Origin of the sequence: Streptomyces sp. NPDC002133, from assembly GCF_040296405.1 — a bacterium.
In the GTDB taxonomy this organism is placed as follows: domain Bacteria; phylum Actinomycetota; class Actinomycetes; order Streptomycetales; family Streptomycetaceae; genus Streptomyces.
This window is the reverse complement of record NZ_JBEOXF010000011.1, coordinates 1-57,671: the sequence shown is the minus strand read 5'-3', so window position 1 is coordinate 57,671 and position 57,671 is coordinate 1. Positions and strand designations below refer to the sequence as shown.

48 protein-coding genes and 2 tRNA genes (1 of these 50 running past the window's edge) are annotated in these 57,671 nt (G+C 71.5%); 41 read left to right on the top strand and 9 right to left on the bottom strand.

What is annotated here, in order from left to right; genetic code table 11:
* Both ABT078_RS14815 and ABT078_RS14810 read right to left on the bottom strand, forming a co-directional pair.
* Positions 1-136 carry the 5' end (the start) of an acyltransferase gene (locus ABT078_RS14815; RefSeq protein WP_351227546.1) on the bottom strand. The gene continues 467 nt to the left of window position 1, outside the view, so only the first 136 of its 603 coding nucleotides appear in the window; the start codon lies at positions 134-136; the stop codon falls past the left edge of the window.
* On the bottom strand, positions 133-2,085 hold the full coding sequence (locus ABT078_RS14810; RefSeq protein ID WP_351227545.1) for a hypothetical protein: 1,953 nt from the start codon (positions 2,083-2,085) through the stop codon (positions 133-135). The genes ABT078_RS14815 and ABT078_RS14810 overlap by 4 nt, the downstream gene beginning before the upstream one ends.
* Positions 2,086-2,334: 249 nt before the next feature.
* Here ABT078_RS14810 and rplU point away from each other — a divergent pair, with 249 nt between their 5' ends.
* From rplU to ABT078_RS14750, 12 genes are all read left to right on the top strand, one after another.
* Complete coding sequence (rplU, locus tag ABT078_RS14805) at positions 2,335-2,655, top strand: 50S ribosomal protein L21 (protein WP_351227543.1); 321 nt, start codon at positions 2,335-2,337, stop codon at positions 2,653-2,655.
* 14 nt (positions 2,656-2,669) lie between these two features.
* Positions 2,670-2,924, top strand: a complete 255-nt coding sequence (gene rpmA / locus ABT078_RS14800) for a 50S ribosomal protein L27 (protein ID WP_189937709.1) — start codon at positions 2,670-2,672, stop codon at positions 2,922-2,924.
* Positions 2,925-3,095: 171 nt separating this feature from the next.
* Positions 3,096-4,532: a GTPase ObgE gene (gene obgE, locus ABT078_RS14795; protein ID WP_351227540.1), complete on the top strand. Its 1,437-nt coding sequence runs from the start codon at positions 3,096-3,098 to the stop codon at positions 4,530-4,532.
* A gap of 197 nt (positions 4,533-4,729) precedes the next feature.
* On the top strand, positions 4,730-6,988 hold the full coding sequence (locus tag ABT078_RS14790) for a glycosyltransferase (RefSeq protein WP_351227538.1): 2,259 nt from the start codon (positions 4,730-4,732) through the stop codon (positions 6,986-6,988).
* 210 nt (positions 6,989-7,198) lie between these two features.
* Positions 7,199-8,698 (top strand): D-ribitol-5-phosphate cytidylyltransferase, encoded by a 1,500-nt coding sequence (locus ABT078_RS14785; RefSeq protein ID WP_351227534.1) that lies wholly within the window; start codon positions 7,199-7,201, stop codon positions 8,696-8,698.
* 133 nt (positions 8,699-8,831) lie between these two features.
* Positions 8,832-10,997, top strand: coding sequence for a CDP-glycerol glycerophosphotransferase family protein (locus ABT078_RS14780; RefSeq protein ID WP_351227532.1), 2,166 nt, complete (start codon positions 8,832-8,834; stop codon positions 10,995-10,997).
* 131 nt (positions 10,998-11,128) lie between these two features.
* Complete coding sequence (locus ABT078_RS14775; RefSeq protein WP_351227530.1) at positions 11,129-12,406, top strand: glycosyltransferase family 2 protein; 1,278 nt, start codon at positions 11,129-11,131, stop codon at positions 12,404-12,406.
* An 80-nt stretch (positions 12,407-12,486) separates the two neighbouring features.
* Entirely contained in the window at positions 12,487-13,593 is a 1,107-nt protein-coding gene (proB, locus tag ABT078_RS14770) for a glutamate 5-kinase (RefSeq protein WP_351227528.1), read from the top strand.
* 155 nt (positions 13,594-13,748) lie between these two features.
* On the top strand, positions 13,749-14,318 hold the full coding sequence (locus ABT078_RS14765) for a DUF8830 family protein (RefSeq protein ID WP_351227526.1): 570 nt from the start codon (positions 13,749-13,751) through the stop codon (positions 14,316-14,318).
* Positions 14,319-14,620: 302 nt separating this feature from the next.
* Positions 14,621-15,904 (top strand): glutamate-5-semialdehyde dehydrogenase, encoded by a 1,284-nt coding sequence (locus ABT078_RS14760; protein ID WP_351227524.1) that lies wholly within the window; start codon positions 14,621-14,623, stop codon positions 15,902-15,904.
* A 67-nt stretch (positions 15,905-15,971) separates the two neighbouring features.
* The gene (locus ABT078_RS14755) at positions 15,972-16,571 is read left to right on the top strand and encodes an SCO2584 family spore wall biosynthesis protein (protein WP_351227522.1); all 600 of its coding nucleotides are present in this window, start codon (positions 15,972-15,974) and stop codon (positions 16,569-16,571) included.
* A 227-nt stretch (positions 16,572-16,798) separates the two neighbouring features.
* Positions 16,799-17,908: an SCO2583 family membrane protein gene (locus ABT078_RS14750; RefSeq protein WP_351227520.1), complete on the top strand. Its 1,110-nt coding sequence runs from the start codon at positions 16,799-16,801 to the stop codon at positions 17,906-17,908.
* On the opposite strand, the gene ABT078_RS14745 is transcribed toward ABT078_RS14750, so the two are convergent.
* A complete protein-coding gene (locus ABT078_RS14745) occupies positions 17,893-18,984 on the bottom strand; it encodes a M48 family metallopeptidase (protein ID WP_351227518.1) in 1,092 nt (363 codons plus the stop codon). The genes ABT078_RS14750 and ABT078_RS14745 overlap by 16 nt on opposite strands.
* Before the next feature lie 259 nt (positions 18,985-19,243).
* Between ABT078_RS14745 and ABT078_RS14740 the strand changes: the two genes are divergently transcribed.
* The 9 genes from ABT078_RS14740 (at position 19,244) to ABT078_RS14700 (ending at position 24,138) form a co-directional block, all read left to right on the top strand.
* The gene (locus ABT078_RS14740; RefSeq protein ID WP_351227516.1) at positions 19,244-19,405 is read left to right on the top strand and encodes a hypothetical protein; all 162 of its coding nucleotides are present in this window, start codon (positions 19,244-19,246) and stop codon (positions 19,403-19,405) included.
* A 44-nt stretch (positions 19,406-19,449) separates the two neighbouring features.
* The gene (gene nadD / locus ABT078_RS14735) at positions 19,450-20,067 is read left to right on the top strand and encodes a nicotinate-nucleotide adenylyltransferase (RefSeq protein ID WP_351227708.1); all 618 of its coding nucleotides are present in this window, start codon (positions 19,450-19,452) and stop codon (positions 20,065-20,067) included.
* Positions 20,068-20,086: 19 nt separating this feature from the next.
* Complete coding sequence (locus ABT078_RS14730; RefSeq protein ID WP_351227514.1) at positions 20,087-21,865, top strand: LCP family protein; 1,779 nt, start codon at positions 20,087-20,089, stop codon at positions 21,863-21,865.
* Between the two features lie 146 nt (positions 21,866-22,011).
* The gene (rsfS, locus tag ABT078_RS14725) at positions 22,012-22,452 is read left to right on the top strand and encodes a ribosome silencing factor (RefSeq protein WP_351227706.1); all 441 of its coding nucleotides are present in this window, start codon (positions 22,012-22,014) and stop codon (positions 22,450-22,452) included.
* Entirely contained in the window at positions 22,449-23,108 is a 660-nt protein-coding gene (locus ABT078_RS14720; protein ID WP_351227704.1) for a histidine phosphatase family protein, read from the top strand. The genes rsfS and ABT078_RS14720 overlap by 4 nt, the downstream gene beginning before the upstream one ends.
* A gap of 180 nt (positions 23,109-23,288) precedes the next feature.
* Positions 23,289-23,361: transfer RNA gene (locus ABT078_RS14715), tRNA-Ala, on the top strand.
* Positions 23,362-23,514: 153 nt separating this feature from the next.
* Positions 23,515-23,679 (top strand): hypothetical protein, encoded by a 165-nt coding sequence (locus ABT078_RS14710; RefSeq protein WP_351227512.1) that lies wholly within the window; start codon positions 23,515-23,517, stop codon positions 23,677-23,679.
* A gap of 3 nt (positions 23,680-23,682) precedes the next feature.
* Positions 23,683-23,916: a hypothetical protein gene (locus ABT078_RS14705; protein WP_026277450.1), complete on the top strand. Its 234-nt coding sequence runs from the start codon at positions 23,683-23,685 to the stop codon at positions 23,914-23,916.
* A 149-nt stretch (positions 23,917-24,065) separates the two neighbouring features.
* Positions 24,066-24,138: transfer RNA gene (locus ABT078_RS14700), tRNA-Ala, on the top strand.
* A 66-nt stretch (positions 24,139-24,204) separates the two neighbouring features.
* Here the strand turns inward: ABT078_RS14700 and ABT078_RS14695 are convergent.
* Positions 24,205-25,779: an NADH-ubiquinone oxidoreductase-F iron-sulfur binding region domain-containing protein gene (locus tag ABT078_RS14695; protein ID WP_351227509.1), complete on the bottom strand. Its 1,575-nt coding sequence runs from the start codon at positions 25,777-25,779 to the stop codon at positions 24,205-24,207.
* A complete protein-coding gene (locus ABT078_RS14690; protein WP_351227507.1) occupies positions 25,776-27,299 on the bottom strand; it encodes a ferric reductase-like transmembrane domain-containing protein in 1,524 nt (507 codons plus the stop codon). The genes ABT078_RS14695 and ABT078_RS14690 overlap by 4 nt, the downstream gene beginning before the upstream one ends.
* Before the next feature lie 510 nt (positions 27,300-27,809).
* On the opposite strand from ABT078_RS14690, the gene leuS reads away from it, so the two are divergent.
* The 8 genes from leuS (at position 27,810) to holA (ending at position 38,915) form a co-directional block, all read left to right on the top strand.
* Entirely contained in the window at positions 27,810-30,707 is a 2,898-nt protein-coding gene (gene leuS, locus ABT078_RS14685) for a leucine--tRNA ligase (protein WP_351227505.1), read from the top strand.
* Positions 30,708-30,834: 127 nt separating this feature from the next.
* Positions 30,835-31,635 carry a hypothetical protein gene (locus ABT078_RS14680; RefSeq protein ID WP_351227503.1) on the top strand — a complete coding sequence of 267 codons (801 nt, stop codon included), beginning with the start codon at positions 30,835-30,837 and terminating at the stop codon, positions 31,633-31,635.
* Positions 31,636-31,907: 272 nt separating this feature from the next.
* Entirely contained in the window at positions 31,908-32,753 is an 846-nt protein-coding gene (locus ABT078_RS14675; protein ID WP_351227501.1) for a DegV family protein, read from the top strand.
* 584 nt (positions 32,754-33,337) lie between these two features.
* A complete protein-coding gene (locus ABT078_RS42690; protein WP_502981219.1) occupies positions 33,338-34,051 on the top strand; it encodes a ComEA family DNA-binding protein in 714 nt (237 codons plus the stop codon).
* The gene (locus ABT078_RS14665; RefSeq protein WP_351227498.1) at positions 34,048-36,549 is read left to right on the top strand and encodes a ComEC/Rec2 family competence protein; all 2,502 of its coding nucleotides are present in this window, start codon (positions 34,048-34,050) and stop codon (positions 36,547-36,549) included. The genes ABT078_RS42690 and ABT078_RS14665 overlap by 4 nt, the downstream gene beginning before the upstream one ends.
* Positions 36,550-36,769: 220 nt before the next feature.
* Positions 36,770-37,594 carry an arylamine N-acetyltransferase family protein gene (locus tag ABT078_RS14660; protein WP_351227496.1) on the top strand — a complete coding sequence of 275 codons (825 nt, stop codon included), beginning with the start codon at positions 36,770-36,772 and terminating at the stop codon, positions 37,592-37,594.
* Positions 37,595-37,598: 4 nt separating this feature from the next.
* Complete coding sequence (locus ABT078_RS14655; protein WP_351227494.1) at positions 37,599-37,844, top strand: hypothetical protein; 246 nt, start codon at positions 37,599-37,601, stop codon at positions 37,842-37,844.
* 84 nt (positions 37,845-37,928) lie between these two features.
* Positions 37,929-38,915 (top strand): DNA polymerase III subunit delta, encoded by a 987-nt coding sequence (holA, locus tag ABT078_RS14650; protein WP_351227492.1) that lies wholly within the window; start codon positions 37,929-37,931, stop codon positions 38,913-38,915.
* Between the two features lie 404 nt (positions 38,916-39,319).
* On the opposite strand, the gene rpsT is transcribed toward holA, so the two are convergent.
* Entirely contained in the window at positions 39,320-39,586 is a 267-nt protein-coding gene (rpsT, locus tag ABT078_RS14645; protein WP_351227490.1) for a 30S ribosomal protein S20, read from the bottom strand.
* A 216-nt stretch (positions 39,587-39,802) separates the two neighbouring features.
* Here rpsT and lepA point away from each other — a divergent pair, with 216 nt between their 5' ends.
* The 4 genes from lepA to hemW all read left to right on the top strand — a co-directional run bounded on the left by lepA (position 39,803) and on the right by hemW (position 47,640).
* On the top strand, positions 39,803-41,674 hold the full coding sequence (gene lepA / locus ABT078_RS14640) for a translation elongation factor 4 (RefSeq protein WP_351227488.1): 1,872 nt from the start codon (positions 39,803-39,805) through the stop codon (positions 41,672-41,674).
* A 326-nt stretch (positions 41,675-42,000) separates the two neighbouring features.
* A complete protein-coding gene (locus ABT078_RS14635) occupies positions 42,001-43,890 on the top strand; it encodes an AMP-dependent synthetase/ligase (RefSeq protein WP_351227486.1) in 1,890 nt (629 codons plus the stop codon).
* A 552-nt stretch (positions 43,891-44,442) separates the two neighbouring features.
* On the top strand, positions 44,443-46,326 hold the full coding sequence (locus tag ABT078_RS14630) for a SpoIIE family protein phosphatase (protein WP_351227702.1): 1,884 nt from the start codon (positions 44,443-44,445) through the stop codon (positions 46,324-46,326).
* 81 nt (positions 46,327-46,407) lie between these two features.
* Entirely contained in the window at positions 46,408-47,640 is a 1,233-nt protein-coding gene (hemW, locus tag ABT078_RS14625) for a radical SAM family heme chaperone HemW (RefSeq protein ID WP_351227484.1), read from the top strand.
* Positions 47,641-47,735: 95 nt separating this feature from the next.
* Here hemW and ABT078_RS14620 read toward each other — a convergent pair whose 3' ends face one another.
* Both ABT078_RS14620 and ABT078_RS14615 read right to left on the bottom strand, forming a co-directional pair.
* Positions 47,736-48,536: a DUF3097 domain-containing protein gene (locus tag ABT078_RS14620; protein ID WP_351227482.1), complete on the bottom strand. Its 801-nt coding sequence runs from the start codon at positions 48,534-48,536 to the stop codon at positions 47,736-47,738.
* Between the two features lie 10 nt (positions 48,537-48,546).
* Positions 48,547-49,278 (bottom strand): MBL fold metallo-hydrolase, encoded by a 732-nt coding sequence (locus tag ABT078_RS14615; RefSeq protein WP_351227480.1) that lies wholly within the window; start codon positions 49,276-49,278, stop codon positions 48,547-48,549.
* A gap of 220 nt (positions 49,279-49,498) precedes the next feature.
* On the opposite strand from ABT078_RS14615, the gene hrcA reads away from it, so the two are divergent.
* The 4 genes from hrcA (at position 49,499) to ABT078_RS14595 (ending at position 54,203) form a co-directional block, all read left to right on the top strand.
* Entirely contained in the window at positions 49,499-50,515 is a 1,017-nt protein-coding gene (hrcA, locus tag ABT078_RS14610; RefSeq protein WP_351227478.1) for a heat-inducible transcriptional repressor HrcA, read from the top strand.
* Positions 50,515-51,657: a molecular chaperone DnaJ gene (dnaJ, locus tag ABT078_RS14605; RefSeq protein WP_351227476.1), complete on the top strand. Its 1,143-nt coding sequence runs from the start codon at positions 50,515-50,517 to the stop codon at positions 51,655-51,657. Before hrcA ends, dnaJ begins: the two co-directional genes overlap by 1 nt.
* A 744-nt stretch (positions 51,658-52,401) precedes the next feature.
* Positions 52,402-53,475, top strand: a complete 1,074-nt coding sequence (locus ABT078_RS14600; protein WP_351227474.1) for a nitronate monooxygenase — start codon at positions 52,402-52,404, stop codon at positions 53,473-53,475.
* On the top strand, positions 53,472-54,203 hold the full coding sequence (locus ABT078_RS14595) for a 16S rRNA (uracil(1498)-N(3))-methyltransferase (RefSeq protein WP_351227472.1): 732 nt from the start codon (positions 53,472-53,474) through the stop codon (positions 54,201-54,203). The genes ABT078_RS14600 and ABT078_RS14595 overlap by 4 nt, the downstream gene beginning before the upstream one ends.
* Here ABT078_RS14595 and ABT078_RS14590 read toward each other — a convergent pair.
* Complete coding sequence (locus tag ABT078_RS14590; protein WP_351227470.1) at positions 54,174-54,554, bottom strand: hypothetical protein; 381 nt, start codon at positions 54,552-54,554, stop codon at positions 54,174-54,176. The two genes, ABT078_RS14595 and ABT078_RS14590, sit on opposite strands and share 30 nt — an antisense overlap.
* 78 nt (positions 54,555-54,632) lie before the next feature.
* On the opposite strand from ABT078_RS14590, the gene ABT078_RS14585 reads away from it, so the two are divergent.
* The 4 genes from ABT078_RS14585 to ABT078_RS14570 all read left to right on the top strand — a co-directional run bounded on the left by ABT078_RS14585 (position 54,633) and on the right by ABT078_RS14570 (position 57,513).
* Positions 54,633-55,097 carry a hypothetical protein gene (locus ABT078_RS14585; protein ID WP_351227468.1) on the top strand — a complete coding sequence of 155 codons (465 nt, stop codon included), beginning with the start codon at positions 54,633-54,635 and terminating at the stop codon, positions 55,095-55,097.
* A 123-nt stretch (positions 55,098-55,220) separates the two neighbouring features.
* Positions 55,221-55,580: a histidine triad nucleotide-binding protein gene (locus ABT078_RS14580; RefSeq protein WP_351227466.1), complete on the top strand. Its 360-nt coding sequence runs from the start codon at positions 55,221-55,223 to the stop codon at positions 55,578-55,580.
* A 6-nt stretch (positions 55,581-55,586) separates the two neighbouring features.
* Positions 55,587-56,495, top strand: coding sequence for a ribonuclease Z (locus tag ABT078_RS14575; protein WP_351227465.1), 909 nt, complete (start codon positions 55,587-55,589; stop codon positions 56,493-56,495).
* Positions 56,496-56,514: 19 nt separating this feature from the next.
* Complete coding sequence (locus ABT078_RS14570) at positions 56,515-57,513, top strand: adenosine deaminase (protein WP_351227700.1); 999 nt, start codon at positions 56,515-56,517, stop codon at positions 57,511-57,513.
* The last annotated feature ends 158 nt before the right edge of the window (positions 57,514-57,671 follow it).

The window sequence follows — 57,671 nt, the reverse complement described above, 5'->3', positions numbered from 1 at the left end:
AGGCACCGCGGCCCACCACGCAGCCCTCGCCGAGACGGGCGCCCTCGCGGATCTGGGCGAGCTCCCACACACTGCTGCCGGCGCCGATCTGGGCGGTCTCGTCGACCTGGGCGGTGGGCTGGACCCTGTAGTTCACTTCTCTGCCTTCCGGTGTCTGGCTTCGCCCGGCGAGCATACGCCGCCCGGGACCGGGCCCCGGTGGCGCCGGCGCTCCTTGCGGGCCCCGGCGAGCTGAGCGCCGAAGTACAGCGTCACCAGGGAGACCAGGACGGCGCGCAGGGCGCCGATACCGGGCGACCACCAGGCCCACGCCGCGGCCGCGCCGAAGACGACGAAGGCCAGCGTGCGCAGCAGCCACCAGCGCTTCGGGCGCGGGGCCGGGCCGTTGCCGGACGCGGAGGTCAGCAGCCGGTCCGGGTCGTCGGCCATCGTGTCCCGCATGCCCGCGAGGAACCCGCGGCGCTCGAGCAGCCGGGTGCCGGCGACGTCCGCCAGCACGTCGGGGTGGTCGCCGAAGCCGTCCGGGAGCGGCGGGAGGCCGAGGGCGGCGACGAGATCCGCCTGGCGGCGGGCGGGGGAGTCGGAGGAGCGCAGCAGCCCGGTCAGGGGCCGCGTGTCCTCGACCTCGAAGATCCGGGCGAGTGCGGTGGCCGTCGCGGCCGCGGTGGCGTGGTCGCCGACGGGCGCGGCCGGGTCCCACTCGTGCGTGACGACCTCCTTGCCCTTGTGGAGCAGGGTGAACCCGGCGCGGTCGCCGATCCGGCGCAGCACGAGGGCGGGCCACTTCTCGCCGGTGGTGAACGTGTCGGCGGCCGCGGTGAGCCGGTCCCCGCCGATCAGCGTGGCCCGCCTGCCGGGGGACTCGTCGGGCGCGAGCGCCACGTAGCTGGCCGAGCCGCCGGCCGGGGCGATCCTCAGCGGGATCCCGCAGAGCAGGGCCGCCTCGGCGACCTTCGCGGGCGGTGCCGCGGCGACGGCCAGGAGGTGGACGGGCGGGACGGCCGGGGCGGCCGGGGCGGCCGGGGCGGCCGCGGCGGTTCCCGTCACGGAGGCGGGCGGTGCGGAGAAGAACGGGACGCGGCTCGCTATCTGCATCCGTACGCCCGTACGGAACTCCAGGAACTCGTGGCGGGCGTCGCCGAAGTACCCCCAGGGACCCGAGCGCGCGTGCACCCCGATCGCCCGGAAGACGTCCAGGGCCTCCTCGAAGCGCTGGGCGAGGATCAGCATGAGCGCGAGGTCGTTGCGGAACCCGGCCGCTTCCGGGTCGCCCGGTTCGTAGAACGAGGACAGCTGCAGCGCGCGGTCCACCGCGCCGTCGATGCGGGACGGGTCGATCGGCCCGTCCTCGGTGCCCGAGGCCACCACCTCGTACTCGATGGCGGCGTCCAGCGGCAGGGCGTGCAGCAGGGAACCCGGAAGGGCCTCGGCGGCCGCCCGCTCCGCGAACGCGAACATCTCCTCGTGCGAGCCGTACCACTTGTCGCACACATACTGCAGCGCCGTGGCGTGGCAGCCGTAGTGGTGCGGGGCGCGCGCGGTGGCCTCCGCCCAGTACGCGTCGAAGACCTCGCGCGGCGCCTGGATGCCGCGGGCGTGGGTGAGGGCGATCCGCCAGGGCACGGGGTCGTCGGGGTTGAGCTCCGCGGCGGCGCCGATCACCGGGACGGCATCCTCGAGCAGCGCGAAGAACGCCTGGAACTGGTCGCGCGACACATGCCGGGCGCGTGCCCCGGTGCGTACCGCCCAGGCCCGGTGGATGCTCAGATCGGCCTTGACCAGCATGGCGTCCGGGTCCTCGGGGGACTCGTCGAGCCAGGCGTCCAACCAGCCGGGGTTGTGCAGCGCGGACTCGGCCAGCACGCCCACGCAGGAGCTGCGGCGCTCCCACTCCGCGCCGAGCCGGGCCGCGGCGAGCAGCTCACGGGCGGGCCCGTGGTCGCCGGCGGTGGCCGCGGTCACGACGGCACGCAGCGGGGCGGGCGGCTCGTCGAGGAGCACGGCCTCGTCAGGGGGCAGGTCGGCCCCGATGGCGGAACCGTGGCGCAGCAGCCGTGGCATGGTGATGAGGGAACGCAGGGACACGAGCGCTCATTCAACAGGTGCGGGTACTCGACCACCAGGTGTTCCACTGGTAGAGAGCCGGTTTGACCCCCCGAGGCCCGCCCCGTAACCTTGACCGTCGGCGTGTTTCCATACACGCCAGCTTCTGAGCACCTCCCTCCCGACCCCGGGTCGGGAGAGGCCGTCCATCCACTGCGGACAGTCGCGGGCCCCGGCCCGTGCGGACGGCTGGCATCAGGGGTTCCCGTTCCGAGCGAGAGAGAGATCCGCGTGTACGCCATCGTGCGCAGCGGTGGTCGCCAGCACAAGGTTGCTGTCGGCGACATCGTTGAGGTTGACAAGATTTCCACTGCCAAGGTTGGCGACACGGTCGAGCTCTCGACCCTGCTCGTTGTCGACGGCGACGCTGTGACCAGCGACCCCTGGGTCCTGGCCGGGATCAAGGTCCAGGCCGAGATCGTGGACCACCACAAGGGCGCCAAGATCGACATCCTGCGCTACAAGAACAAGACCGGCTACCGTCGTCGTCAGGGCCACCGCCAGCAGTACACGGCGATCAAGGTCACGGCGATCCCCGCGGCTGCGAAGTAAGGGACTGAGGAGAGATGGCACACAAGAAGGGCGCATCGTCCACCCGGAACGGTCGCGACTCCAATGCTCAGCGGCTCGGCGTGAAGCGCTTCGGCGGTCAGGTCGTCAACGCCGGTGAGATCCTGGTCCGCCAGCGCGGCACCCACTTCCACCCGGGCTCGGGCGTCGGCCGCGGCGGCGACGACACGCTGTTCGCGCTGCAGGCCGGTGCGGTGGAGTTCGGCACCCACCGTGGCCGCAAGGTCGTGAACATCGTTCCGGTCGCCTGATCCAGGCCCCTTGCTGCGTTTTCCCGGGGAGTGACCCCCGGACCCCCAGCAGGAACGAGTCTTCGCGAGGGCGGACCTCACTTCTCGTACGGAAGTACGGGAAGCGGGTCCGCCTTTCGCGTGTTACGTAGTAGACATTTCCGCACGTATTTCCGTACTGGAGGCCCCACCATGACCACCTTCGTGGACCGCGTCGAGCTGCATATCGCCGCGGGTAACGGAGGCCACGGCTGCGCCTCCGTACACCGTGAGAAGTTCAAGCCCCTCGGCGGGCCCGACGGCGGGAACGGCGGCCGTGGCGGTGACATCATCCTCACGGTCGACCAGTCCGTCACGACGCTGCTCGACTACCACCACTCGCCGCACCGCAAGGCCACCAACGGCAAGCCGGGCGAGGGCGGCAACCGCCAGGGCAAGGACGGCCAGGACCTGGTGCTGCCGGTGCCGGACGGCACGGTCGTCCTCGACAAGCAGGGCAATGTGCTGGCCGACCTGGTCGGACACGGCACCACGTACGTCGCCGCGGACGGCGGCCGCGGTGGCCTCGGCAACGCGGCGCTGGCCTCGTCCCGCCGCAAGGCGCCCGGCTTCGCGCTGCTCGGCGAGCCGGGGCGCGCGGGCGACGTCGTGCTGGAGCTCAAGACCGTCGCGGACGTGGCGCTGGTCGGCTACCCGAGCGCGGGCAAGTCGTCGCTGATCTCCGTGCTGTCGGCCGCCAAGCCGAAGATCGCGGACTACCCCTTCACGACGCTCGTCCCGAACCTGGGTGTCGTCACCGCCGGCTCCACCGTCTACACGATCGCGGACGTCCCGGGCCTGATCCCGGGCGCCAGCCAGGGCCGGGGCCTCGGCCTGGAGTTCCTGCGGCACGTCGAGCGCTGCTCGGTGCTCGTCCATGTCCTGGACACTGCGACGCTGGAGTCGGAGCGGGACCCGGTGACCGACCTCGACGTCATCGAGGAAGAGCTGAAGCAGTACGGCGGTCTGGAGGACCGTCCGCGCATCGTCGTCCTGAACAAGATCGATATCCCGGACGGCAAGGACCTCGCGGACATGATCCGCCCTGACCTGGAGGAGCGCGGCTACCGCGTCCTCGAGGTGTCGGCGGTCGCGCGTACTGGCCTGAAGGAGCTGTCCTTCGCGCTGGCCGAGATCGTGGCGGCGGCGCGCGCGGCCAAGCCGAAGGAGGAGGCCACCCGGATCGTCATCCGCCCGAAGGCGGTCGACGACGCGGGCTTCACGGTCACGCAGGAGGAGGACGGCCTCTTCCGCGTGCGCGGCGAGAAGCCGGAGCGCTGGGTGCGCCAGACGGACTTCAACATCGACGAGGCGGTCGGCTACCTCGCGGACCGGCTCAACCGCCTCGGTGTCGAGGAAGAGCTGATGAAGGCGGGGGCCCGGGCCGGCGACGGCGTGGCCATCGGCCCCGAGGACAACGCGGTCGTCTTCGACTGGGAGCCGACACTGATGGCCGGCGCGGAGATGCTCGGCCGCCGCGGCGAGGACCACCGCTTCGATGCCCCGCGCCCCGCGACCCAGCGCCGCAAGGAGCGCGAGGCGCAACGGGACGATGCGCAGCGCGAGTTCGACGACTTCGACCCGTTCTAGACCGCGTACGTCACCGGACGGGCTCCCTGTGGGCCCGTCCGGCGTGTGAGGTGGGGAGTCCCCACGCCCGGCCGGGGCGTGGGAGAAAGCCCGATCCGTTCGGATCCGTGTGGTGGCACAACCTGTCGGCCCTTATCACCGTCTTGTACGCGGGGGGTGGGGCGGAAAGGGCCCCAGCACAACTGAACGGAGCGTTGATGAAGGTCTCCTTCCTCATCCACACCATCTACGGCATCGGCGGCACCATCCGCACCACGCTCAATCTCGCGGAAGAGCTCGCCGACCGGCACGAGGTGGAGATCGTCTCCGTGTTCCGGCACCGCGACGAGCCGCTCTTCGCGATCGACCCCCGCATCGCCGTCCTACCTCTGGTCGACACCCGCCCCGGCTCGGACACGAACGAGAAGGAGCATCCGCTCGCGCTGCTGCCCGCCGAGCACTTCCCGGCCCGCGAGGCGCGCTTCAAGGAGTACAGCAAGCTCACCGACGAGCGGGTACGGGACCACTACGCCGCATCGGACGCGGACGTCGTCATCGGTACCCGGCCCGGACTGGTCGCGTACACCGCCCAGTTCGCGCCGGACCGCGCCGTGCTCATCGGCCAGGAGCACATGACGCACAACCATCACAAGCCCGCGCTGCGTGCCGAGATGCGCGAGCACCTCGCCGCCATGGATGCGTTCGTGACCGTCTCGGAGGGCGACGCGGCGGTGTGGCGGGAGCACATGCCGCTGCCCGGCACCCGGGTGCTGGCAATTCCGAACAGCGTGCCCGAGCCCGTGGTCGCCCCCTCCGACCTGAGCGGGACCACGATTGTGGCGGCCGGGCGGCTCGCGGCGGAGAAGCAGTACGACGTGCTGATCGAGGCGTTCGGGAAGGTCGTCGCCGCCCGGCCGGAATGGACCCTGCGCATCTGCGGCTGGGGCAACCAGAAGGAACGGCTGCGCCGGCGCATCGACGAACTGGGGCTCTACAACAGCGTCCGGCTGATGGGCCCGCGCTCACCGATCGAGCCCGAATGGGTCAAGGGCGCGATCGCCGTGTCCACTTCTCGCCATGAGTCGTTCGGGATGACGCTCGTCGAGGCGATGCGCTGCGGGCTGCCCGTCGTCAGCACCGACTGCGACTACGGTCCTCGGGAGATCCTCGCGGACGGCGTCGACGGGCTGCTGGTCCCCGTGGGCGATGCCGACGCGATCGCCGCTGCCCTGCTCCGGCTCATCGACGACGAGGAGTTGCGCCGCCGCCTGGGGGCGGCGGCCCGTGCGCACGCGCGACGCTTCGACCCGGGCCCGGTCGCCAAGCAGTACGAGGAGCTCTTCGCCGAACTGGGCGCGGCCCGCGGCGCCGCCGCCAGGGCGGAGAGAGCCGGGGCGGAGAGAGCCGGGGCGGCCGAGTCGGACAGACCCTCCGAGACGACGGCCGAGTCGGACAGACCCCCCGACACGACGGCTGAGTCGGTCAGGCCCTCCGACATGGCTGAGCCCGCCGAGGGCGACGCCACACCACGGTCCTCCGGGCCCAGCCGCACCACGCAGCCCTCCGCACCCGCGCCCGCCTTCTCCGGGCCCGCCTTCTTCGCGCCTGTCGCCGACTGCGTCGCCGAGTCCGACGGCAGCCTCACCGTCACCCTCGTCGCCCCCGACGCGGCAGCGGTCGCGCACCCCGGGCTGCGCCTGGTCTGCGTACATGCGGGCGGGAAAGCCGAGGACCGCGTCTTCCCGTTCCGGGCCGACGGAACGGCAACCGTCCCCGCGGACGAGGAGTTTCCCGACGGCGGCTGGATCTGCCACGCCGACCAGCCCTCCTCCGGACTGCGCGCCGGCATCCTCACCCGCGCGGTCGACCAGCGCGGTTCGATGAACGCCTCCCGGTGCATCGCGCCCGGCAGCGGCATCCGTCACCTCGTCCCCTATATCCGTACGCCCGCGAACCTGCTCGCGCTGCGCTCCTGGGTGCGGCCCGTCCACGCCGAGGCCGGGGACATCACCGTCTCGGACCGGAGCATCACCGTGGCCGGACGCCTCTACGGCCCGGAGCCCGGCTCGGAGCAGCGCGGCGCGCTCGCCGAACGGCCCGTCCTTCTGCTCCGCCGCCGTGGCGCGGACCCGGCCGAGCTGGAGTTCCCGGGCGCCCGGGACGGTGCGCACGGCTTCCGCTGCGCCCTGTCCGTCCCCGCCGTGGTCGAGCGACGCCTCGCCGAGAAGGAGCGCTGGGAGCTCTGGCTGCGGTACGCCACGGACACGGAGCCCGTCCGCGTCGGCAGGATCATCGACGACGTGGTCGTGAAGAGCCCGGTCTTCACGTATCCACCGGTGCTGGTCCAGCGGCCGCGCCCGCTCGTCCAGCTCCGCCGGGCCCTGCGCAGGCTTCGCGGCCGCCGCCAGCTCCTGGTTGCGGTGAAACTCGTACACGACCAGCAGAACGCCCTCGTAGTGGACGTTTCCGACCAGTGACGGATGCGTAACTCCGCATCCGGGACGGCCTTGTACATCTGTGGTGTCAATCACCTTGAAGGGTCGGCGGACGCTAGCCAACACCCCTGGCCACCCGGTGAACAGACGGTTTCCAGAGGGTGTGGAGGCTCCTATGTCCACCTTGCGGGACGGTCACGGAGAGTGCGACCATCACACCGTCCCCCAGTCATCGCAAGGTAGAGGTCGTCTGTGTCCGTGCCGCACGAAGCCAAGCCCCGCACCACAGCAGTCGTGCTCGCCGGTGGTACCGGCCAGCGCGTGGGACTCGCGATCCCGAAGCAACTGCTGAAGATCGCCGGCAAGGCCGTCATCGAGCACACCCTGACGATCTTCGAGCAGGCCGAGGCCATCGATGACGTGATCGTGCTGATGGCACCGGGTTTTGTGGCCGACGTCGAGAAGATCGTCGCCAAGGCGGGACTCACCAAGGTCACCAAGGTGATCGAGGGCGGCGCGACCCGCAACGAGACCACCGAGCGCGCGATTCGGGCCATAGGTGAGGAACTCGCGGAGGGCGAGGACGCCAACGTCCTCTTCCATGACGCGGTGCGTCCGCTTCTGTCACAGCGAGTGATCGCCGACTGTGTGGACGCCCTGGACCGCTATCAGGCGGTGGACGTCGCCATCCCCTCCGCGGACACGATCATCGTGACCCGCACCCACGGCGAGGACGGCGAGTTCATCACGGAGATCCCGGACCGCTCCCGGCTGCGCCGCGGCCAGACCCCGCAGGCGTTCAAACTCTCCACCATCCGCAAGGCGTACGAGATCGCCGCGGGCGACCCGAACTTCCAGGCCACGGACGACTGCAGCGTCGTGCTCAAGTACCTGCCCGACGTGCCGATCCACGTCGTCGCGGGTGATGAGTACAACATGAAGGTCACCCAGCCCGTCGACGTCTTCATCGCCGACAAGCTGTTCCAGCTGGCCTCCACCGCCGCCCCGCGCCAGGCCGACGAGGCCGCCTACCGGGAGCTGCTGGCCGGCAGGACCCTGGTCGTCTTCGGCGGCTCGTACGGCATCGGAGCGGACATCGCCGCCCTCGCCGAGCAGTACGGCGCGAAGGTCTACGCCCTGGGGCGCTCCACGACCGGCACCCATGTGGAGAACCCGGAGCACGTGGACGACGCCCTCTCCAAGGCGTACGCGGAGTCCGGCCGTATCGACTACGTCATCAACACCGCGGGTGTGCTGCGCATCGGCAAGCTCGCCGAGACCGACAACGCGACCATTCAGGAAGCGCTGAACGTCAATTACCTGGCACCCGTCCAGATTGCGCGTGCCTCGTACAAGTATCTGGCCGAGTCCAAGGGGCAGCTGCTTCTCTACACTTCTTCCAGCTATACTCGCGGCCGCGCCGAATACAGCCTTTACTCGTCCACCAAGGCGGCCATGGTGAATCTCACCCAGGCCCTCGCCGACGAATGGGCAACCGACGGAATCCGGGTGAATTGCGTCAACCCGGAGCGCACCGCGACGCCCATGCGCACCAAGGCGTTCGGTCAGGAACCCGCCGGTTCGCTGCTCTCCTCCGAGGCCGTGGCCCGTACCTCGCTGGACGTGCTGCTCTCCGAGCTCACCGGCCACGTCATCGACGTACGCCAGCAGGACCCGACCCGGGGGGCGAGCGAGGCCTCCGGATTCGAGCAGGCGCTGGCGTCCGTTCTTGACCGCCAGGAGGATGTGTAATAATTCTCCGTTAATGGACTAATTCGGGCCTCTGTTGTCGCGTCGGCGAATACAGAGGCCCGAGTTCGTGAAGCTCCCCCTTCACATTTCCCGCATAACGTGAAACAACCGGCACCTTTGGAGCAGGTTCTACGTGATTTCGACCGCCATTCGCCTTGCACGTGTGGGCAGCCGGTCAGAGCTGGCCGCGGCAGTCCTGATGGGACTGGGCTACCCGTGCGTGATGATCGCCGCGCTGATTCCGGACATCTGGATGTTCGCGGCGGCCGCCGCCGTGACCTATGCCGCCGACTGGTTCCTGCATCAGCGCGGCAGCTACCTGGTCAACCGGCTCAACAAGGTCCGGGCCGGTCTGCCGATCCGCTTCCTGCTCCGCCAGCTGCTGCTGATCCTGCTGCTCGCCCGCGAGGGTCTCGCGGAGCAGCCGCTCTTCTACGCGGCGGTCGCCTGCTTCCTGCTCTTCTACGGTCTCCAGGCGCCGCACGGCGCGCTGACCACCCTGATCAGGCTGCGCCGGACGATGCCGGTCGTCACCCGCAACGTCGACCTCCACGCCGTACGCATCCCGGACGCCCCGCCGCGGGCCCTGCTGCGCCGTTCCACCGAGAAGATGCTGCACCTCGACATCCCGGCGACGGCCGGAGTGATCATCGCGGCTGCCACCGGGCAGTACCTCGTCGGATACGTCGGCACGGCCGTCACCATCGGCCTCGGCCTGCTGTACACCGCCGCCCTCGTGCCGTACCTGCGCCGCAAGCGCCGCGTGCCGGCGGCGCCCGCGGTGCTCAAGGCCGTGCAGAAGTGGCTCAGCGAGTACCAGCCCACCATCGCGCTGTACTTCTCCGGCTCCGAGGAGTCCGCGTACCAGGTCAACATGTGGCTGGAGACCATGGAGCAGGTCGAGGGCCGGCCGGTCATCATCATGCGTGAGCGCGGGCTCGTCGCGAAGCTCAACGAGACCTCCGTGCCGATCCTCTGCGTCCCCGGCGGTCAGCACCTGATGGCGATGAAGCTCGACACGGTCCGCGTCACCCTCTACCCGGCCAACGTCGGCAAGAACATCCACATGCTCCGCGTCCCGACGATGAAGCACGTCTTCATCGGCCACGGTGACAGCGACAAGCTCGCCAGTGTCAATCCCTACTCCAAGGTGTACGACGAGGTGTGGACCGCGGGCCGCGCCGGACGCGACCGGTACGCCCTCGCCGACGTCGGCGTCCGCGACGACGACATCGTCGAGGTGGGCCGCCCGCAGCTGGCCCCGATAGAGACCTGGACCGGGACACCCAAGCACCCCATCCCGACCATCCTGTACGCCCCCACCTGGGAGGGCTGGGACAACGACCCCGGCAACACCTCCCTGCTCCTCGCCGGCGAGAACATCGTCCGGCGGCTGCTCGAGGCCGAGCGGCCGGTGCGGGTCATCTACAAGCCGCACCCCTTCACCGGCATCCGCAACAAGAAGGCCCTGGCCGTCCACGAGCGGATCACCGCCATGGTGCAGAAGGCCGCCGCCGAGCGGGCGACCGACCCCCGCTGGGCCGAGCACGCCGCCGCCGCGCAGTCCGGCCAGTCCGCCGCCCGCGCCGAGCTCGCCCGCGTCGAGGCCCGGCTGGCCGAGCTGACCAAGCCGGGACGTGCGGGCGGCGACGAGGCGGAGGAGTCGCGGGTCTCGCTCGCCGACCCCCACCGCCTCGCCGAGATCAAGCAGCTGCGGGCCGAGTGGAACGACGCCTACTGGCGCTCCTTCGGCTGGTGGGAGCACAAGGTGGTCACGGGCTCCGAGCCCAAGTTGTACGACTGCTTCAACGAGTCCGACGGCATGGTCTCCGACATCTCCAGCGTCGTCTCGGACTTCATCGCGAGCGGCAAGCCGTACGCCGTGACGGACTCGGCGGAGCTCGGCGTGGAGGAGTTCAGGCGGCAGAACACGGCTGTACGGGCCGCGGTGATTCTCTCCAACGGCGCGAAGGAGCTGGACCTGCTGCTCGCGGCGGTGGCCGACCCGGCCGCCGACACGCTCGCGGACGCCCGCGGCGAGCTGAAGAAGTACCTGCTGGGGCCCGACGAGCCCACGTCGATCGAGCAGTTCGACGCGGCGGTACGCGCCCTGGCGGCCAAGGCCGAGGCGCGCAACGCCGGTGTGGAGCAGCGCATCGGGTCGCAGGCGATCGGTGAACTCGACCGGGAGTCCGACTCCGAGGCCGCCGACGTTGCCGGCGCCGGGGGCACCGGCGTCGTGGAAGGCGGCGACAACGAGGGCAACGGCGCGGAGGCGACGGCCACCGTGGCCCGCTGACCCGCATCGGCTCTCGCCACGGCTCACCCGCGGTCGGCCGAACGGCCCGTAAGTCCCCCGGCAGGAGCGGACTTACGGGCCGTTGCGCGTGCCGTCACACCGCTGACACATGCGCTGTGGACGATGTGCGGATGTCCGAGAGTCGTTCCGAGCCCGAGGCCCTTCCCGAGGTTCCTTCCGAGCACCGTCCCGATGTCAGCGTGATCATCGGCGCGTACGAGGCGATGCCGTACCTCGTGAAATGCCTCGACTCGGTCGAGGCCCAGACGCTGGGGCCCGCCCGGATCGAGATCGTCGCCGTCGACGACGGATCGACGGACGGTACGGGGGAGTACCTGGAGGATTTCACGGCACGGGCGAAAGTGCCGGTGCGGGTGGTCAGGCAGCCCAACTCGGGTGGCCCCAGCGGTCCGCGCAACACCGGTCTGGCCCTGGCCCGCGGCCGTTACGTCTTCTTCCTCGATGCCGACGACTACCTGGGCGAGGAGGCACTGGAGCGGCTGGTCGCGATGGGCGACCGGGCAGGCACGGACGTCGTACTCGGCAAGGTCGTCGGCGTCAACCGCAACGCCGCCAAGTCGATGTGGGCGCGCACCGTCGAGCGGGCCGACATCTACACCTCCAACGTCAAGTTCACGCTGAGCGCGCAGAAGCTCTTCCGGCGCGAACTGCTCGTACGGCACGGCATGAGGTTCGACGAGTCCCTGCGCACGGGTGAGGACGCGCTGTTCACGATGGAGGCGTATCTGCGGGGCGCGGGGGTCTCCGTCGTCGCCGACTACACGTGCTACTACCTGGTCGGCCGGGAGGACGGGAAACACCTGACGAAGACCGGCGGCTACGAGCCCCGCTTCGACTCGGCCGCCGCGCTGATGAAGCTGATCGCCACCCATGTACCGCCCGGAAAACGCCGCGACCAGCTGATGGTCAGGCCCTTCACGGTCACCCTGCTGCCGCAGTTCGGCCCGATCGTGCTGCGCCAGCCGGAGAAGTACCTCCGGCACAAGACGGAGCTCGCCGCCCCGCTCATGGCCGCGTACTGGACCCCGGGCGTGGCGCGCCGGCTCCGGGTCGAGGAGCGGCTGCGGCTCACCTGCGTCGCGCTCGGCCGGCCCGATCTGCTGCGGGACGTGCTGGTCTTCGTCCGCGACGGCGGCCGGCCCGAGGTGGTGCGCCGCCGCGGCCGCCACCATCTCGCGTATCCGCACTTCGGTGACCAGGCTGCCGGGATCGCCCTGTCCGCGTACGAGGTGACGGTGACCGAGCGGATCGGCGAGCAGCGCATCCAGCCGCGCCACCCCCTCGGGCGCCGCGTGGTGCGAGGCGGCGCCCGGCGCCTGCGGCGGGTGGCCGCCAGGCGCGGTCTCGGCCGGATGGCGGCGGCCCTGGCCCGGCTGTCCAGCGGGTGAAATGCGCGCGCACCGAGGACGCGGCCTGACATAGATTCGCCTTTGTGACAGGTGCAAGGCAGACAGGTGCAAGGCAGTACGTGGCGGAAGCCCGCAGGATCGTCGTCAAGATCGGCTCGTCCTCGCTCACCACAGCCGCCGGCGGCCTCGACGCCGACCGTGTGGACGCCCTCGTCGACGTACTCGCCAAGGTCCGCAGTGGCGGTGAGAAGGAGATAGTGCTGGTCTCCAGCGGCGCCATCGCCGCCGGTCTCGCACCGCTCGGCCTGGCGCGCCGCCCCAGGGACCTGGCCCGTCAGCAGGCCGCGGCCAGCGTCGGCCAGGGCCTGCTCGTCGCCCGCTACACCGCCTCCTTCGCCCGCTACGGCGTCCGCGTCGGCCAGGTGCTCCTCACCACCGACGACACCAGCCGCCGCGCCCACTACCGCAACGCCTACCGCACCCTCGACCAGCTCCTCGCCATGGGGGCCGTCCCGGTCGTCAACGAGAACGACACCGTCGCCACGGACGAGATCCGCTTCGGCGACAACGACCGGCTCGCCGCACTCGTCGCCCATCTCGTACGGGCCGACCTGCTCGTCCTCCTCTCCGACGTGGACGGCCTCTACGACGGTGACCCGAGCAAGCCCGGCACCTCCCGGATCCAGGAGGTCCGAGGGCCCGAGGACCTGTCGGGCGTGGACATCGGCTCGGCGGGCAAGGCGGGCGTCGGCACCGGAGGCATGGTCACCAAGGTCGAGGCGGCCCGGATCGCCGCGGCCGCCGGCGTGCCCGTCGTCCTCACCTCCGCCAGCCGGGCCGCCGACGCCCTCGCCGGACGCGACACCGGCACCTACTTCCGCCGCACCGGCCGCCGTTCGGCCGACCGGCTGCTGTGGCTCGCGCACGCCTCGACCCCGCAGGGCTCGCTGACCCTCGACGACGGGGCCGTGCGGGCTGTCGTGCAGGGCAGGAAGTCGCTGCTGCCTGCCGGAATCGCCGGGGTCGAGGGCGAGTTCAGCGCGGGGGACCCCGTGGAGCTGCGTGACTCCGAAGGCCGCGCCGTCGCCCGCGGGCTCGTCAACTTCGACGCGAAGGAGATCCCGCAACTCCTCGGCCGTTCCACCCGCGAGCTGGCCAAGGAGCTGGGCCCCGCCTACGAGCGCGAGGTCGTACACAGGGACGACCTCGTCGTCCTGCAGCCCTGACCTACCCCTGAAACGGCTGAAACTCCCGCCTTCAGGCAGGGACCTTTACCAAAACCGCCCCACCACCGGCCCGGGACTGGTCAACTTTGTCAGGGGACTTGGTCACGGGGACAGGGCGGGGTTCAGCACCACAACGCATCAACAGGAGGCCGCCGGTGAGACGAGCGCGCCCAGGGGCGGCGCCCCGAGGGACAGGGGGCACGGCCCGCACCCGCAGGGCCGTGGGAGAGCAGCGGGCCCTCACCAGTGTGGAGGCGGGGCCCGACCTCGACGACGAGCGCGCCGAGGGCACAGTCGGCGCGGCCGGCACGGACGCCCGTGCCGACGGTGCGCGTGAGCAGAAGCCGGACCTGAACCCGGACCGACGCGGAAGGGACCGCGCTGCGTCCAAGCTCTGGCACATCACCCTCTGCGTCTCGGGTGCGGAGGCCCCGCTGAAGGAGGTCAGGCGCGGTCTCGAACAGCTCGCGCACGACCACCCGTTCCTGCTGACGAGCCGGTACGCCAACGATCACGCCGAGATCCGCTACTGGGAAGAGGCCCGGGACCTGCACGACGCCGCCGCCGTCGCGCTGCGCCTGTGGGGCGAGCACCGCTCCAGTGCACAGCTGCCGCCGTGGGAGATCGTCGGCCTGGAGGTCATCGACCGCGAGACCTATCACCAGCGCATCGCGGAGGGCTACGGGCCGCCGCCCGCGGCCCCCGTCGGCGTTCACCCCTTCTGAGGTCTCAGGTTCTGAGGCTCTTCGGTTCCGAGGCTCTCCGAGGCTTTTCGCCGAGGCCGCCCCGACGGGGGAGCACGGCTTTCCTGAGGTACTCCCACGATCGGGTCCCGGTCTCCTCCAGGCCGGGGCCCATTCGCGTCCGTGTCCCGCTCGCCCCGCTCCTTCGCCCGCTCCCCTCGCATCCCCACCCGGGTGACGCCTCGGCTCGCGTCTCGGCTCGTGTCCGGGCACCTGTCTCGGCTCGCGTCTCGTAGTGCGGGATACGTGCGGGATGTCCGCAGGCCGCGCATTACCCTGCGGGCATGACCTCGCTCTCGCCGTACGACACCATGTCCCCGGTCGCCCAGGCCGCCTACCGGGCTCGCGCGGCCGCCGCCGAGATCGCGCCACTGCCGCGCTCGGTGAAGGACGACGCCCTGCTGGCGATGGCCGACGCCCTGGAGGTCCGGGCGGCCGAGATCGTCGAGGCCAACGCCGAGGACATCGCCCGCGCCCGCGAGGCCGGCACCAGCGAGGCGATCATCGACCGGCTGAGCCTCACGCCCGAGCGGATCCGCGCCATCGCCGCCGACGTCCGTCACGTCGCCGCGCTGCCCGACCCCGTCGGCGAGGTCGTCCGCGGCTCGACCCTCCCGAACGGCATCGACCTGCGCCAGGTCCGCGTCCCGCTCGGCGTCGTCGGCATCATCTACGAGGCCCGGCCGAACGTCACGGTGGACGCCGCCACGCTGTGCCTGAAGTCCGGGAACGCCGTGCTGCTCCGGGGCTCCTCCTCCGCCTACTCCTCCAACTCCGCCCTGGTGAGGGTCCTGCGCGATGCCGTCGGTGGCGCCGGACTGCCCGCCGACGCCGTACAGCTCGTCCCCGGTGAGAGCCGGGACTCCGTACGCGAGCTGATGCGCGCCCGCGGCCTCGTCGACGTCCTCATCCCGCGCGGCGGCGCCTCCCTCATCCGCACGGTCGTCGAGGAGTCCACCGTCCCGGTCATCGAGACCGGAACCGGCAACTGCCACGTCTACGTCGACGCCCAGGCCGACCTCGACATGGCCGTCGACATCCTGATCAACTCCAAGGCCCAGCGACCCAGCGTCTGCAACGCCGCCGAGACCCTCCTCGTCCACCAGGACATCGCCGCCGCTTTTTTGCCCCGCGCGCTGGACGCCCTCGCGGAGGCCGGCGTCACCGTCCACGCCGACGACCGGACCCTCGCCCACGCCGCGGGCTCCAAGGCCACCGTCGTGGCCGCCACGGTGGAGGACTGGGAGACCGAGTACCTTTCCTACGACATCGCCGCCGCGGTCGTCGACTCCCTCGACAAGGCCGTCGAGCACATCCGTCTCTGGTCCTCCGGTCACACCGAGGCCATCGTCACCACCTCCCAGGCCGCGGCCCGCCGCTTCACCCAACTGGTCGACTCCACGACGGTCGCCGTCAATGCGTCCACCCGTTTCACCGACGGGGGCCAGTTCGGTTTCGGCGCCGAGATCGGTATCTCCACGCAGAAGCTGCACGCCCGCGGCCCGATGGGTCTCCCCGAGCTGACCTCGACGAAGTACATCGTCACCGGCGACGGTCACACTCGGTGACGAAGGAGTGCGGGCAGTTGCCCGCACTCCCTGCCCAAAACCCACGCCCAGGTCTACTCTGAAAGGCGTGCCGGACGACGTGGGGGGCAGGCCGTTCCCGGACGGCTGGGAGCCCGACGACGACCGCGGAGGCGCCGACGAGGAATTCGCCTCCGTGGTGTTCGACGAGGACTTCGTACGGGCCGCTGCGGTCCATGAGCCGAGCGCCGTCGAGCGGCTGCTGGCGGCCGCCCAGGCGCGCGCGGAGGCCGAGGCCGCCCGCGCCCGCGCCGGAGCGGGCCCCGCGGACGATGAGCTCTACGACGACTACGGGCCGGCCGGCGCGTACGGCCGGGCGTACGACGAATGCGACCCCGACGACCGTGCCGGGCGGTACCTGGACCCCTACCCTCACGGCGGTTCCCTGCGTCCGTACCGCGGCGCCGCGCGCTGGCACCGTCCCGTCGCCTGGGTGCTCGCCCTGGTGATGGGTATCGGGATGGTCGCCCTCGCCTTCACGGCCGTCTACCGGGGTGCGTCGGCCAACCGCCAGGACCGCGTCCCGCCGCCCGCCACGACCGGTGTCGACGTCCCCTCCAAAACAGCCGCGCCGGACCTCGTGACCAGCCCTTCGGCCTCCGCGGACTACTCCGCACCTCCCGTCCCCGCCGTACCCCGCACCCCCTGAAACGCAGTCGCCCCGGTGCGTGAGAACTCGACACAAGTTCTCACGCACCGGGGCGTTTACCTTCATCGAGATCGACCTACTCTGAAGGTGTGACCCCTCCCAAGAAGGGGCTTCTCACTCGTCCACGTGCGTGAACCCCTGACGGACATGTCCTGCCCGGCGCCTTGCGGCGCGAGGCGGAGCGTGGCGCACTGACCACGATCGGTGAGTTGGGATCGGGAGAAGTCATGGCAGGCCGCGGAGAACCGCCGGAACCGCCCGAGGGGCTCCCCGGCGGAGGTGAGGACGAGTACCGGTCCGTCGTCTTCGACGAATCGTTCGTCCGTGCTGCCCGCCTCCAGGAGTACTCCGCCGAGGAGCGCATGGGCGACCACGCCAGGGCCGTTCGCAGCCGTCCGGGCTCGGGCGCGCGGACCGGGTCGAGGCAGGCCTTCCTGCTGGTGTTGCTGATCGCCCTCGCCTTCGGCACCGCGATCTACTTGGGTGTCCGCCACCCCTACCAGCCGCCGCCCTCCCAGCCCGCGGGACCGCTGCGGAGCACGGTCGTCCCTCTGGCCCCCGAGGGCCCCGTGCCCGGCGGGGAGCCCGCCGGACTCTACGCACACAGCCCCGCCGCCCAGTTCCGTGCCGGAGCTGCCGGAATCGCCTTTCCGCCCGCCCTGCGCACCAAGAACTTCTCGGAAAACCAGGTCATGACTGCGCTGACCATCGCCAAGGACTACCTCGTGGAGTCCTCGCTCGACCCCGATGTGCTCAGCGGCGCTGCGGCACGGCCGGTACGAGTGCTGCTCGACCCGGACCAGTTGCAGCAGTTCGACCAGTCACTCGCCGCCCCGGCGGACGACGGCCGGCACGCGGCGACCGGCTGGTTGGTGCGCTTCGACCCGGCGAAGGTCGCCCTCGCCGACCCCGAGGTGCGGGTCCGGGGCGCGCTCCGCGTTCATGACGCCGGGCCCAACGCCCTCGAAGTGATCTCGGACCACACCTTCGCCTACGCGCTCCGTCCGGCCGGAGCGGGGGCCGGAGCCGGTGCGGATGGCGCTGCCTCCGCAGGCGAGCAGCGCGCGGACGACGCCTCGCTGTTCACCGTCCGCCGCGAGCTGCACTTCCGCTTCGACCGCGACGATCTGCGCACCCACCGCGCCGAGCTGCTCTTCAGCTACGTGCAGGCCGGACCCATGGCCTGCTCTGCCGACCCGTCCGGGGCCCTGCAGCCGCTCCTCGCCGGCGAGCGGGCCACCGGCGAGGGCCCGGCAGGGACCGACCCGTACGCGACGGACCGGGCCGCCGCCGGGCTCTGCGGCGCGCTCGCCCCCAGCGCTCAGCCCTCGGCCTGACCTCCGGCGTCCTTGCCGCCGTTGCTGCCGTTGCGGTCCGCACGGGCCGGTCCGCCGGTGCCCGTGAACTTGTCGCGCAGTCGGCCGCCGAGGTCGCCGGCGCCTCCGGCTATGTCCCCGACCAGCTTCATCAGCGGATCCTTGCTGGTCCGCACCGAGTCCGCGTAGTGGGATGCCGAATCGCGGAAGGAATCCGTGACCGAGGTGTCCTTGTCCTCCGTGCGGCGCGGGTAGTGGCCGTCCATGATCCGCTGGTAGTCGCGGCTCTCGGCCCACTTCTTCAGCTCGGCGGCGCGCACCGTGGTGAACGGATGCGTGCGCGGCAGCACGTTGAGAATCTTCAGCACGGAGTCCCGCAGGTCGCCGCCGGCCTCGTACTCCTCGGCCTGCTCGAGGAACGCGTCCACGTTCATCTCGTGCAGATGGTTGCCACCGGCGATTTTCATCAGGCCACGCATCGACGCCTGGAGATCCTGGCCGACCAGCAGCCCGGCCCGGTCCGCCGAGAGCTCCGACTTGCGGAACCACTCGCGCAGTGCGGTCACGATCGCCATGATCGCGACATTGCCGAGAGGGATCCAGGCGACCTTGAGCGCCAGACTCGTGAGGAAGAGGAGGATGGTGCGGTAGACCGAGTGGCCGGACAGGGCGTGTCCCACCTCGTGACCGACGACCGCCCGCATCTCCTCCTCGTCGAGCAGCTCCACGAGCCCGGTCGTGACGACGATGATCGGCTCGTCCAGCCCGATGCACATCGCATTGGGCTTCGGGTCCTGCGTGACATACATCGGCGGGACCTTCTCCAGGTCCAGGATGTAACAGGCGTCGCGCAGCATGGCGTTGAGGTGCGCGAACTGGGCGTCGCTCACCCGGACGGAGTCCGACAGGAAGAGCAGCCGCAGGCTGCGCTCGGGCAGCAGACCGCTCAGCGCCTTGAAGACGGTGTCGAAACCGGTGAGCTTGCGCAGGGCAACGAGCGCGGAGCGGTCCGCTGGATGCTCGTACGCCCGCGAAGAGATCTCCGGGAAGCGCCGGCGCTGCCTGCTCGGCACATTCTCGGAACTGCTGTCGGTCATCGGATGCCCCCTGTTCCTTACGAGTACTGACCCGTCCCCCTGACAGACCCCAGACTAGGCGCTGGGGTTGCGGTGCCGCGGGAGCCTGTGGACAACCACGCGGACGCCACCGGCGACGCGTGCACCGCGCCACCGTCGAACCGCCGGCGGCGAGGGCGAAAGTGACAACGACTGAGTCGACGTGAGCGTGCCCGCCCCTCCCGCATACGATGTGCGCGAAGTCTCCGCTCCGACTCCCGATCGATAGGTCCAGCTGAAGATGAGTCTCGCCAGCACTGCTGCCAACCTTGTCTCCCTCGCCGAAGGCGCCGAGCACGGCGGCAACCACGAAAGCCTCAGCCCCTACCTCACCGGATTCGGCGCCCTCGGCGCGCTGCTCCTGCTGCTGTGGATCACCACCCGCTTCAACCGCGACCGCTGATACGCGACCGCACAGCCGTACCAGTAGGCTCTGCACGCATGGGCATGGGACAGCAGGAACTGCCTACCAGGGGCGGCAAGCGCCGACTCGGCGTCATGGGCGGGACATTCGACCCGATCCACCATGGACACCTGGTGGCCGCCAGTGAGGTGGCCGCCCTGTTCCACCTCGACGAGGTGGTGTTCGTTCCGACCGGGCAGCCGTGGCAGAAGGGCCACAAGGCGGTCTCTCCGGCCGAGGACCGCTATTTGATGACGGTCATCGCCACGGCGTCCAACCCGCAGTTCTCGGTCAGCCGTATCGACATCGACCGCGGCGGGGCGACGTACACCATCGACACCCTGCGCGACCTGCGGGAGCTCAACAGCGACTCGGATCTCTTCTTCATCACCGGAGCCGATGCGCTCGCGCAGATCCTCACCTGGCGGGACGCCGAAGAGCTCTTCTCGCTCGCCCACTTCATCGGTGTCACCCGGCCCGGCCACGACCTGACGGACGACGGACTGCCCAAGGGGGGTGTCTCCCTGGTGGAGGTGCCGGCCCTGGCCATCTCGTCCACCGACTGCCGGGCGAGGGTCGCGCAGGGCGACCCCGTCTGGTATCTGGTGCCCGACGGTGTGGTGCGCTACATCGACAAGCGCCAGTTGTACCGCGGCGACTGAGCCACGGAGAGGGGCACCGGTGAACGACCAGCAGAACCCGTACGACCCGTATTACCCGCAGCAGCCGCAGATCATCGGCTACGACGAATACGGACGGCCGGTCTACCAGCAGCCCCGCCACTCTCAGCAGCCACAGGGTTACGAAGCGTACCCGTCGCAACAGCAGCAGAACCAGGACCAGGGCTACGGGTACGACCCGTATGCCCAGCCACAGCAGCCGCAGGGCTACGACCCGTACGGGCAGCAGCAGCAAACGAACCAAGGCCCGCCTGCGCACCAGGGCCGGCAAACGAACCAGGGCCCACAGGCCAACCAGGCCCATCAGACGCAGCAGGGCTACGGCTACGACGGCTACACCTACGACACGGGCCAGCAGGCCGCCGTCGACACCACGCAGCAGTGGAACATCCCGCAGCAGCAGACCCAGCCCCAGACGGCCCCCCGGGCCCCGCAGGGCCCCGCCTCCGTCCCCGGCCAGCGCCGCCCCGCACCGGAGGGTCCGGGCCGTGGAGACGGCGCGTACCGCGACCGTGAGGACCGCGACTACCGGACCGAACAGTTCTCGTTCATCGAGGAGCCGGACGAGGACTCCGAGGACGTCATCGACTGGCTCAAGTTCACCGAGAGCCGGTCCGAGCGCCGAGAAGAGGCCAGGCGCCGCGGCCGCAACCGGGTCGTCACCCTCGTCGTCGTCCTGGCCCTCGTGGCGGCGGGCGGCGTCGGCTACCTCTGGTACACGGACAAACTGCCCGGCGCCGCCGGCTCCGGCGCCGCCCAGAACACCGCAACGGGACCGCAGAAGCGCGACGTCATCGTGCTCCATCTGCACAACACCAAGCAGGGCGGCACCTCCACCGCCCTCCTCGTCGACAACGAGACCACCAAACAGGGCACCACGGTCCTGCTGCCGAACTCCCTCTCCGTCGCCGACGACGAGGGCGCCGCCACCACCCTCGGCAAGTCCGTCGACGAGGACGGGTCCACCGGCACCCGTGAGTCGATCGGCACCCTGCTCGGCACCAAGATCACCGGCACCTGGCGGCTCGACACCCCCTATCTGGAGAACCTCGTCGAACTCGTCGGCGGCATCGACATCGACACCGACGCCGAGGTGCCGCCCGCCAAGAAGGGTGAGCCGCCGCTGGTGAAGAAGGGCGAGAACCAGACGCTCAACGGCCGGATGGCCGTCGGGTACGCCACCTACCGCGCCTCCGGCGAGGCCGAGGCCGAACAGCTCCAGCGCTTCGGCCAGGTGATGTACGGGGTGATGCGCAAGGTCTCGAGCGACCCGAAGGGCGCGACGGTGACCATCGAGACCCTGGCGCAGATCCTCGACCCCTCGTTGCCCGAGAGGGACCTGGGAGCCTCGCTCGCCAAGCTGTCCGAGTACGCCAAGGGCGGCGACTACAAGACCGCCCTGCTGCCCGTCCAGCAGGACGGCACGCTCAGTCAGGAGGCGAGCGACAGCGTCGTCAAGGACATCCTGGGCGGCAAGATCAGCGCCCCGGAGCAGGGCGCGGCGGTTCGGGTCGGCGTGCGGAACGCCTCCGGAGACGGCGATGCCACCGAAGCCGCCAGGATCGACCTCGTCAACGGCGGCTACGCGTTCGTCGACGCGGGCAAGGCGGACACGGCGTCGTCCTCACGGGTCACCTACGGTGACGAGGCGCAGAAGGCGAAGGCCGTGGAGGTCGCCAAGACCCTCGGCCTGCCGGAGAGCGCGGTCGAGAAGGGCAAAGCGGCGTCCAACGCCGATGTCACGGTCGTCCTCGGCCGGGACTACGAGGCCGAGCGCTGATCGCGGAGCAGGGCAAGGCCGCTGATCATGAGGCCGAGCAGGGCACCTGTCCCGGCGCCGCGCGGGGCGCCGGGACAATGACTGCGTGGGCTGTCCGCGGTCCGTGAGACCCTGGAGGGGTCTTGACCGCCGACGAAAGCCTGCATGTGACCGCCACGGACCGTTCTCTCGAGCTCATCAACGTCGCCGCCCAGGCGGCAGCGGACAAGCTCGCGCACGACATCATCGCGTACGACGTCAGCGACGTGCTGTCGATCACGGATGCCTTTCTGCTCGCCTCCGCCCCCAGTGACCGCCAGGTCAAGTCGATCGTCGACGAGATCGAGGAGAAGCTCCTGAAGGAGCTCGGCGCCAAGCCGGTGCGCCGCGAGGGCGACCGCGACGCGCGCTGGATCCTGCTCGACTACGTCGACATCGTCGTGCACGTCCAGCACAGCGAGGAGCGTGTCTTCTACGCCCTCGAGCGGCTCTGGAAGGACTGCCCCGAGCTACCGCTGCCCGACGACGCAGTCAAGACCCGCGGCAAGGCCGAGGAGCACGCCCGGCTCGTCGGCGACGGCAGCGGGACGGACGGTGAGCTGAGCTGAGCGGCACGGACACGGGGCCCGGCAGGGGCCGCCGCATCGTTCTGTGGCGGCACGGCCAGACCGCATGGAATCTGGAGCGCCGCTTCCAGGGCTCGACGGACATCGAACTGACCGAGACCGGCGTCAACCAGGCCCGCCGGGCCGCGCGGCTGCTGGCCTCGCTGAAGCCGGACGCGATCATCGCGTCCGACCTGAAGCGGGCGGTCGCCACGGCCCACCAGCTCGCGTCGATCACGCGACACGACATCACCTTCGACGCCGCTCTGCGGGAGACCTACGCGGGCGTGTGGCAGGGGCTGACCCACGACGAGATCATCGGGCAGTACGGCGAGCAGTACGCGGCCTGGAAGCGCGGTGAGCCCGTGCGCCGCGGCGGCGGTGAGTTGGAGACCGAGGTCGCCGAGCGCGCCGCCCCCTTCGTGCTGGGCCACGCCGACAAGCTCCCCTCCGGCGGCACGCTCGTCGTGGTGAGCCACGGCGGCACGATCCGCACCACCATCGGCCGGCTGCTCGGCCTGGAGGCGCGCCACTGGGAGAGCCTGGGCGGCCTGTCCAACTGCTGCTGGTCCGTGCTGGGCGAGGGCGCCCGCGGCTGGCGGCTGCTGGAGCACAACGCGGGCACGCTGCCCGAGCCGGTGCTCGGCGACGACGACTGAGGCTGCCGACGACGCCCGAGGCCGTTCGCGGGCTGTTCGCAGGTCGCTCGCAGGCCGTTCGGAGGTTGCCCGCTCGGCGATCGCGGCCCGTGGCAAGCCAGGGACCGGCCGGATTTCACTTTCCGGCTGGTCACAGGCTAAGGTTCTTCTTGTTCGCAGCGCGCAGCGCGAAGAACACAAGGGGCTATAGCTCAGTTGGTAGAGCGCTTGCATGGCATGCAAGAGGTCAGGAGTTCAATTCTCCTTAGCTCCACAAGCTTCGACATCAGGATCCCGTCCCCGCAGGGGGGCGGGATTTCTGCGTTCCCGCCGGTCTCGTGCCGCAGACAGCGCTGACCCCCTTGCGGGGCCATGGCAGAATCGGGACGGCCGGAGGGGACGGCGGCCCGGACGGGAGGGAGAGGCGATGCCCGGTAGCAGCATCGAGGAGGACGATGACCTGCTCGCCGCTGCGGAGGCCAGAGCTCGCCTCAGCTGCCCCTCGTGCGGTTCGCCCCATGTCGCCCAAGTGCTCGGCGACAACGGAGGTATCTCGTACGTGTGCACGGCCTGCGGCCACAGCTGGAGCTGAGTGATGGGTGCACACAGGCGGAAATGCGACTGGTGCGGCAGCGGTACGCCGATCGTCCGCGACATGGACCCCGTCAACCCCGAGTACCAGTACTGGTGCGAGGAGTGCGCGCGGGCGCTGATCATAAAAGGCGACCCCATCGAGACGTACCGGGAGCTCGAGGGGGAGCCGATCTACGGGCGGCTGCTCGACGAGCACTGCACCCTGAAACGGTTCTACTCGTTCGCGACGGCGTGAGCTGACCGCCTGCCCCAAGCGGGACGTACCCGGACCTCTCCGGGTGGGGTCGTGCGGACCGGAAACGATTTGGTGGACCACCGGGGTGACCGTGTAATGTTCTCTCTGTCGCCGCGGGGGAAACCCGGGAACGGGGCGGCACACAGCAAGGGGCTATAGCTCAGTTGGTAGAGCGCTTGCATGGCATGCAAGAGGTCAGGAGTTCAATTCTCCTTAGCTCCACAGCAGCTCGGTAAGAGCACAGGAAGAGGGCCATCCGATCCGGATGGCCCTCTTCTGCGTCTCCCGTCAACCCCGGCCGCTGCCAAGGGCCTTGCGGTCGCTGCTCGGCAACGCCGGGCGCGTGGAGGGTGCCTGCTCGATACGGAGCGCGAGCGCTGGGCAGCGGCGAACCGCCCGCTGCGCACGCCCGCGCACATGCATCGGCACCGCGGCCTCCGCCACCGACGGATACCCGTCGGCGCCCATGCGGATCAGCTCGGGGACGATCTCCGCGCAAATCCCGTGGCCCTGGCAAAGAGTCCAGTCCACGGCGAGCTTCTCACCGCTCGGGATGGACTCCTCGGCCTCCTGGTAGCCGGGAACGGGCAGCGGCAGCACGCCGACCGTCTCGCGGCCGCAGCCGCCGTGCAGGACGTGCGCGGCGAGGTCGTCCGTGAATGCCGACAGGGTCGAGGCGAAGAAGCGCGCCGAACCGTCGGGATGCTTGCACGCGCCCCGCCCCTTGACCGCCTGGGTCACTTCGCGCAGCGCCTCCAGGGCGGCCGGTCCGCCGCCGTTGATCACGTCGGAAAGTCCGCCCGCAGCCGCCGGCAGACCCAGCTTGCAGGGACCGCACTGGCCGGCCGTCTCGGCCGCGAGCCAGTTGGCCACGAGCTGCGCCTCCCCGAGGGGGCAGGTGTCAGGGCCGATCGGCAGGATCGCGCCCGCGCCCAGCGAGCCGCCCACGTTGGCCAGCGACTCCCGCGAGATCACGGCATCGTGTGTGGCGGCGGCGTCGATCCAGTTGCCGTGGTAGCCGCCGGTCAGCACCCCCTGGGGGACCGGCGGAGCGCCTGCCAGCTGGAGCACGTACCGCATCGGGACACCGGTCGGCACCTCGATGACCATGGGGCGCGCGACCGCCCCGGATACCGTCAGCATCACCGTGCCCGGCTCGTTCTCCAGCCCCGTGTGGCTGTACCGGCGCGCGCCGATACGGGCGGCGACGGCCAGCTGCGCGAACGTCTCCGCGTTCGACAGGAGGGTCGGCGCCCCGGCGACACCCGAGTCCGATGCGCGCTCGCGGCGACCCGGGGGCAGCGCAGGGCCGCCGCCGATGGCCCGGATGACCGCTGATGCCTCCCCGGAGACCATGCGCTCGGGGTTGCGCTGCACCCGTGCGCGCAACTGCTGGCCACGCCGGTCCGACAGCCCACGTTCGGCGAGCGCCGCTCGCATGGAGATCTCCGTGGAGTTACGGGTCACCGCCACGATCAGCGTGCGGGCGCCCAGCGCCTCGGCCGCCAGCAGGGCGCCGTCCAGGATGAGATGCGGCGCCCGGTTGAGCAGAACGGTGTCCTTGCGGCAGGCAGGCTCGCCCTCACTGCCGTTGATCACGACGACAGGCCGCACTCCGCGCCGGATCGACGCCTTGGCCACGGCCCGCAGTTTCTGGCCGAAAGGGAAGCCGGCGCCGCCGCGGCCTCGCAGGGATATGCCCTCGGCGAGCTGGGCGAGCAGCTCTCCGGTCATGGGTTCGAGCGGTCCGTGCACCTTCAGGTGCATGGAGAGGTCGAGGCGCTCGACCAGATCGAAGCCCTGGGTCAGCTGGGGGAGGCCGACGACGCGGACTTCGGGGACATCGGGGAGGGGGGTGTTCACGGTCGGTCTCCTGCGGGTGCGTTCCAGGGCTCCCCGGCCTGGGGTGGATAGAGCGGGCCGGGCGACGGCTGGGTGTCGTCGAGCGAGCGGGGGAGCGGGGAGGTGGGTGGCGGGCCGTCGTAGCCGCCGGCGTACGGGGACGCCGGCCCCGGGTCGTACGGGTCGGTGTACTGGGGCGTGGGGCCGGTCTCGTAGGGGACACCCGTCTCGTATCGCGAGGACGCGGCCGGCGGGGGGAACGCCTGTCCGGGGGGCGGCGGGGAAGGGGTCGGCCAGAACTCGGGGCGGGGACCGGATTCGTCCACCACGGGGAGCTCCTCGGTCATGGGGATGCGCTCGGCGAGGGGGATCTCGCCCGAGGACGCGGGTGCCGCCCCTGGCGTACGGGCCGTCGCCCCTGTCGCACGGGCAGTGGCGTCACCGCCCAGTGAGACGGCGCGGTAGGCGGCGGAGATCCCGGTTCCGGGGCCTTCACCGGACAGCGGCCGGCCGGTCACCGCGCCGGCTCCGGGGAAGGACCCCGCGGCCGTGGCCGGCTCGGCGGACGGGGGCGGCGCCGCTTCGTAGAGCGGTGGGGCGGGAGCGGGGATGCGCAGGGGCTCCCCGCGGGGCGGGGCCAGTGGCTGCCCCATGGGGGCCCCGAGCGGCGGCCCCAGGGGCCGGCCGATCGACCGGCCCAGCGTCTCGTCGGCGCCGGCCGGACGCTGCCGCGGGAACTCGCGCTCGTACTGGAACTGCGAGGCGTCGGCCGAGGTGCCGGGCAGAGGGGTGACCGACAGGTCGCGCTGGGCCCGCTCGGGGGCCTCGCCCGCGACGCGGCCGCCGGACCCGAGCAGGGCGATGAGCCGCTCGGCGATGCGCCGCTGTGTCTGGGGCGGCAGCAGCCGCAGGGCGACGGCACCGGCGACACCGGTCAGCGCAAGGGAGTACATGACGACCACCCAGGTGGCCGCGGGGCGACCCGTGTAGAGGCCGTGCACCAGCGCCGAGCACCATGCCGGGTACGCCAGCATGTGCAGGGCCCGCCAGCGGGCGGCGGTCCGGATGTTGCCGGCGAGCGCGCTGCGCGCAGCGCCCGTCGAGCCGGCGACGACCATCAGCAGTCCGGCCAGGGAGCCGAAGCCGATGAGGCCGGACGTGCCGGTGACACCGAGGCCGAACGGGATCAGCGCGCCGAGCAGTTCGACGTGTCCGAGCGAGACCTTGACCGTGGCGTGCAGCAGGAGAAATCCGAGCGAGGCGACCGCCGTTGCCCGGTGGATGCCTTGGGCGAGCAGCCGATGGCGGGTGGAGAGCAGCAGCCGGTCGGTGGCTATCAGCCCCCAGGCGACCGAGGCCGTGAGTGATACCAGGGAGAGGACTCCGGTGGTGAAGTCCAGCGCGGCGCGGAACGCGTCACTGCCGCCGATGGCGAGCAGGGGGAGGAGCACAAGAGCGGCGGCACTCAGCCCGCCCTGCACCTGCCGGCTCAGGCCTGGGTTCGGTCCGGGCGACGAACGGATCTTGCGATGAGGCTTCATGGGGGCGACTCCGAGTGGTGCGGGAAAGCGGTCCCGTGGTTCGCATGCTAGGTCGAGCCATACCAAGCAGTACGAGGAATGCTCGTTTAGTGGTCAGCCTGACCGGCAACTGACTTTGGGGTTGCCCCGGATAGGGGCGATACGCCGAGTAACCCGGAGGGCGGAACGGTCCCGATCGTGTTCGGGTGGCATCGGATCACGTTCATGTTGTGGCCGAATCGCGTTCGCTCCCGACCGCGCCGACCGCGCCGACCGGACCGACCGCCTGGAGCGCCTGGAGCGCCTGGAGCGCCCGGACGCTCGATGCAGCCCGTACCGGCCCTGCGGTACCCTGGCGCCATGCGTGCCGTACGCCTTCTGCTTAGCGGGCCGCGCTGATCAGTCCCGACCGGTGAATCGTCCGGTCGGAATCGGCGCGGCGTCCCCTCCTGTGCGAGGGGTCCTTTTGTTTGTGGGCACAGCCCGTTCCGGGAAACGCCGGCAGAGACGATCGATGGAGCTTTAGGGATCATGAGCGAGACGAATTCCTCCCCCGCCGCCTTCGGCTCGGGTGGGGCCCCCTCTGCCGAGGTGGCCGCACCGCACCGCTACACGGCGGCCATGGCTGCCGAGATCGAGGCACGCTGGCAGGACTTCTGGGACGCCGACGGTACGTACGAGGCGCCCAACCCGAGCGGTGACCTGGCGGGTGACCCGGCCGCCGCGGCCCGTCCCAAGAAGTTCATCATGGACATGTTCCCGTACCCCTCGGGTGCGGGCCTGCACGTCGGACACCCGCTGGGCTACATCGCGACCGATGTCTACGCCCGGCACCAGCGGATGACCGGCCACAACGTCCTGCACACCCTGGGCTTCGACGCCTTCGGCCTGCCCGCCGAGCAGTACGCCGTCCAGACCGGCACGCACCCGCGGATCTCCACCGAGGCCAACATCGAGAACATGAAGGTCCAGCTGCGCCGGCTGGGCCTGGGCCACGACAAGCGCCGGTCGTTCGCCACGATCGACCCGGACTACTACAAGTGGACCCAGTGGATCTTCCTGCAGATCTTCAACTCCTGGTACGACGACGAGGCGAAGAAGGCCCGTCCGATCGCCGACCTGGTGGCGCAGTTCGAGAGCGGGGAGCGCGCGACGCCGTCCGGGCGCCCCTGGAACGAGCTGAGCGCCGTCGAGCGGGCCGCAGTGCTGGGTGAATACCGCCTGGCGTACGCCTCCGACGCCCCCGTCAACTGGTGCCCCGGGCTGGGCACCGTTCTGGCGAACGAGGAAGTCACCGCCGACGGCCGCTCGGAGCGCGGCAACTTCCCCGTCTTCAAGGCCAATCTGCGCCAGTGGAACATGCGCATCACCGCATACGCCGACCGGCTGCTGGACGACCTGGACGCGCTGGACTGGCCCGAGGCGATCAAGCTGCAGCAGCGCAACTGGATCGGCCGCAGCGAGGGCGCGCGCGTCGACTTCTCGGTCGAGGGCCACGAGGGCGAGCCGATGACGGTCTTCACCACCCGCCCCGACACGCTGTTCGGCGCCACCTACATGGTCCTGGCGCCCGAGCACGGCCTGATCGACTCGATCCTGCCCGCCGAATGGCCGCAGGACATCCCGCAGGACGTACGGGAGGCATGGACGGGCGGCGCCGCCACCCCGGCCGAGGCCGTCGCCGCGTACCGCAAGCAGGCGCAGACCAAGAGCGACGTCGAGCGGCAGACCGAGCACAAGGACAAGACGGGCGTCTTCACCGGTACGTACGCCCTGAACCCCGTCACCGGCGCCCGGATCCCGGTCTTCGTCGCCGACTACGTCCTGATGGGCTACGGCACCGGCGCCATCATGGCCGTCCCCGGCCAGGACGAGCGCGACTGGGAGTTCGCCGAGGCCTTCGGCCTGCCCATCATCCGTACCGTGCAGCCGCCGGACGGCTGGGAGGGCGAGGCGTACACCGGCACGGGACCGGCGATCAACTCGTCGAACGACGAGATCTCGCTGGACGGTCTGGGTGTCGCCGAGGCCAAGGCGAAGATCACCGAGTGGCTGACCGGGCGCGGTATCGGCGAGGGAACCATCAACTTCCGCCTGCGGGACTGGCTGTTCAGCCGGCAGCGCTACTGGGGCGAGCCCTTCCCGATCGTGTACGACGAGGACGGTGTCGCCCACGCGCTGCCCGAGTCGATGCTGCCGCTGGAACTGCCGGAGGTCGACGACTACTCGCCGCGCACGTTCGACCCGGACGACGCCGACACCCAGCCCGAGACCCCGCTGTCCCGCGACGAGGAGTGGGTCAACGTCGAGCTGGACCTGGGCGACGGCCCGAAGAGGTACCGCCGCGAGACCAACACGATGCCGAACTGGGCCGGTTCGTGCTGGTACGAGCTGCGCTACCTGGACCCGCACAACGAGCAGAAGCTGGTCGACCCCGAGATCGAGCAGTACTGGATGGGCCCGCGCGAGGGGCAGCCGCACGGCGGCGTCGACCTGTACGTGGGCGGCGCCGAGCACGCCGTGCTGCACCTGCTGTACGCCCGCTTCTGGTCCAAGGTGCTGTTCGACCTGGGGCACGTCTCGTCCGCAGAGCCGTTCCACAAGCTGTACAACCAGGGCATGATCCAGGCGTACGTCTACCGGGACAGCCGTGGCTTCCCGGTGCCGGCCGCCGAGGTCGAGGAGCGGGACGGCGCGTCCTTCCTCGACGGCGAGCCGGTCAAGCGCGAGCTGGGCAAGATGGGCAAGTCCCTGAAGAACGCCGTCACTCCCGACGAGATCGCCGTGGAGTACGGTGCCGACACCCTGCGCCTGTACGAGATGGCGATGGGCCCCCTGGACGTCTCCCGGCCGTGGGACACCCGCGCGGTCGTCGGCCAGTACCGGCTGCTGCAGCGCCTGTGGCGGAACGTCGTCGACGAGTCGACCGGCGAGGTCACCGTCGTGGACGACGAGCCGGACGAGGCGACGCTGCGCGCGCTGCACAAGGCCATCGACGGCGTGGGCCAGGACATGGAGGCGATGCGCTTCAACACCGCCATCGCCAAGATCACCGAGCTGAACAACCACCTGACGAAGACGGGCGGCCCCGTCGCGCGATCGGTCGCGGAGCGGCTGGTCCTGCTGGTCGCGCCGCTGGCGCCGCACATCGCCGAGGAGCTGTGGCGCCGGCTGGGGCACACGGACTCCGTGGTGCACCAGGGCTTCCCGGTCGCCGACCCGGCGTACGTCGTGGACGAGACCGTGACCTGCGTCGTGCAGATCAAGGGCAAGGTCAAGGCGCGCCTGGAGGTCTCCCCGTCGATCACGGACGCGGAGCTGGAGGCGCTGGCACTGGGTGACGCGTCGGTCACCGCGGCGCTGGGCGGCGCGGGGATCCGGAAGGTGATCGTGCGTGCGCCGAAGCTGGTGAACATCGTCCCCGCATAGCGGCGCATCGGGGTCACCCCCTACGGGCAGGTTGAGGGTTCCGCTGGAACCCTCGGCCTGCCCTTTGCGTTTACGGTGGAGGAACACACTGCACGGGCACCAGGCCCGCGAGTCCGGAGGGCGCCCCATGGAAGCCGTAATCCTCATCCTGGCGCTGCTCTTCGTCGCGTTCGTGGCGCTCGGGGTGTACGTGAGCGTCAAGGTGATCGGTGCGGCCAAGCGCGGTGTCGACCGGACGATCACCCAGGCCCGTCGCACGGTCGAGGACACGACACTGCGGGCGAAGAGCCTCGGGCAGGCCGGTGTGAACGGCGAGCTGGCCCAGCTGCGGCTGCGGCTGCGGACGTCGATGAAGGCCACGCAGGACGCGCTGGCCGCGGGCGTGGCCGAGGACATGTCGCTGAAGGAGTCGGTGGGCCTCTTCGAGCGGCTGAGCGTGCACGGGCGTGACCTGGACGACGAGCTGAGGCGGCTGGAGCGGGAGCCCGACCGGAGCCGGATCGTGGAGCGGCTTCCGGAGTTGCGCGAGCGGGTGGAGCGGGTCACGCACTCCGCGGAGTCGCTGCGGTGGGCGGCCCGGGACCGCGCGCGGGCGTTCGCGGAGGACGACCTGGAGGCGCTGAGCGCACAGATCGACGTGGAGGCGGGGGCGCTGCGGGACTGGTCCAGGACGGAGCCGGACTGGGCGGCCGAAGCGGCCTCGGGACCGGTTTCCGCACCGGTGTCCGCCTCGGAGCCCGCGGCGGCGTACCCGGCGCCCGAGCCGGCTCCTGGTGCGGCACCGGCATCGGAGACGGCGTCGTCGCAGGCACCGGCGGCGGGGCCCGAGGCCGACGCACCGGGGCCGCAGGCGATCACCGCGCGCGATCCGCGCCGGCCGTCGACATACTCGTGGCAGAAGTCGGCGCGCCCGGAGACGACGAACTGACGAGCCCGCGCGACGGCGGGACGGGGCGGCGTTGGCCGCCCGTGCGCCAGGTAGCGTTGCCCGCGAGCTGCGAAGAAGTCGGCATCCTGGTTGGCGCGGAGCAGAAACGGAATGCGTGTCGGTGCCGGGCTGCGGGTATGTGCGGGGGCGCAGAGCAGGGTTCGGAGGCGGTTGACGACCCGCCGCCGGCGGAGGGGGCCGCAGAGCGGAACCCGACCGGGAGCGCGGGGTCGGGCTGCCGTGCGGCGCCCCCTGCGGGTAACCTCCCGCTCATGTCCCGCCATGTCGCGATCGTCACCGATTCCACGGCCTACTTGCCGCCACAGGCGATGGAGCGGCATGGCATCACGGCGGTACCGCTGACCGTCGTGCTCGGCGACCAGGCCCTCGAGGAGGGCACCGAGATCTCGGCCCGCTCACTCGCGCTCGCGCTGCAGAAACGACGTCCCGTGACCACGTCCCGGCCAAGCCCCGAGACGTTCGCCGCGACCTACCGGGCGACGGCGGAGGCCGGTGCGGCAGAGATCGTTTCCCTGCATCTGTCCTCCGAGTTCTCCGGGACCTACGACGCGGCGGTGCTGGCGGCGCGCGAGGCCCCCGTTCCGGTGCGGGTCGTGGACACTGGCATGGTCGCGATGGCCCTCGGGTTCTGCGCGCTCGCCGCGGCGGAGGCGGTGGATGGAGGCGGCACGCTGGACGAGGCGGTGGCGGCCGCCGAGAAGCGGGCCGCGCGCACGTCCGCCTACTTCTACGTGGACACCCTCGACTATCTGCGCCGCGGCGGGCGCATCGGCACGGCGCAGGCCCTGTTCGGCTCGGCGCTCGCGGTGAAGCCACTGCTTCAGCTCGACGGAGGCCGGATCGAACTGCTGGAGAAGGTCCGCACGGCGTCGAAGGCGATCGCCCGGCTCGAGGAGATCGTCACCGAACGCGCGGGCGCGGGTCGGGTCGACATCGCTGTGCACCATCTCGCCGCGCCCGAGCGGGCGTCCGCCCTCGCGGAGCGGCTCCGCGAGCGGCTGCCCCACCTCGCGGAACTGCACGTCAGTGAGGTCGGCGCGGTGATCGGCGCCCACACGGGGCCCGGGCTCCTCGGGGCCGTGGTCTCACCGCGGTGAGCCGCTCCTGCGGGTGACGGAGTTGTCCACAACGAGGCGGCCGTCCACAGGATTTGATGCTGCTCGGCGGGCATGGGCGGACCTGCCTAACGTCGTGTGGCATGACGTACCGATCACGCTCCGCGACGAGTGGGCCGGGCCGCGCCCCGGCCTCGGACGGCCGTGTCCGTGACAGAAGGCGGCTGTTGCGGTCGACACGACAGAGCCCGGCAGCCACCTCGTCGATCCCCTCGCCGGACGCGAGGCCGTCGCCGTCGCCGGCACCGTCCCAGTCTCTGTCCCGGTCGTCGCAGTCGGCATCGGGATCGGTTCTGCGGCGGCGTGCGGACGCGCTGTTCCATGCGCCGGGCATTGGCGCCACAGCCGACGGGCCGGCGTCGGCGGGCCCGCAGGGTCGAGAGACACCGGGAGCGCCGGGAGCGCCGGGAGCACGGGAGGCGCCGCGAGCGCAGGCGGGACCGGAAGCACAGGTGGCGCCGCGCGCGCCTGGAACACCGGGAGAGACGACGGCAGGGCCCCGGTCGCTGCCCCGGCCGTCTGAGCCCGAGCGGGACGATCCGGGGCGGTCCACGCCCGAGCTATCCGTGCGCGAGCGTGGACGGCTCGCGCTGCGGGAGCGGCTGCCCCTGTGGGTCCAGCTGAGATGCGGCTTGGAGCCGAGGACCCTGGCGGCGCTGGCGGTCGTGCTGGTGTTCGGCGTCGGGTTTGCCGTGCAGCACTTCTGGGCCGGTCGGCCGGAGCCGGTGCGGGCCCCGGAGCTGGTCCGGGAGGGCCGTCCGGCTCCGGCCGCGCCGGTCGGGCCGGAGCCGGAGCCCACGCCCGGACCGCTGCCCCCGGCGAGGCCGCCCACGGCCGGGACCGGCGCGCGGATCGTCGTCGATGTGAGTGGCAGGGTACGGCGGCCGGGAGTGCTCCGGCTGCCCGCCGGTTCACGGGTCGAGGACGCCCTGCGTGCGGCGGGCGGCGTCAAGGCCGGTACGGACATCACCGGGCTCAACCGGGCCAGGGTGCTCATGGACGGCGAACAGGTGATCGTGGGTGTCCCTCCGGGGATGGGTACGCCTGCTCCGGGACAGGCGGGCGGTGCCGCGACCGGACCGGCCGCGGGGCCGATCAGCCTGAACTCCGCGACGGCCGAGCAGCTCGACACCCTGCCGGGCGTCGGACCGGTGCTCGCCCAGCACATCGTCGACTACCGCACCGAGCACGGCGGTTTCCGTTCCGTGGACGAGCTCCGCGAGGTCAAGGGGATCGGCGAGCGCCGATTCGCGGACCTTCAGACCTTGGTGCGGCCATGACGCCCCCGGACGTTCACACCGGGGCCGGGCACCGGCTCGGCACGTCCGACCCCCGGCAGGAAGGTCCGCTCGACCTCCGCCTGGTCCTCCCCGCACTGGCGGCATGGGGTGCGGCAGCCGTCGCCCTGGCCGCACGACCGCCCTGGCCGGCCACGATGGTGGTGCTGTGCCTCGCCTCGGCCGCGCTGCTCCTCGTGCCTGTGCTGGTGCGAGCCGTACGACGGCGGTCCCGGCCCGGCTCGGGGAACCGCGTCGCAGCCGCCGCGGTGCTCCTCTGCGCCGCCGCGGGTGCGGCGGCGGGCGGGCTGCGCGGAGCGGATCTGTACCGGGGGCCGGTGCCGGATGCGGCGCGCCAGTACGGCCGCCTCACCGTGGAGCTGACGGTCACGGGCGATCCGCGCACGATCCGGCCGCGTGTCCGGGGCAACCACATGACGGGAGCGGCGGTCGCTCTGGAAGCGAAGGTCACCAGGGTGACCAGGTCCGACGGGTCCGCCGTCGCCACCAGGGCACCGGTCCTGGTGATCGCGAGGCCGGGTGCGGCGGCCGGGGAGTGGTTACGGCTGCTGCCCTCGACGCGGCTGGGTCTGTCCGCCAGGTCCGAGCCGCCGCTGGAAGGGGAAGGCAGGTTCGCCGCCGTTCTGAGGGTGCCGGGCGCAGGGCCGCCCCGTGTCACCGGTCCGCCGACGGAGCTGCAGCGGACGGCCGGGAAGCTGCGTGCCGGGCTGCGCCGGGCGACCGACGGACTCGAACCGGACGCCCGTGCGCTGCTCCCCGGACTGGTCGTCGGCGACACCTCCCGTATCGGGCCGGAGCTGCATGACGCCTTCCAGGCGACGGATCTCACCCATTTGCTGGCCGTTTCGGGCAGCAACCTCACTCTCGTCCTGTTCCTGCTCATCGGTCCTCCCGGCACGGCCCTGCGGGCGGAACGTGGCGGGCTGGCACCCAGGTTGGGCATCTCGCTCCGGACGACGGCGCTGCTCGGCGGTGCGCTCACGATCGCCTTCGTGGTGGTGTGCAGACCCGACCCGAGTGTGCTCAGGGCAGCGGCCTGCGGCCTGATCACCCTGCTCGCCGTCGGAACGGGCCGCCGCAGATCACTGGTTCCGGCCCTCGCCGGGGCGGTGCTGCTGCTCGTGCTGTACGACCCGTGGCTGGCCCGCACCTATGGCTTCCTGCTGTCGGTGCTGGCCACGACCGCCCTGCTGACCATCGCCCCGCGCTGGAGCGAGGCGCTGCGGCGGCGCGGCGTGCCGGGGCGGCCGGCGGAGGCCCTCGCAGCGGCTGCCGCGGCGCAGGTGCTGTGCGCCCCGGTGGTTGCCGTGTTCGCGGCGCGGGTCAGCCTCGTGGCGATCCCCTGCAACCTGTTCGCCGAGCTCGCGGTCGCGCCCGCCACGGTCCTGGGTTTCGCGTCGCTCGCCCTGGCTCCGGTGGCCATGCCCGTGGCCGAGGTGGTGGCCCGGTGCGCGGGCTGGCCGGCCGAGTGGATCGCCGGGGTCGCCCGTGCGGGCGCGGCGCTGCCCGGCGCCGAGGTGGACTGGCCGGGCGGCTGGCGCGGCGGGCTGCTGCTCGCCGCGGTCAGCGCGGCGGCGGTCCTGGCCGTGCGCGTGCTGGCCCGCCACCCCTGGCCGGCCGCCGCCTGTGTCCTGCTGCTTCTGCTGGCGGTGGTGCGCCCCGCGCCGCTCACCCGGATCGTCACCGGATGGCCGCCGCCGGGATGGGCGTTCGCGATGTGCGACGTGGGACAGGGCGACGCCACGGTGCTCGCGGCAGCGGACGGCACGGCGGTGGTCGTGGACGCCGGGCCGGACCCGCTGCTCACCGACCGGTGCCTGCGGGAGCTGGGCGTCACGCGCATTCCGCTCCTGCTGCTGACGCACTTTCACGCCGACCATGTGGCGGGGCTGTCGGGGGCGCTGCGTGGCAGGGCGGTCGGAGCGGTACAGACGACGACGCTCGAGGAGCCGCACGACCAGGCGGCGTTCGTGCGGCGCACGGCGGCCGAGGCCGGTGTGCCGGTCGTCCGCGCGGCGCCGGGGGAGCGGCGCCGCGTGGGCCGGCTGGACTGGCGTGTGCTGTGGCCGGCGCCCGGACCGGGGCCTCCGCCGGAAGGGCCGAACGACGCCAGCGTGGTGTTGCTCGTGCGGGCCGCGGAGGGCCCCTCGCTGCTCCTCCTGGGAGATGTCGAACCGCCCGCCCAGCAGGGGCTGATACGGGCCCACCCGGCGCTGCCGCCGGTGGACGTCCTCAAGGTCGCCCACCACGGCTCGGCGTTCCAGCACCCCGGCCTGCTGGCGGCCACCCGGCCGCGGCTGGCGCTGATCTCCTGCGGACACGACAACCCGTACGGCCATCCCTCGCCCCGTACCGTCGGCGCGCTGCGGGCCCATGGGGCGGCCGTGCTCCGTACGGACAGGGACGGAGCGATCGCGGTGACCGGGGCGGGCGTGGAGCTGCGCGCCGTGGCGCGGGGCGCTGCCCCGTCCGGGCAGTGACCACCGCACGTGAGCAGTGGCCGGCCTGCTCGTTCTCCTGTCGGCCGCTTCACCACGAAAGGAGCGAACCTGATGAACGCCCACGCAGCAGGGGACCGCGCCGCAACGCCGGGCGCGGGCCCGAGGCCGCGCTGGGGGCGGCCGACGGAGATCCCTCCGCCGAGCGGCCTAGGACCAGTGGCGCATGGTGTATCCGTGCATCTCCGGCAAGACTGCGTTCATGGACACCCGACCGCAGTCGCCGCCGCCGAAGACCGTCGACGCCTACCTCCGCCGCATCGGAGCCACTCGCCCCGAGCGGGCGGACGCCGAGGCGCTGCGCGATCTGCAACTGCGGCACCTGCTCTCCGTACCGTTCGAGAATCTCTCGATCCATCTGGGCGAGAACCTGGTCCTGGAGGACAAGCCGCTCCTCGACAAGGTCGTGGAAGCCCGCCGCGGCGGCTTCTGCTACGAACTCAACGGCGCCTTCGCGGCGTTGCTGCGCGGCCTCGGCTTCGGCGTCACCCTGCTCCAGGGCCGGGTGTTCGGGAAGCACGGGCGGCTCGGCATCCCGTACGACCACCTCACCCTGCGCGTGGAGACCGTGGACGACACGGGCCCTTGGCTGGCCGACGTGGGGTTCGGCGACCAGAGTCACCACCCGCTCCTGCTGGAGGAGCGGGGCGAGCAGCGCGATCCGGCGGGTACGTTCCGGATCGCCGAGGCGCCCGAGGGGGATCTCGACGTACTGCGGGACGGCAAGCCGCAGTTCCGGGTGGACCGGCGTCCGCGTGTGCTGGCGGACTTCGAGGCGGGTGCCTGGTACCACCGCTCCTCGCCCGCCTCCCACTTCACGCAGTCCCTCGTCTGCTCCCGGCTCACCGAGGACGGCAGGATCACCCTGTCCGGCCGGAAGCTGGTGGCGACGGTGCACGGCGAGCGGGAGGAGCGGCAGCTCGGGGACGACACGGAGGTACTGGCCGCCTACCGGGACCACTTCGGTCTGGTGCTCGACCGGGTCCCCCAGGTGCGTCGGGCGGGCAGTGGGGCACCGGCACAATAGGCCGGTGGACGATGTGAGACATGTGCTGGTGCTGCCCGACCGCGACGCCGCGGAGGAGGTGGCCGGGGCGGTGGGGGAGCGTTTCGGGGTGCCCGAGGAGCCCCAGCTGTTCCGGGACGCGCTGGCCGGCGAGGACGACGCCGAGGACGCCCAGTGGCTGGTCGTCGTGGAGGACCCGGAGGGCCGGCTCGACGCGGCCGAGCTGGACGAGTTCGTCGCGGACTGGGACGGCTGGCGCGAGGCGCAGTAGCGAACAGGTGCGCCGGGCCGGGGCACCGTCCGGGGCCACCGGCGGACCGCGGAGTGTCGGTGCCCCGTGCGATGCTGGACCGCGATGGCCACCAGGAAGAACACGAACGACGATCCCCTCGCCCCCCTCACGCTCGCCGTGGGCCAGGAGGACCTGCTGCTGGACCGTGCCGTGCGGCAGGTCGTCGCTGCCGCCAGGGCCGCCGATCCCGACACGGACGTCCGCGACCTCGCCCCGGAGCAGCTCCAGCCCGGCACGCTCGCCGAGCTGACGAGCCCCTCACTATTCGCGGAGCGCAAGGTCGTCGTCGTGCGGAACGCGCAGGATCTGTCCGCCGACACGATCAAGGACGTCAAGGCGTATCTCGACGCGCCGGTCGAGGAGATCACGCTGGTGCTGCTCCATGCCGGCGGTGCCAAGGGCAAGGGCCTGCTGGACGCGGCCCGCAAGGCCGGCGCACGTGAGGTGGCATGCCCCAAGACGACGAAGCCGGCGGAGCGGCTGACGTTCGTGCGGTCCGAGTTCCGTGCGCTGGGCCGGTCCGCGACGCCCGAGGCGTGCCAGGCACTCGTGGACTCCATCGGCAGCGACCTGCGGGAGCTGGCGAGCGCGGTGTCGCAGCTCGTGGCGGATGTCGAGGGGACGATCGACGAGGCCGTCGTCGGCCGGTACTACACAGGGCGAGCGGAGGCGTCCAGCTTCACGGTCGCCGACCGGGCGGTGGAGGGCCGTGCCGCGGAGGCGCTGGAGGCGCTGCGCTGGTCCCTGTCGACCGGCGTCGCGCCGGTGCTGATCACCAGCGCCCTGGCGCAGGGGGTGCGGGCGATCGGCAAGCTCTCGTCGGCGCGGGGCGGCCGGCCGGCCGACCTTGCGCGCGAGCTCGGCATGCCGCCGTGGAAGATCGACCGGGTCCGGCAGCAGATGCGTGGCTGGACGCCGGACGGGGTGGCGATCGCCCTGCGGGCGGTGGCCGAGGCGGATGCGGGCGTCAAGGGGGGCGGCGACGATCCCGAGTACGCACTGGAGAAAGCGGTGGTGACGGTGGCGAGGGCGGCGCGGCTGCGCCGGTAGGCGGTGGCTCCGGCCTCCTGCCTGCGGCCAGGGGCCACGACCGGATGCGGGAGCTGCACGGCCCCGCACACCCTACGCACCCCCCACACCCCACGCGCCCTGCACACGACAACACCCCACACGGTCCCCGCCCTGCACTCCGACCGCACCCCGTCGCCCGCGCAGGGCGCACACGTCGAAGGCCCCGGCCTCGCCCTGGGGAAGGGCGAGGCCGGGGCCTTCGACGTAAGACGGTGGACTCGCACCCGCGTGGCGAACGCAGGCCGCGTGCGAGTCCGGGGGTGCCGGTCAGGGACGGATGAGAGGGCCCGTCTGGTCCGTTCCGGCGATCAAGTCGTCCGGCGTGTCACCCCGTGGGGTTTTGCCGGGGTCCGGGGGTCGCCCCCCGGGCTTACAGGGAGTGCTCAGCCCTGGAGGGAGGCAACCTTGGCCGCCAGCGCCGACTTCTTGTTGGCGGCGGCGTTCTTGTGGATGACACCCTTCGAGACAGCCTTGTCGAGCTTGCGGGAGGCCTCGCGAGCGGCCACGGTGGCCTTCTCGAGGTCACCCGCGGCGGCAGCCTCACGGGCCTTGCGGATCGCGGTCTTGAGCGACGACTTGACGGCCTTGTTGCGCAGGCGCGCCTTCTCGTTCGTCTTGTTCCGCTTGATCTGGGACTTGATGTTCGCCACGAAAGAGCCTTTTCAGGTTCGATGATCTTCAGAGGTGTGACTCGCGGCCGAGAGGGCGTACGAGACACAGCTGCCCAGGCTAGCAGTCGCCGTCGGACCGGCCCAAACCGAGCATCGGGCGGCAGCCATGGGACGATGGACACTGCGTATCGATCCGACATCGCCCGACATCGACCCGAGACACGAGCGCCCGGCGCTCAAGAATCAGGACCCTGCGTGCCCGCGACCCCTACCCATGTGCCCGAGCCGAGCCGTACCGCCCCGGCTCTGATCCGCAACTTCTGCATCATCGCGCACATCGACCACGGCAAGTCCACGCTTGCCGACCGGATGCTTCAGCTCACCGGTGTGGTCGAGCAGCGGCAGATGCGCGCTCAGTACCTCGACCGTATGGACATCGAGCGTGAGCGCGGTATCACGATCAAGTCCCAGGCGGTACGTCTGCCCTGGGCGCCCACCACGGGCGAGGGCCAGGGCAAGACCCACATCCTCAACATGATCGACACTCCGGGCCACGTCGACTTCACGTACGAGGTGTCCCGCTCCCTCGCCGCCTGCGAGGGCACGATCCTGCTGGTGGACGCCGCCCAGGGCATCGAGGCGCAGACCCTCGCCAACCTCTACCTGGCGATGGAGAACGACCTCACCATCGTCCCGGTCCTCAACAAGATCGACCTGCCGGCCGCGCAGCCCGAGAAGTTCTCCGAGGAGCTCGCGAACCTCATCGGCTGCGACCCGTCGGACGTGCTGAAGGTCTCGGCCAAGACGGGCCTGGGCGTCGAAGCCCTGCTGGACCGTGTGGTCAAGGACGTTCCCGCCCCGGTCGGCGTCCAGGACGCCCCGGCCCGCGCGATGATCTTCGACTCCGTCTACGACTCCTACCGCGGCGTCGTCACGTACGTACGCGTCATCGACGGCCAGCTCAACAAGCGCGAGCGCATCCGGATGATGTCCACCGGCGCCACGCACGAGCTGCTGGAGATCGGCACCAACTCCCCGGAGATGCTCGCGGCCGACGGCCTCGCCGTCGGTGAGGTCGGCTACCTCATCACCGGTGTGAAGGACGTCCGCCAGTCCAAGGTCGGTGACACCATCACGACCCTGCACAAGGGCGCAACCGAGGCACTCGGCGGCTACAAGGACCCCAAGCCGATGGTGTTCTCGGGCCTCTATCCGCTGGACGGCTCGGACTACCCCGAGCTGCGCGACGCCCTGGACAAGCTGCAGCTCAACGACGCCGCGCTCGTCTACGAGCCGGAGACCTCCGCGGCCCTCGGCTTCGGCTTCCGCGTCGGCTTCCTCGGCCTGCTCCACCTCGATGTGATCCGCGAGCGGCTGGAGCGCGAGTTCGGCCTCGACCTGATCGCGACCGCGCCCAACGTGGTCTACCGGGTGGTCATGGAGGACGGCAGCGAGCACACCGTCACCAACCCGAGCGAGTTCCCCGAGGGCAAGATCGATGAGGTGTACGAGCCGGTCGTCCGGGCCACGATCCTCGCCCCCAGCGAGTTCATCGGCTCGATCATGGAGCTCTGCCAGAATCGCCGGGGCACGCTGCTCGGCATGGACTACCTCTCCGAGGACCGGGTCGAGATCCGCTACACCCTCCCGCTCGCCGAGATCGTTTTCGACTTCTTCGACCAGCTGAAGTCCAAGACCCGCGGTTACGCGTCCCTGGACTACGAGCCCACCGGCGAGCAGGTCTCCAGCCTGGTCAAGGTCGACATCCTGCTGCACGGCGACAAGGTGGACGCGTTCTCCGCCATCACGCACAAGGACGCGGCGTACGCGTACGGCGTGCGGCTCGTCGCCAAGCTCAGGGAGCTGATCCCGCGGCAGGCCTTCGAGGTGCCCATCCAGGCGGCCGTCGGTTCCCGGGTCATCGCCCGCGAGACGATCCGCGCCATCCGCAAGGACGTGCTCGCCAAGTGCTACGGCGGTGACATCTCCCGTAAGCGGAAGCTGCTGGAGAAGCAGAAGGAGGGCAAGAAGCGGATGAAGATGGTCGGTTCTGTGGAGGTTCCGCAGGAGGCCTTCATCGCCGTGCTCTCCAGCGACGACTCCGCCGGCGGCAAGGCGAAGAAGTAGGAAGCAGGAGTACGGGCGAAGACGGGAAGCGGAACGGCGGGAAAGCTTCGCAGAAGTGGCGAAGTGGAAGCGCCGGGGTAGCCCAGAAGCACCAACCGCCCCATTTGCCTGATCCATCCCGGGAGCCCCTGCGCTGCGGCGCGGGGGCTCCTTCGTTATCAAGCGGCAGCCCGCAGCCTCTTACGTGGCGGAGCGCGGCGCTCTACCCTGATCTCGCTCGAGGGGTTACTCGTGAGTTAAGCAGCTGTGACCAGTCGTGCAATCAGAGTCAGTCGTGCAGTCAAAGCCAGTCGTGCAGCAACGCCGCAGCAGGCCCGGAGGATGTCGTGACCGACACACAGACCCAGATCGAGAACCGACCGCCCTCCGTGGCGACCCTCTTCGTCCAGCGCGTGGCGGCGACTCCCGATGCGGAGGCGTACCGCTACCCGGTCCCTTCCGCCACCGGTCAGGGGCCCGATGACTGGAAGTCGCTGAGCTGGGGCGAAGCCGCCGAGCGTGTGTACGCCATTGCGGCCGGACTGATCGACCTGGGCGTGCAGCCCGAGGAGCGGGTGGCGCTGGCCTCCTCCACCCGGGTGGAGTGGATCCTCGCCGACCTCGGCATCCTCTGCGCGGGAGCGGCCACGACGACCGTCTACCCCCAGACCAACGCCGAGGAGTCGGCGTACATCCTCTCCGACTCGGAGAGCCGTGTGCTCGTGGCCGAGGACGCGGCCCAGCTGGCCAAGGCCCGCGAGAAGCGCACCGAGATGCCGCACCTCCAGCACGTCGTCGTGATCGACCCCGCGGGTGCCGAGCCGGCCGAGGGCGACCCCGAGGGCTGGGTGGTCTCCCTCGCCGACCTCGAGGCGCGCGGCGCGGACTATCTCGCCAGGCACCCGAGCGCGGTCAAGGAGCGAGTCGAGGCGATCACCTCCGAGCAGCTCGCCACCCTCATCTACACGTCGGGCACCACCGGCCGCCCCAAGGGCGTCCGCCTGCCGCACGACAACTGGTCGTACATGGCCAAGGCGATCGCAGCGACCGGCCTCGTCACCCAGGACGACGTCCAGTACCTGTGGCTGCCGCTCGCCCACGTCTTCGGCAAGGTGCTGACCTCCGGCCAGATCGAGGTCGGCCATGTCACCGCCGTCGACGGCCGCGTCGACAAGATCATCGAGAATCTGCCGGTCGTCCAGCCGACCTACATGGCGGCCGTGCCCCGCATCTTCGAGAAGGTCTACAACGGCGTGGCCGCCAAGGCGCGCGCAGGCGGCGCCGCCAAGTACAAGATCTTCCAGTGGGCCGCGGGGGTCGCGCGCGCGTACGCCAAGGAGTCGCAGGACAACTTCCGCCGCACCGGCACGGCTTCGGTCTCCTTCGGTCTCACCGCCAAGCACAAGATCGCCGACGCGCTCGTCTACTCCAAGCTCCGCGAGGCCTTCGGCGGCCGGCTGCGCGCCGCCGTCTCCGGCTCCGCGGCCCTCGCGCCCGAGATCGGCTTCTTCTTCGCCGGCGCCGGCATCCATATCCTGGAGGGATACGGCCTGACCGAATCCAGCGCCGCCTCCTTCGTCAACCCGGGCGAGGCCTACCGCATCGGCACCGTCGGCAAGCCCGTGCCCGGCTGTGAGGTCCGTATCGCGGACGACGGCGAGATCCTGCTCCGCGGCCCCGGCATCATGCAGGGCTACCACAGGCTGCCCGAGAAGACCGCGGAAGTCCTGGAGTCCGACGGCTGGTTCCACACCGGTGACATCGGCGAACTGTCGGCCGACGGCTATCTGAAGATCACCGACCGCAAGAAGGACCTCATCAAGACCTCCGGCGGCAAATACATCGCCCCGGCCGAGGTCGAGGGCCGGTTCAAGGCCGTCTGCCCGTTCGTCTCCAACATCCTGGTCCACGGCGCGGACCGGAACTTCTGCACCGCCCTGATCGCCCTGGACGAGCCGGCCATCCTCGGCTGGGCCAAGGAGAACGGCCTCGACGGCAAGTCCTACGCCGAGGTCGTCGCGGCCCCGCAGACCGAACAGCTCATCGAAGGCTACGTGAAGCGCCTCAACGAGGGCCTGCAGCGCTGGCAGACCGTCAAGAAGTTCCGCCTGCTGCCGCGTGACCTCGACATCGAGCACGGCGAGCTGACGCCCAGTCTGAAGCTGAAGCGGCCGGTCGTGGAGCGCGAGTACAAGGACCTCATCGAGTCGATGTACGAGGGCTCGCGGGAGGCGTAGCCACGCGCGAGGCGCAGAACCGCGGAAGCGCAGAACCGCGGAAGCACGGAAGCGTAGAACCGCGGAAGCACGGAAGCGTAGAACCGCGGAAGCGCAGAACCGCGGAAGCACGGAAGCGTAGAACCGCGGAAGCGCAGAGACGCGTGGGCCGAGGCGGCGCAGGGGTGTGTCCTCCGCGCCGGCCGGCCCGCAGCCGACCCCCGTACGGCCCCTGGGCGCCCCGTGCGGGGGTTTCCTCGTCCTGGCACAGTGCGGCACCGGCACGCCCCGTGCCGGTGCCGCACTGCGGTCCTGCGGCCCGAGGTCGCTGCCGTCCGCGGTGGCGAGGCGCGGTGGCCTGCGGCGCGGATCGAAGACCCTCCCCGTGTGCGCACCAGCGCGTTTCGGGCCGCCCCGGCGGCTCGCATACCGTCTCCGGGGTAGGGTCGTGACCTCCGAGTTCGATGACTCGCCGCTTACGGGCGGCCTCTTTCTGTCACTCTGTCCGTGTCGTCAGTCGCCCGTGGGGCGACGCCAGAGCCGGACAGGAGCCGCAGCGTGGGGTCTGTTCCGATGCAGCAGGAGACCACTCACCGGTCGGTGCACCTCATCTCGCCGCGCGGCGACGCGCGGGCCGCGGCGCGCACCAGCCTGCCCGGCAATCCGCTGGCGGCGTCCGCCGCGCGGCGGTTCGTGCGGGCGGCGCTCGCCGACTGGACGCGGCTCGGAATGGTGGCCACGCGGGGTGCGGACCGGCTGGCCGACGACGCCGTGCTCGTCGTGAGCGAACTCGTGACCAACGCCGTCGTGCACGCGGGGACCACCGTGGAGGTGGCCGTACGGCTCGACGGGCCGAGCGAGGACGACCCCGCCTCGCTGGTCGTCGAGGTGTCGGACCACCATCCGGCGCGGGCCGTACGGAGCGACGCCCCGGACCCGGGGGCCGCGTCCGGGGAGCCGGAGTACGGGCGTGGGCTCCAGCTCGTCGCCGCGCTGGCCGCGTCCTGGGGGATCACCTACCGACCCGGGCTGAAGGCGGTGTGGGCGCGCCTGGCGCTCGACGGGCGCGGGGCCGCGGGAATGGCACAGCGCGGGCTGCGGGCCGCCGAGATCCTCGCTCCGGCGCCGCGCAGGGCCGTGCGGGACGACCGGGACTGGACGGGCCGCGGGGCGTTGTCGTTTCTCGCCGAGGCGTCCGACCTGCTCGCCGGGCAGCTCGACGAGGACATGGTCGCGGCGCTGGCCGGCCAGTTGCTGGTGCCGCGGCTCGCCGACTGGTGCGCGGTGTGGCTGGACGGCGAGGCGGGGCCCGTGCCCAGGCTGGCCAAGGTCTGGCACGCGGACGAGTCCGCCACCGAGAGTCTGCACGCGGTCCTGGCCAAGGACCCGCCCCGGCCGGCGGACGACGCACGCGGTGCAGCCGTGACCGTCCCCGTGGCATGGCCACCCGAGGCAGCCTCGGTCCGGGAACGGAACGCCGTCGCGGTCCGGCTGACCGCCGGCGCCCGGCCCGTGGGCACCCTGCTGCTCGGCCGCGAAGGTTCGCCGGACGGCCGCGCAGGCGTCCCCGGCGAAGCGACCGCGCTGATCGAGGACTTCGCCCGCCGCGTCGGCCTCGCGATCGGCGCCGCCCGCGCGTACACCCGCCAGGCCACCATCAGCCGGGTGCTCCAGCGCGGTCTGCTGCCCGCCCAGGTCGCGCAGATCCCCGGCGTCGACAGCTCCCTCGTGTACGAGCCGAGCGACGAGGGCCTCGCGGGCGGCGACTTCTACGACATCTTCCCGGCGGGCAGCGGCGGCCGCTGGTGCTTCATGCTCGGCGACGTCCAGGGCAGCGGCCCGGAGGCCGCCGTCGTCACCGGCCTCGCCCGCCCCTGGCTGCGCCTGCTCGCCCGCGAGGGCTACCAGGTCGGCCAGGTCCTCGACCGGCTCAACGGGCTGCTCCTCGACGACGCCATGGAGGCCGCCGAGGCGGCGGCACTCATGGTCGCGGGCCCCGCGACCGCGAGCGCCCACCACGGCACGCACGACGGCCCGCAGTCGCGCTTCCTGTCCCTCCTGTACGGGGAGCTCACCCCGCTCCCCGACGGCGTCGGCGTCCGCTGCACCCTCGCCTGCGCGGGCCACCCGCTCCCGCTGCTGCTGCGCCCGGACGGCACGGTCCGCCCGGCGGCCGCGTCACAGCTGCTCCTCGGAGTCGTCGAGGACGCCGCGTACGAGAGCCAGACCTTCGACCTCGAGCCGGGCGACACGTTGCTCTGCGTCACGGACGGGGTCACCGAGCGGCGCTCCGGGCAGCGGATGTTCGACGACGGCGACGGGCTGGCGCGGGCGCTGACGGAATGCGTGGGGCTCACGGCCCAGGGTGTCGCCGACCGGATAAGGCAGGCCGTGCACACATTCGCCGACGCCCCGCCGGACGACGATCTCGCGCTGCTGGTGCTGCAGGCGCGCTGAACGCCTGCCGGCCGTGAACGCCGGGATCGCCGGCGAACGCGGCTGTCCGGCACGCTCCGCACGTAGCGGACAATGGGGCGTATGCCCTCCGTACTGCCTGATGGTGAGCCCATGCCCCTCGACGGGGCGCTGCCCGCGCACGCCCTCACGGGCGCCGACGACCGGCCCCTCGGGTTCTATCTGCATGTTCCGTACTGCGCCACGCGCTGCGGCTACTGCGACTTCAACACCTACACGGCGACCGAGCTGCGCGGCAGCGGCGGCGTGCTGGCGTCCCGCGACAACTACGCGGACACGCTGATCGAGGAGATCCGGCTCGCCCGCAAGGTCCTCGGCGACGATCCCCGCCCGGTGCGGACGCTCTTCGTGGGCGGCGGTACGCCCACCCTCCTCGCCGCCGCCGATCTCGTACGGATGCTGGGGGCGGTGCGTGACGAGTTCGGTCTCGCGGACGACGCCGAGATCACGACGGAGGCGAACCCCGAGTCGGTGGACCCCGCGTATCTGGCGGAGCTGCGCGCCGGGGGCTTCAACAGGGTGTCCTTCGGGATGCAGAGCGCCCGGCAGCACGTACTGAAGGTGCTCGACCGTACGCACACTCCGGGGCGGCCCGAAGCGTGCGTCGCGGAGGCGCGGGCGGCGGGCTTCGAGCACGTCAACCTGGACCTCATCTACGGCACGCCGGGCGAGAGCGACGACGACTGGCGGGCGTCGCTGGACGCGGCGATCGGGGCGGGGCCCGACCACGTGAGTGCGTACGCGCTGATCGTGGAGGAGGGCACGCAGCTGGCGCGGCGGATCAGGCGCGGCGAGGTGCCGATGACGGACGACGACGTGCACGCGGACCGGTATCTGATCGCCGACGAGGTGCTGTCCGGGGCGGGCTTCGACTGGTACGAGGTGTCGAACTGGGCCACCTCGGAGGCGGGGCGCTGTCTGCACAACGAGCTGTACTGGCGCGGGGCCGACTGGTGGGGCGCCGGGCCGGGCGCGCACAGCCATGTGGGCGGGGTGCGGTGGTGGAACGTGAAGCATCCCGGCGCGTATGCGGGAGCGCTGGGTGAGGGGCGCTCGCCCGGGGCCGGGCGGGAGGTCCTGGCGGAGGAGGACCGGCGCGTGGAGCGGGTGCTGCTGGAGCTGCGGCTGCGGGAGGGGTGTCCGCTGTCGCTCCTCAAGCCGGAGGGGCGCGCGGCGTCGCGCCGGGCGCTGGCGGACGGGCTGCTGGAGGCCGGGCCGTACGAGGACGGGCGCGCCGTCCTCACCCTGCGCGGGCGGCTCCTGGCGGACGCGGTGGTGCGGGACCTGGTGGACTGAGCGGCCACGGCGCCGGACCCGGGCCTCCGGGCCCGGGGGGTCTTGTCGACGGCACCGCTGCCGTTGCGCCCCAGCGGAGCGACTGCCCACCACGGTTACCCGGTCACGAAGTCGATCAGCTCTTCCACCCTCCCCAGCAGCGCCGGTTCCAGGTCCTTGTAGCTGGTCACCCGCGACAGGATGTGCTGCCAGGCCGCGCCCGTGTTGTCCGGCCAGCCCAGGGCGCGGCAGATGCCCGTCTTCCAGTCCTGGCCGTGCGGGACGGAGGGCCAGGCCGGGATGCCCAGCGAGGAGGGCTTCACCGCCTCCCACACGTCGATGTACGGGTGGCCGACCACCAGGACGTGCGGGTCCGTGACCGACGCGGCGACACGGGACTCCTTCGAGCCCGGGACCAGATGGTCCACCAGCACGCCCAGGCGGGCGTCGGCCGACGGGGAGAAGTCCGCGACGATGGACGGCAGGTCGTCGATGCCTTCCAGGTACTCGACGACCACGCCCTCGATGCGCAGGTCGTCGCCCCACACCTTCTCGACCAGCTCGGCGTCGTGACGGCCCTCCACATAGATGCGGCCCGCGCGGGCCACCCGGGCGCGGACGCCGGGCACCGCGACCGAGCCGGAGGCGGTACGGGTGGGCCGTGCGGGAGCGCCGGAGGCGGGCCGGACGAGAGTGACGACCCTGCCCTCCAGCAGGAAGCCGCGCGGCTCCAGCGGGAACACCCGGTGCTTGCCGAAGCGGTCCTCCAGCGTCACCGTCCCCGCCTCACAGCGGATCACCGCGCCGCAGAACCCGGTGGAGACCTCCTCGACGACCAGGTCCGGCTCGGCAGTGACCTCCGGAACGGGGGCGGACCGCTTCCACGGCGGGGTCAGGTCCGGGTTGTAGCTGCGCATTGGGCAGACGCTACGACACCGTGAACCGCCGGGCCAGCTCGTCCCGTTGGGCGCGTACGAATGCGGCGTCCACCACCGCCCCGTGCCCCGGTACGTACACCGCGTCCTCCCCGCCCAGCGAGAGCAGCCGGTCCAGGGCCGCGGGCCAGCGGGAGGGGATCGCGTCCGGGCCCGCCTGGGGGTCTCCGGACTCCTCCACCAGGTCGCCGCAGAAGACGACCTCCGGTCCGGTCGCCGTGCCCGGCACCAGCAGGGCCAGGTCGTGGCCCGAGTGGCCCGGGCCGACGTTCGCGAGCAGGACCTGCCGGCCACCGAGGTCCAGCGTCCACTCGCCGGAGACGACATGCTGCGGCGGCACCAGCACATCCGTGGCCTGCGCCGCGTCGGCGGGCGCCACTCCGTGGCGGACGGCGTCGTCGCGGAGCACGTCCCGGTCCCGGACGAGCAGGTCGTCGACGCCCACCGCGCCGTACACGTGCGCCGCCGAGAACGCCGCCGTGCCCAGGACGTGATCGAAGTGCGGGTGGCTGAGCGCGATATGGGTCACACGACGGCCGCCGAGGAGGGTCTGGATCTGGGCCCGGAGTTCGGCGCCCTCGCGGAGCGTCGAGCCGGTGTCGTACAGGAGGACCGAGTCGTTCCCGACCACAACTCCGGCCGTCGCGTCCCAGATCGGCAGGCGGCGCCGGCCGACGCCGTCGGCGAGCCGTTCCCAGCCGAAGTCTTCCCAACCGACGTCCATACGGCGACGCTATCCCGGACGACCAGCGGCGTCCCTTCGACAGGGTGCCCGGCCGCCCTTGCTCGGGTTGTACCCACCGGCCGTACACTGGCCCGGGGAGGGCTGGCACTCCGAAGCAGTGAGTGCCAAGCGACCAGGCCGAGCAGCAAGGCCGAACAGTAGGGCCGAACGGCAAGGCAAGACCGACGAACCCGCCGATGATCAGCTGGAGGTGCGCGCGATGCTCAGCGAACGCAGACTCGAAGTCTTGCGCGCCATCGTCCAGGACTATGTCGGCACCGAGGAGCCCGTCGGCTCCAAGGCTCTCACCGAGCGCCACAAGCTCGGTGTGTCGCCCGCCACCGTGCGTAACGACATGGCGGTGCTGGAGGAGGAAGGGTTCATCGCCCAGCCCCACACCAGCGCCGGCCGGATCCCGACGGACAAGGGCTACCGGCTCTTCGTCGACAAACTGGCCGGCGTCAAGCCGCTGTCCACGCCCGAGCGGCGCGCGATCCAGAACTTCCTCGACGGAGCCGTCGACCTCGACGACGTGGTGGCCCGTACGGTACGGCTGCTCGCGCAGCTGACCCGCCAGGTCGCGGTCGTCCAGTACCCGTCGCTGACCCGCTCGACCGTGCGGCACGTGGAGCTGTTGTCGCTGGCGCCCGCACGCCTGATGCTCGTGCTGATCACGGACACCGGGCGGGTCGAGCAACGGCATGTGGACTGCCCGGCTCCGTTCGGCGAGACCTCGCTGGCGGATCTGCGGGCCCGGTTGAACAGCCGGGTGGTGGGCCGCCGGTTCACGGATGTGCCGCAGCTGGTGCAGGACCTCCCCGAGTCGTTCGAACTCGACGACCGGGGTACCGTCTCCGTCGTGCTCTCGACTCTTCTCGAAACCCTCGTGGAGGAGACCGAGGAGCGGCTGATGATCGGCGGCACCGCCAATCTGACGCGCTTCGCACACGACTTCCCGCTCACGATCCGGCCCGTGCTGGAGGCGCTGGAGGAGCAGGTCGTGCTGCTGAAGCTGCTCGGCAATGCCAAGGACTCGGGCATGACCGTACGTATCGGGCACGAGAACGCCCATGAGGGCCTCACCTCCACGTCCGTCGTCGCGGTCGGCTACGGTTCGGGCGACGAGGCAGTCGCCAAACTCGGCGTGGTCGGACCGACCCGCATGGACTACCCCGGAACGATGGGAGCGGTACGCGCAGTGGCACGTTACGTCGGACAGATCCTGGCGGAGTCGTAGTGGCCACGGACTATTACGCCGTACTCGGCGTGCGTCGCGACGCATCGCAGGACGAGATCAAGAAGGCCTTCCGGCGGCTGGCTCGGGAGCTCCACCCGGATGTGAATCCGGACCCGAAGACGCAGGAGCGCTTCAAGGAGATCAACGCCGCCTACGAGGTGCTGTCCGACCCGCAGAAGAAGCAGGTCTACGACCTCGGCGGCGACCCGCTGTCCGCGTCCGGCGGTGCCGGCGCGGGTGCCGGAGGCTTCGGCGCGGGCGGCTTCGGGAACTTCTCGGACATCATGGACGCCTTCTTCGGTACGGCGTCCCAGCGAGGGCCCAGGTCGCGGACTCGGCGCGGGCAGGACGCGATGATCCGGCTGGAGATCGACCTCAACGAGGCGGCCTTCGGCACGACGAAGGACATCCAGGTCGACACCGCTGTCGTGTGTACGACCTGCTCGGGCGAGGGTGCGGCGCCGGGGACCTCGGCGCAGACATGTGACATGTGCCGGGGCCGCGGTGAGGTCTCCCAGGTCACCCGGTCCTTCCTGGGCCAGGTCATGACGTCCCGCCCCTGCCCGCAGTGCCAGGGCTTCGGGACCGTCGTCCCGACGCCGTGCCCGGAGTGTGCGGGCGACGGCCGGGTGCGTTCGCGTCGCACGTTGACCGTGAAGATCCCCGCCGGTGTCGACAACGGCACCCGCATCCAGCTCGCCGGCGAGGGCGAGGTCGGGCCCGGTGGCGGCCCTGCCGGTGATCTGTACGTCGAGATCCACGAGGTGCCGCATCAGGTCTTCCAGCGGCGTGGCGACGATCTGCACTGCACGGTGACGATTCCGATGACCGCGGGCGCGCTCGGCACGAAGGTGCCGCTGGAGACGCTGGACGGGATGGAGGAGGTCGACATCCGCCCCGGGACCCAGTCCGGGCAGTCGATCCCGCTGCACGGGCGCGGCATCACGCACCTGCGGGGCGGGGGCCGTGGTGACCTCATCGTCCACGTCGAGGTGCAGACGCCGTCGAAGCTGGATCCGGAGCAGGAGCGGTTGCTGCGGGAGCTGGCGAAGCTGCGGGGCGAGGAGCGGCCGCTGGGGCAGTTCCAGCCGGGGCAGCAGGGGTTGTTCAGCCGCCTCAAGGACGCGTTCAACGGCAGGTGAGGGGGTCGCCCCCGCATCTGGCTCCCCCTACGGGGGAGTGGTGGGCGGGGTGGGGGATTCTTCCCCCACCCCGCCCCTTCCCGTAACCGGGGGCTCCGCCACAGCCCCCTGCCGGGGAAGACTCATGGGGCCTGAGGCCCCCGCCCCCGCCGCCCGCTTCGCGCCGCGGACCAGAGGGTTGTGGGCATGGGGTCCGCAGGCGTGACGTGCTTGCCTTCCTCCAGCCTTCTGCTGGGGAGGCTCACGGGGCCCGATGGTCCCCCGTGCCGCCGCCCGCTTCGCGGCGCGAGCCACCCTGGCGCCCCCGCCGCCCGCTTCGCGCCGCGGACCAGAGGGTTGTGGGCATGGGGTCCGCAGGCGTGACGTGCCTGCACTCCTCCAGCCTTCTGCTGGGAAGGCTCACGGGGCCCGATGGTCCCCCGCCCCGCCGCGTGCTTCGCGGCTGGGGACCAGGGGTCCCCGCGCGCCCATCCGTTGTGGGCATGCGTTCCGCGTGGGCCCCAGGACGAAGTCCTAGGGGGAGGAACGGGTGGGCACAACCGGCACAACCCCCGGTGCCGGACGCCTGTGGGTGTGGGCTCGCCCCGTCGGGCCCGTCGTCACCTCCGCCGGAGGCACCGCGGCCTGGGTCCACCCCGTCAGGCCGACGGGCCTGCGTGTCCGAGGCGCCATGGGCGTGTGCGCGCGGGCACACCGGGGAGGGTGGGGTTCGGTCAGGGCCGTGGGACGTGGCACGATGCGGGCATGTCCTCCGCGCTGACCGATCTCTGTCGTCACCCGATCGTGCAGGCCCCCATGGCCGGTGGCGCTTCCTGCCCCCAGCTCACCGCCGCGGTGAGCGAGGCCGGCGGGCTCGGTTTCCTCGCCGCGGGGTACAAGACCGCGGACGGTATGTACCAGGAGATCAAACAGGTCCGCGGGCTCACCGGCCGCCCCTTCGGGGTCAACCTCTTCATGCCGCAGCCGCACTACGCCGACCCGGCCACCGTCGACGTCTACCGCCATCAGCTCGCCGGTGAGGCGCGCTGGTACGACACCCCGCTCGGCGACCCCGAGGCCGGACGGGACGACGGCTACGAGGCCAAGCTGGCCATCCTGCGCGACGACCCCGTGCCCGTCGTGTCGTTCACCTTCGGCTGCCCCACCCAGGACACCGTCACCGCCCTCAAGCGCGCCGGCACGTTCACCGTCATCACCGTCACCACGCCCGACGAGGCCCAGGCCGCCCACAACGCGGGCGCCGACGCCATCTGTGTGCAGGGCGTCGAGGCCGGCGGTCACCAGGGCTCGCACCGGGACGACCCCGGCACCGACGGCAGCGGCATCGGGCTCCTCGCCCTGATCACGCTGATCCGGGAGTCCGTGCAGCTCCCGATGATCGCGGCCGGCGGGATCATGCGCGGCAGCCAGATCGCCGCCGTCCTGACCGCCGGGGCCGACGCCGCCCAGCTCGGCACCGCGTTCCTCGTCTGCCCCGAGTCCGGCGCGAACGCGCTGCACAAGCAGGCGATGACCAACCCGCTGTTCACCAGGACGGAGCTGACCCGCGCCTTCTCGGGCCGTCCCGCCCGCGGGCTCGTCAACCGCTTCATGCGCGAGCACGGGCCGTACGCCCCCGCCGCCTACCCCGAGGTCCACCACCTCACCTCCGGTCTGCGCAAGGCCGCCGCGAAGGCGGGCGACGCACAGGGCATGGCCCTCTGGGCCGGGCAGGGCCACCGCCTGGCCCGCGAACTGCCCGCCGGGCGGCTCGTCGAGGTCCTTGCCGCCGAGATGCACGCCGCGAGCGCCGCCCTCGCCCTGCGGGACGCCTCATGACCGCGCCCGTCTTCCTCGTCGACCACGTCCACGCCGGGACCGTCACCCTCGACGGGCCCGAGGGCCGGCATGCCGTCTCCGTACGCCGCCTCCGCGTCGGCGAGGAGATCGTCCTCACCGACGGGCGCGGCACCGGCGGCTACGGCGCCGTCGCCGCCGTCGAGGGCAAGGACCGGCTCGACGTCACCGTCACCGAGCTCCGCCACGACCCCGAGCCCGCGCCGCGTATCACCGTCGTCCAGGCGCTGCCCAAGGGCGACCGTGGCGAACTGGCCGTCGAGACCATGACCGAGACCGGCGTCGACGCGATCGTGCCGTGGGCCGCCGCCCGCTGCATCACCCAGTGGAAGGGCGACCGCGGTACGAAGTCCCTCGCGAAGTGGCGCGCCACCGCTCGTGAGGCGGGCAAGCAGTCCCGCCGCCTCCGCTTCCCGGAGGTCGCGGACGCCGCGACGACCAAGCAGGTCGGGGAGCTTCTCTCCGACGCCGACTTCGCTGCAGTGCTCCACGAGGAGGGCGCCGAGCCCCTGGCCACCGCCGCGCTCCCCACGACCGGCGACATCGTGCTCGTGGTCGGGCCCGAAGGGGGCGTGTCCCCGGAGGAGTTGGCCGCGTTCGCGGAGGCGGGCGCGAAGCCGTACCGACTCGGCCGGAGCGTCCTGCGCACCTCCACCGCCGGGACGGCGGCCGCGGCGCTGCTACTGGGCCGTACCGGCCGCTGGTCCTGACGCGGCAGCGGTACGCCCCACCAGCGCGTCGAAGAGCTGCCAGCCGTCGATCTCGGCCGGCGCCGTGAACCCGGCCGCCAGCGCCTCGTCCAGCAACTGCCGTACGGCGCCGGGCTCGTGCAGATTCAGCCAGTCGCCGCCGCGGACGCCGACCGAACCCGCGTCCCAGTAGCCTCCGGACACGATCCGTCCGGGCCCGTCCCGGAACTCGATCCGCAGCCGCACGCCCGTCCCCTCACGCGTGAGCGACAGCGCCTTGTGGCAGGTCCCGTCGCGGTGCCCGTGCCTCAGCGACCAGAGCCACACGTCGTCACCGACGGTCAGCCTGCGCACTCTGCGGTCGTTGCCCATGAGCCCCACCGTACGCGTCGCGTTGTGGCCGCAAGCGGTCTACCGCGGCTGAGGAGCGGTGGCACGCTGCCGCCGCTCATGGGCGCGTACAGACATGTACTGGCAGCGATCGGACCGGCCGGTGCGGCGGCCGTCGGCACCGCGGCCTGCGAGCCCGGCACCGGCGGGCTGAGCACGATGGTGGTGTCCTGCACGACGGACACCACCGGCACCAGAGCGCTCGAGCGTGCCGGCGTCGATGAGCGATGGCTCAGCTGTACGAGCACGCTCAACTCCACGACCACGGCCTCCCCTTCACCGCCGAGCGTCGCCACCGTCGACTGCGAGGGCGAGACCGGCGACGGCACGGAGATCACCCTCACCGGCAAGGTCACCCAGGAGGTCGGCGGCCGCTGCGTACGCGGCGACCTCACCGCGAAGGCCGGCACGCGCACCGCCTTCCGCGCCGACGTCCTCGGCGACTGCGCGGCCCCCGTCCGGCCCCCAGCCGGGACCCCGCCCCCGGACACGGCGCACCCCGCCCCACGGTCACCGTCACCGTGACGGTCACGGAAACCCGCACGCCCGGCAAGTAGCCACGCCCGCCCGCTGCGCCCCGCGGCGATAGCATGCGCCCATACTGATCGTCGTGAGTCGTGAGTCATGAGTGGTGAAGGGGCCCGGACCATGGCGGGAGAACCGCAAGCCGACTGCCTGTTCTGCAAGATCGTCGCGGGGGAGGTGCCGGCCACCGTCGTCCGGGAGTCCGAGACGACCGTCGCCTTCCGTGACATCAACCCGCAGGCACCGACCCATGTGCTCGTGATCCCCAAGGTGCACTACCCGGACGCCGCCTCGCTCGCCGCGGCCGAGCCCCTGGTCGTCGCCGACATACTGCGCGAGGCGGGCGAGGTCGCCGCCCAGGACAAGGTGGACGGCACCGGCTTCCGCGTCGTCTTCAACACCGGTTCGGGCGCAGGCCAGACCGTCTTCCACGCGCATCTCCACGTCCTCGGCGGCCGCGGCTTCAACTGGCCGCCGGGATAGCCACTCATGTCCGTACGAGAACTGGTCGTGCTCGGCACCGCCAGCCAGGTCCCCACCCGGCACCGCAACCACAACGGCTATCTGCTGCGCTGGGACGGCGAAGGCATCCTCTTCGACCCGGGTGAGGGCACCCAGCGGCAGATGCTGCGCGCGGGCGTCGCCGCGCACGACATCAACCGGATCTGCGTCACCCACTTCCACGGCGACCACTCCCTCGGCCTCGCCGGGGTGATCCAGCGCATCAACCTCGACCAGGTCCCGCACCCGGTCACCGCGCACTACCCGAAGAGCGGGCAGCGCTACTTCAACCACCTCCGGTACGCCACGGCCTACCGCGAGTCGGTCCCGCTGACCGAGGCCCCGGTCGCCGACGGCGGCGTACTCGCCACCACCTCCGCCTACACCCTCGAGGCGCGTCGCCTCTCCCACCCCGTCGAGTCGTTCGGCTACCGGCTCACCGAACCCGACGGGCGCCGCATGCTGCCCGAGCGGCTCGCCGCGCACGGTATCAAGGGCCCCGACGTGGGCCGCATCCAGCGCGACGGGGAACTCGGCGGCGTCACCCTCGAGGACGTCAGCGAGGTCCGTCGCGGACAGCGCTTCGCCTTCGTCATGGACACCCGCCTCTGCGACGGGGCGTACGAACTCGCCGAGGGCTGCGACATGCTCGTCATCGAGTCGACCTTCCTCGACGACGACCACCGGCTCGCGACCGACCACGGTCACCTCACCGCGGGCCAGGCGGCGCGGGTGGCCCGCGACTCAGGCGTACGGCACCTCGTCCTGACGCACTTCTCCCAGCGCTACAGCGAACCCGAGGAGTTCGAGCGCCAGGCCCGGGCAGCGGGCTTCGACGGCGAACTCTCGGTGGCCCGGGACCTCGTCCGGGTCCCCGTACCCAAACGCGAACTCTGAGCGAGCACCGATGCCTCTTCTGTCCCTCCCCAAGGCCGAACTGCACCTCCACATCGAGGGCACTCTCGAACCCGAACTCGCCTTCGCCCTCGCCGAGCGCAACGGCGTCGACCTCCCGTACGCGGGAGCCGAGGACCTGCGCAAGGCGTATCTCTTCAGCGACCTGCAGTCCTTCCTCGACCTCTACTACGGCCTGATGGCGGTCCTGAGGACCCCGGAGGACTTCGCCGAACTCGCCGACGCCTACCTCGCCAGGGCCGCCGCCCAGGGTGTACGGCACGCCGAGATCTTCTTCGACCCCCAGGCGCACACCGCCAGGGACGTCCCCGTCGGCACCGTGATCGAGGGACTCGCGCACGCGCTCGACCGCAGCGAGGAGCGGCACGGCATCTCCACGCAGCTGATCATGTGCTTCCTGCGGGACGAGTCCGCCGAGTCCGCGATGGCCACGCTCGACTCCGCGAAGCCCTTCCTCCACCACATCAGCGGAGTCGGCCTCGACTCTGCCGAGGTGGGTCATCCGCCCGCCAAGTTCCGCGAGGTGTACGCCGCGGCCGAGTCTCTGGGCCTGCGCAAGGTCGCCCATGCCGGCGAGGAGGGCCCGCCCGCGTACATCACGGAGGCCCTGGACGTCCTCGGCGTCGAGCGCATCGACCACGGCCTGCGCGCCATGGAGGACCCCGGCCTCGTCGAACGGCTCGCCCGCGACCGGATCCCCCTCACGCTCTGCCCGCTCTCGAACGTCCGCCTGCGCGCCGTCGACACCCTGGAGGACCACCCGCTGCGCGCGATGATGGACGCCGGACTGCTCGTGACGGTCAACTCCGACGACCCCGCGTACTTCGGCGGCTACGTCGGCGACACCTTCCACGCGGTCCGCGAGGCCCTGTCCCTCAGCCAGGACCAGCTGCGCGAACTGGCCCGCAACTCCTTCCGGGCGGCGTTCCTCGACCACGACGAGCAGCGACGTGAGAGGTACCTCGCGGAGGTGGAGTCGTACGACTTCGACGCGGACTGACGCCGGGCGGTCCGCCGCCGTCCGGAGTCAGGACGCGAGCGCCTTCGACGCGCGGTCGCGCAGGGGGCGCCGTCTGCCGCGCACGGGTGCCGGCACGGGGATCTCGGCCACCGCCTGCTCCGGCGCGCCGATCTGCGGCACGCGGGCGCCCGACGAGG

Coding starts and splice junctions, on each gene's coding strand:
- ABT078_RS14690 (WP_351227507.1), bottom strand. CDS start 27,299: ATGAAGCCTCATCGCAAGATCCGTTCGTCGCCCGGACCGAACCCAGGC.
- ABT078_RS14590 (WP_351227470.1), bottom strand. CDS start 54,554: ATGGGCAACGACCGCAGAGTGCGCAGGCTGACCGTCGGTGACGACGTG.
- ABT078_RS14630 (WP_351227702.1), top strand. CDS start 44,443: ATGCAGCAGGAGACCACTCACCGGTCGGTGCACCTCATCTCGCCGCGC.
- ABT078_RS14615 (WP_351227480.1), bottom strand. CDS start 49,278: ATGGACGTCGGTTGGGAAGACTTCGGCTGGGAACGGCTCGCCGACGGC.
- ABT078_RS14675 (WP_351227501.1), top strand. CDS start 31,908: ATGTCCCGCCATGTCGCGATCGTCACCGATTCCACGGCCTACTTGCCG.
- ABT078_RS14760 (WP_351227524.1), top strand. CDS start 14,621: ATGACCTCGCTCTCGCCGTACGACACCATGTCCCCGGTCGCCCAGGCC.
- hemW (WP_351227484.1), top strand. CDS start 46,408: ATGCCCTCCGTACTGCCTGATGGTGAGCCCATGCCCCTCGACGGGGCG.
- ABT078_RS14575 (WP_351227465.1), top strand. CDS start 55,587: ATGTCCGTACGAGAACTGGTCGTGCTCGGCACCGCCAGCCAGGTCCCC.
- nadD (WP_351227708.1), top strand. CDS start 19,450: ATGGGACAGCAGGAACTGCCTACCAGGGGCGGCAAGCGCCGACTCGGC.
- rpmA (WP_189937709.1), top strand. CDS start 2,670: ATGGCACACAAGAAGGGCGCATCGTCCACCCGGAACGGTCGCGACTCC.
- ABT078_RS14705 (WP_026277450.1), top strand. CDS start 23,683: ATGGGTGCACACAGGCGGAAATGCGACTGGTGCGGCAGCGGTACGCCG.
- ABT078_RS14580 (WP_351227466.1), top strand. CDS start 55,221: ATGGCGGGAGAACCGCAAGCCGACTGCCTGTTCTGCAAGATCGTCGCG.
- ABT078_RS14585 (WP_351227468.1), top strand. CDS start 54,633: ATGGGCGCGTACAGACATGTACTGGCAGCGATCGGACCGGCCGGTGCG.
- ABT078_RS14750 (WP_351227520.1), top strand. CDS start 16,799: ATGGCAGGCCGCGGAGAACCGCCGGAACCGCCCGAGGGGCTCCCCGGC.
- obgE (WP_351227540.1), top strand. CDS start 3,096: ATGACCACCTTCGTGGACCGCGTCGAGCTGCATATCGCCGCGGGTAAC.
- leuS (WP_351227505.1), top strand. CDS start 27,810: ATGAGCGAGACGAATTCCTCCCCCGCCGCCTTCGGCTCGGGTGGGGCC.
- hrcA (WP_351227478.1), top strand. CDS start 49,499: ATGCTCAGCGAACGCAGACTCGAAGTCTTGCGCGCCATCGTCCAGGAC.
- ABT078_RS14775 (WP_351227530.1), top strand. CDS start 11,129: ATGTCCGAGAGTCGTTCCGAGCCCGAGGCCCTTCCCGAGGTTCCTTCC.
- ABT078_RS14660 (WP_351227496.1), top strand. CDS start 36,770: ATGGACACCCGACCGCAGTCGCCGCCGCCGAAGACCGTCGACGCCTAC.
- ABT078_RS14710 (WP_351227512.1), top strand. CDS start 23,515: ATGCCCGGTAGCAGCATCGAGGAGGACGATGACCTGCTCGCCGCTGCG.
- ABT078_RS14790 (WP_351227538.1), top strand. CDS start 4,730: ATGAAGGTCTCCTTCCTCATCCACACCATCTACGGCATCGGCGGCACC.
- ABT078_RS14740 (WP_351227516.1), top strand. CDS start 19,244: ATGAGTCTCGCCAGCACTGCTGCCAACCTTGTCTCCCTCGCCGAAGGC.
- ABT078_RS14665 (WP_351227498.1), top strand. CDS start 34,048: ATGACGCCCCCGGACGTTCACACCGGGGCCGGGCACCGGCTCGGCACG.
- ABT078_RS14620 (WP_351227482.1), bottom strand. CDS start 48,536: ATGCGCAGCTACAACCCGGACCTGACCCCGCCGTGGAAGCGGTCCGCC.
- ABT078_RS14595 (WP_351227472.1), top strand. CDS start 53,472: ATGACCGCGCCCGTCTTCCTCGTCGACCACGTCCACGCCGGGACCGTC.
- ABT078_RS14600 (WP_351227474.1), top strand. CDS start 52,402: ATGTCCTCCGCGCTGACCGATCTCTGTCGTCACCCGATCGTGCAGGCC.
- ABT078_RS14680 (WP_351227503.1), top strand. CDS start 30,835: ATGGAAGCCGTAATCCTCATCCTGGCGCTGCTCTTCGTCGCGTTCGTG.
- ABT078_RS14745 (WP_351227518.1), bottom strand. CDS start 18,984: ATGACCGACAGCAGTTCCGAGAATGTGCCGAGCAGGCAGCGCCGGCGC.
- holA (WP_351227492.1), top strand. CDS start 37,929: ATGGCCACCAGGAAGAACACGAACGACGATCCCCTCGCCCCCCTCACG.